This window comes from Psychrobacter cibarius, assembly GCF_016107535.1.
In the GTDB taxonomy this organism is placed as follows: Bacteria; Pseudomonadota; Gammaproteobacteria; order Pseudomonadales; family Moraxellaceae; genus Psychrobacter; species Psychrobacter cibarius.
The window spans coordinates 1-57,671 of the sequence record NZ_JABASQ010000020.1 but is presented as its reverse complement, the minus strand read 5'-3'; the positions used below and the strand labels follow the sequence as shown (position 1 = coordinate 57,671).

Here is a 57,671-nt window from a genome sequence, read left to right as displayed (position 1 = left end):
CTGTGCTGAAGAATCGGTAAAAGTAAACTTGCTAAACTAATGGATTGGATAGCAGTAAAAAAGGTTGCCAATACTATATGTAATATAGCGTTAGCAACCTTTTTTCATTTAGTGTTTTACTTAGATAATGTGCTTGATATTAGAATTTGTTATATCTAATTTTTAACATTAGAAAGAAGTACGGCGATAATTACGATATTCAGGTAACCAAAAATTCGCTTTTAATCGACGTTGTAAATTCTCCGCTGTGATAGGTAGTGCTAGCTTATCTTGAGCCGCTTGCAATGCCACTGCATACGCTATTTTTTCACTAATCTCTCTGATAACTTTAATCGGCGGTAGGATGGCGCCAGGTGCTTTTTCGTATTCCATTGAGATATCTGCAAGGGCTTGGCTTGCCGCCATGAGCATATTATCGCTGATACCCGTCGCCCGTGCTGCTAAAACACCCAGACCAATCCCGGGAAAAATATAGCTGTTATTACACTGAGAAACCTCGAAAGACTGACCTTCAAAAGTGGTATGAGGGAAAGGGCTACCTGTTGCAACAATTGCCTTACCCTTGCTCCAATTAGTCACTTCTTGCGGTGTTGCTTCCACACGAGACGTGGGGTTTGAAAGTGGTAATACAATAGGATGTTCAGTATTAACACACAAGGATTCGATCACCTCTTGGGTGAACAGACCTTTTTGTCCACTGACACCGAATAATACGGTTATTTTTGCTTGTTTAACCACTTGCGCTAAACCGAGTTTCTTACTTTTATCCCAGCTTTCAATAGCGGATTCTTTTTGTACTAACGGTTCTTGGAATTTTTGCAGTTCTGTCATGCCATCTGTTAGTAGGCCATAGCGGTCAACCATAAATACTTGACTGCGCGCCTGCGCCTCCGTTAACCCTTCACGCTGCATTTGGCGAATAATATGCTCAGCAATACCACAACCAGCAGACCCTGCGCCTAAAAATGCTATTTTTTGTTGGCTAAGCGTCTGACCTTTATTCAAGCACGCGGCAATCAAGGTACCGACTGAAACCGCAGCAGTACCCTGAATGTCATCATTGAAGCAGCATAATTGGTCACGATATTTATTTAATAATGGTGTCGCGTTCTCTTGGGCAAAATCTTCAAATTGTAATAATGCTTCTGGCCAACGACGTTTAACGGCTTGAATGAATAAGTCGACAAACTCATTATACTCATCACCAGAAATGCGTGGGTTTCTCCAACCCATGTACATAGGATCGTCAAGTAGCTGTTGATTATTGGTACCAACATCCAACAAAATTGGTAGGCAATAAGCAGGGCTAATACCACCACAAGCGGTGTACAAAGCCAATTTACCAATGGGAATACCCATACCACCAATACCTTGATCCCCTAGACCTAATATACGTTCGCCGTCAGTGACAACGATTACCTTCACGTTTTGCTTGGTGGCATTTTGCAGCATGTCATCGATTTTATGGCGCTCAGGATATGAGATAAATAAACCGCGTTTACGGCGATAAATTTGCGAGAATTTTTCACATGCTTGACCCACGGTTGGGGTATATATGAGCGGCATGACTTCCTCAATATGCTGCTCAATCAGATGGTGGAATAAGGTTTCATTGGTGTCTTGGATGTTACGCAAGTAAATATGCTTATCCATATCATTAGTGAATGAGCGCAGTTGATGATAAGCGCGTAGTGATTGCTCTTCAATTGTCTCAATATTATGAGGTAATAGCCCAGTTAAATTAAAGCTATCACGCTCTTCTGATGAAAAAGCACTGCCTTTATTTAGTAAAGGAGTCTCTAAAAGAGCGGGGCCTGCAACGGGAATATATAAAGGACGCTTGTTTGACATAATGTAATCTTCTTATTAAAGGCATATGAGTGAAAGCCATACTGAGTGAAAGCTATGCTAGTGCTGCATTATACATAGCATCTACTGGTATTTAACAATAGATAACAAAATCATTTTGAATGAACATGGCTCTAAAGGTGATGGCACGGATACATTGGCCTAGAAATATAGATATATTTAGCTTTTACCTTAAATTTTTATAAAAAAGGGTTTTTGATTATTGGGTGTTTTCTATGAGATTTCATACAATCGAAGCCGCTACCTTTATTGATGTCAGTATTGACGGCGGTATTGATAGAAATCTTTGTTAAGCAGATAAGTAATCCGCCAATATGACTTTTATTATCACTACGATATTTTTCAATTATTCAACGTATCACTATCAATACGACCATCAACCAAATTAATCGTTCGATCGCAAGATGCTGACAAGCGTGGATCATGGGTGACCAGCAATACCGCGCAATCACGTTCCTGATTGACTTTGCGGAACAACTCAAACACTTCTCCAGCCGTCACGGTATCCAGATTACCTGTAGGTTCATCAGCCAATAGCAATGCCGGTTCGGTTATCAAGGCGCGTGCAATGGCGACACGCTGTTGCTGACCACCTGATAGCTCGTTAGGTTTACTGTCAGCAAAGCGCTCTAACCCAACCGCTGCCAGTAGCTCGCGCGCTTTTTGGATAGTAAGCTTATTTGGACGACCCCTTGTCAATGTTAGCGGCATTAAGATATTGTCTAATGCGCTAAACGCTTGAATCAGATGATGGAACTGAAAGACAAAGCCAATACTACTGCCCCGTAAAGCGGTGCGACCAGCATCATTCATAGCACTGGTCGCTTGACCCAACAGATATAGCTCACCGCTGGCTGGCTGATCTAGTAACCCTAGTACATTTAGTAAAGTGCTTTTACCTGAACCAGAAGGACCAATCAGGGCAGCAAAGTCGTTATTGCTGATGGTTAAGTCAATACCGTGCAGCACCTCAATCTCATTAGGTTGACCGATGTTATAAGACTTTTTTAGTGCCTCTAAACGCAGAACTTCGTGAGATTGACTGGACATAGGAGTTGACGTCTTATTAAAAGGATTGGCAGAAACATCTTTAAAGTCACTGTTAAAGTCATTATTAAAAGTGTCGCTAGAATCATGATTAGACATAACGAATAGCCACCACTGGATCAAGTGCTGCTGCGCGCCGCGCTGGAATAGCGGCTGCTATCACACCAGTTAGCGTGGCTAACGACATAGTCACTAAGATCAGGTTTATCGATATGGGAATTGTAAATATGTCGGGCCCAAAAGTATTAAAAGACCAGACCAATACATAGCTGACACCACTACCGACAATCGAGCCTAACAAGCCAAATATAGCGCCTTGAATTAAGAATATTCGTAGGATTTGCTGACGAGTTGCACCCATGGCTCGTAAGATACCAATCTCGCGCGTACGCTGAACCACACTGACCGACAGCACACTGGCTATGCCAAAAGCCACCGAGATCGCCACAAAAACGACAATCATATTGCTAGATAAACTTTGAGCCGTGAGACCACTCAGCAGTTGGGCGTTGGTTTGAATCCAGCTTTCTGCTTGCAGTGAGGTCAAACGACCCACTTGTGCAGCGATTTCCTCCGCCTCAAAGATATCTTCAACCGTCAAATCAATGACTGTGATACCGCCCGGTAGGTTGAGTAATGACTGTGCTTGTTTTAAGTCTAGATAGACGTAGCGTGCATCAAGCTCTCGTACGCCGAGCTCAAATATACCAGCGATATTGACTACAGCGCTGTTGTTACTAAGGTTGCTACCAAGGTTGTTGCTCAGATTATTACTGGGAATACTATCGCCATCGTCTTGACCAGTATCTAAGCGCAGTTTACTACCGACCTCTACACCCAAATCTTTAGCCAGTTCACTACCAATCAATACATTATCTGCGCCCACTCGCAGCTCACCACTGATTAAGTATTCATCAAGTGGGATTATATTCTGATAGCGCGCCAAGTCAGTACCTACTAGTATCACCGACTCTAATGCCTCACCACGCCGGACAAACCCAGGCCCAGACACGTTTGGCGATACGGCAGTTAACAAGGGCAGTTGATCCAGCGTATCAGTGATTTGCTGCCAATTATTAATAGAACGCAGACGTTGTGGACGCTTGTCTTCTTGTATCAGTTGCAGCGTATCATCAGCATACGGCGCTATTAGGTTGACTTCATCTGGCGCTACTAAGCGAATATGTGCCTGACTGCCAAGGGTGCTTTCAATAAGGTTAGTCTGTAATCCTTGGATGAGTGCGGTGATAAATATAATAACGGCAACACCTATCGCTACTCCCAGAGTAATCATCAACGACTGTATGCGTCCCTCGCGTAAAAAACTGATGGCAATAGTGGCATCAATCCATAGTCTACCGAAAAAAGCCGTCAATTGACTGTCTCCGCTGCTTGGCTCTTATCACTTACCGTCGTTATCTTGTCAGCATCAGGAGCGGCAAAAGGTGCTGCTTGAAGCGCGGTTCTCACTCTTTTTCCATCAGCCAGTGAGACTGTCGCATCAACCAATATCTCATCACCTGCGCTCAGTCCTGAGAGCACCTCTGAAGCTGATAGCCCGCGCAATCCCAATCTTACTCGCTGGCGCTGTACTTGACCATCCCGCAATAATAATACTTCGGCGCTGTCTTCTTTAACATTGGCTAGTGCATCATTCGGAATGACTAAGGCTTTTGCGCGTCGATCCGTTTCGATATTTACAGATACTGTCATGTCTTGGCGCAAGAACTCAGGTACAGGATCAATGGCCAATCGCACTTCTACCGTACCGCGTTGCGGATCTATACTTGGTGCAATGAAACTAATACGTACGGGGAACGGTTTATCCGGATAGGCATCGGCAATAGCGACAGCTGGTTGCTGCAAAGCCAACCGAGATAAATTACGTTCATCAAGCGGTACTCTTATTTCAGTCTTACCATCGAGGGCAATAGTAAACAAGCTCTGACCTGGTTGCACCAAATCGCCTATTTCTACATTACGGGTCAGAATAGTACCTGATACTTTGCTACGTACTTGCGCTTTATTGAGCTGAGCCTGCAATGCGGCAATACGAGCACGTAATAAATCTTCTTCAACACCACCAGAGGAGAGTGCATTCGCTCTCAGTCGTGCATTTTCAAGGTTATTGCGTGCTTGAGCTTGGGATTGAATCGCCTGCTCCATTTCCTCATCAGAGATGGCCGAGATAGCAGCCAATTCGCGCCTACGCTCGACATTACGATCAGCTTGCGCCAACGCTACTTCGGCATTTGCCAAATCTACTGCTGCCTGTGGACGAGTGCTACTAATCAACTCCGCCAACTCGGCTTCTGCTTGCCGCACTTGGGCTGCAACGTCATCGGAGCTTAGTACCAATAATAAATCTCCTGCAGCGACTTGTTCGCCTTCTGCTACCCGTCGCTCTAATACGACACCTGATATCTCGCTACCAATGTCAGTATTCGATACGGCAACGACCCGTCCAGTCGCTATGACCGTCTGCACCAAAGGCATCGAAGATATTCTATAGCTTGGTAATAGTGGTCCTTGCCACCAGCGAAAGGCAAAAAATCCCGCAATAATGATGAGCAGTAGTGCGCTAACGATCAGTTTATAAGGAATAGCGCGCAATGAGTTTCTCCCGTTCAGAACAAGTACCTAGTAGTTTACAGTTTCTACTAAATCCGATCGTTATGCGAGTTTACTGCAAAATTTTTTAGGTTTAAAATCATTTATTAACTGAAAATCATCCTGTTGGTATGGTTATATTTTGCATGGTTATATTAAGAGTATTTGATTCACTACAATAGTTAAGATGTAAAAAACCCCTTCAGGCTATTATTTATATAGCATGAAGGGGTTTTTACTGCCGAATAAATCAGTGCGATATATACAGATTAAAAAGCCAAGTTGATCATCAAATGCCTATCGTAAAGTCAGAATAATGGCTCAAGTGCTCAGAATCATATAAACACCAAACCATCTTCAGTTTGATGCACCTTAATATCAACATCATAAACATCGCTTAATTGCGAGCGTGTCATCACTTCACTAGGCGTTCCTTGTGCAACAACTTGTCCACCGCTTAATAGCACCACTTCATCAGTATAGCGATGCGCATGGGTCAAATCATGCAACACAACCAAGATACTTTTGCGTTGCTGTCGCACCAAATTATGTAAATAATGAAGTAAAAAACGCTGATGGCGAATATCGAGATGATTGGTCGGCTCATCAAACATCATGATTTTAGTGTCTTGCATTAGCGCCCTTACGATAGCCAAGCGCTGCTTTTCACCGCCTGATAAGGTTTGCACGCGGGCACTGACCAAACTTGATAACTCAAAGTCTTGTAGTAAACGTTGCGCGCGCTCAACATGATGGCTATTTGGGCGCTGATACCATGCAAGATTTGGCGAGACTCCTAACAGCGCATAATCCAATACCGTTAACGGCAGCTCAAAACGCTCATGTTGTCCAACCCAAGCGATATGACCATCATTCATGACCTCGTTGATCGGCTGACCGTAAATCGTAATGTGACCATCCGTTTTAAGCGCGGTTCCTGTGTGTTGACCTAAAACCGTGTGCAGCAACGTACTTTTACCCGCGCCATTTGGTCCGATAAAGGCGACCAGCTTTTGGCTTGGCACGGTTAGTTTATCTATCTTTAACAATGTTTTATGGCCATGCGAGATATGAATATCTTGCATCGACAACAACTCGCCTGCATCACTACTCTTGATATTACTACTATCTATATTGCTTTCTCGATTTGCTAGCGATGTCTTTGATGTAGCCGTAAAATACGAATGAAACATAAATACTCTCTCCAATTAACGGCGGCTACTACGCACAAACAGCCAAATAAAGAATGGACCGCCAAGCAACGCTAAAACGATGCCAACGGGCACATCCACTGGATAAGCAACATGCCGCGCCGCGCCATCAATGACGAGTAATAATATCGCCCCAAGCCAACCAGACCAAATCATGAGACGCATACGTCTGCCACCAAACAGAATAGCTAATAGGTTGGGCACCATCATGCCAATAAAACCAATGACGCCTGCTAAAGACACCGCTGCCCCTGTCAGTAATGCCGAGGCAATCACGACCAAACAACGAACCACACCCACTTTGATGCCCAAGGACTTAGCGGCTGCCTCACCAAGCATCAGTCCATCCAACTGACGACCTAACGGTAATAAAATCGCTAAGCCTAAAACCATAGAAATAATTGAATATCGCAGCGGCACAAAACCCGCTTCCGCCATACTGCCTGACAGCCAATTGGTCGCGGAGCGCAGCACCATATCATCAGACATGAATAAAATCAGGCTGACCACCGCAGCACAAAAAGCACTGATGACAAATCCCAATATCAGCAAGCCCATCTGCCCACCACCCAAAAACCGATGACAAGCGAGAATAAACAAGCACACCAATACGCTTCCAGTAAACGCCGCAAGCGGTATCCCAATGCCGCCAAACCCCAATGCCAGAACCAAAACAACACCAAGCGCTGCGCCACCTGATGTACCGATTAAGCTAGGGTCCGCTAAAGGATTTTCAAATAAAGCCTGTAATGCTGCACCACTAACTGACAACGCCATACCAACCAGTAATACCGTCACCACACGCGGATAACGCAGCTGCCAAATAGTATCGTCAAGATGGCTAGGGCTTGACCATTCGCCAAAGCCAATACCAAGCGCCAACCAAATTAGTAGCACAGATATGACAGCGGCAGTAATATAGTAGAGGCTAGGTTTATGTTTTCCAGTTTGTGTAGAGATAGAAGCAGAAATCGTATTTGCCATGTGAGATGTCATTTTGTTGAATATGAGATAAAGGATTTTTGCTTAGGCTATTTTGCTACAGCGTTCAGCTTTTTTAAGACGTCAGGCGAATGCAAGCCATAACGCAGAAAGTCATCTGCTGGCCAAAAATGTACGCCGCCCTTCTTGCCTGCGGCACTTGCTGCAACCTCAGGACGTTTACTAAATTTACTGACCCCGCCAACCACTGCCTGATTATGATCGGCAATAATAATCACATCGGGCTTGGCGGCCAGCCAGCCTTCACGGGACATAGGTTTTAGCCCTGATACGTTTGCAGCGTTAATCCCACCAGCTCGGCGAATCAACTCATCCCCTACCGTGCCTTTACCTGCAACGATACGACCATCGTAACTTAATAAATAACGCTTACCCGTCTTTGCCATTGGACTCATCCCTGTATTCCAACGCTTTGCAAGCTGCGACCCTTCGGATTTTTTATCAACATAACTGCCGATAGATTTAATACTATTGGCAAAGGTGCTTACCTCTTCTTTGGGCGCGACATTAACGGCTTTAACTTTTAAGCCGTTTAAGCGCTGATAAATACTCGCAGGCTGCACCATATAACTACCAAGCACCAAGTCTGGCTTGACCGCCAACACTGACTCGGCGGTGATATTACGGTGCATACCCACGGCTGGCACGCTCTTTAACGCTGGATTATGATTGGTTGCATCTTTACCAACCAACTTATTGGTCGCTCCTAGTGCCACCACGACGTCTGCAACATCGGGGCTCATCGCGACAATACGCTCATAAGCTTGGGCAGAAAGTGAGGGCACGGCAAATGCGCCAATAATGGCAGCAGTACTGATAGCCCGACTGGTCAATTTTTTATTTATCACTGCGTGAGTGATTACTGTTTTTGATAATGCAGAAGACATAAGCATTCCTAATTTGCTAACGTAAAAAATGACACTATTAACAGAACCATTAACGTGTATTAAGCATCCCAAATAACTCACACAACAGCTATGACTTATCCGTTATGTGAGTGTCAATATCGCAAAATTTGCTGATTTTTTATGACGGGTTTACACGCTCTCTTCTTCAGCCATTGCAACTACTGCTAAGGCTTCTGCATATGGATGCGCTTCGATGACCGTCGAGACAATTTGCTGCCATGCTTCAAGCTCAGGCGTGCCTTCAATACGCTGACCGAACACACTAAAGATACTGACGCCGTGATCATCAAAACCTTCGATACAAGTCACGATACCGTCTTTGGTTGGACGCTTAACGCTCCATACTTGCGCCAATGCTTTGTCTTTTAAATGCAGCGTAAAGTCATTATGGTCTTTATCTAAAATATTGAACCAATCGCCCATGCGTTTGAGTGTCTGCACGGTGCCAGTCTGAATCTGCACCAGACCACTATTACCGACAAATATCATAATCGGACATTTGGCATCACGCGCTTGCTCGAAAACCGCTTCGACCGCGCTAATATCAAGCTGCTGCGTCATCTGCTCTGGTGCTTGACAGTAGCTACTAGCACGATCTATATCGAGGTTTTTTAATAATGAATGAAACTGATGCACGTCTGTCATTGCTTGCCAGCCTTGTTGTAACTGCGCGCGCGCATCTTCACTTAATGCCTTGTAACGCCAGTCATTTAGCGGTTCTTGTGCTTCTAACGTCAGCGTCTCATTATTCACCGTTTGCTGCTGCTCCTGAATCATCGCTTGCCAGCGCGCAATAGTCTCAGCGCTTAACTCTCGTAGATAGACTTTATCAATCGCACCGCCTTGCGCGTTATAAAACTGAATACTATAAGAGGGCTTATCGGCGCGGCTGGTATCCGTTACCGCCAGCATATGCTGCCATTGCCACATAAAGAATCGCAAATCTAGACCACCAACATTGAGTGCCAATCCCATCTTTTCGCCAAGCTTAAGATTATGATACGGCGCTGTTTTTTCATGCACGGCCAGCTCGTTTCTGACAATGCTTTCCATTTCACCAAATTTTTCAAATTGCTTTAATACAGCTTTGCACTGATCACCCATATACTGGCTATAAGGGGAGGCTAACATCAGCTCAAATTCGCTGACACCTAATGCAGCTGCTCCTTCTGTGGGAAATAGCATCGGTGTTTTTGCTTTTAATGCTTGGTACTGTTGCCACAGCTCAGTATTTTTTTTGGTTAACGATAACGGTTGACTCATGATGGTCTCCATAAAATAAATAGCAGTAAAAAAGCCAACAATCTTGGCTATATAGTATTGAGATATGAATATCTTCAGAAAATAGCAGCGACGATGATGATTGATGTTTGATAAAACCAATGCCTGCTGTACTACAGGGCTTGCAATGATGCAGCAAGGGTGTATTTATCAAACAGACTTTTAGCAATTATCACTTCTAATTCATCATTTATAATTTTGTCTCTAGGCTTCGGACGAAATCATTATGGCAACATTTTTTCACTTTGTAAATAATAATAATTATCATTTACATCTTGATAATTATTATCGTTTGAAATACTATGTCTGGGCTTTGTTACTTAATCTAGTGAATCAAGTAACCAAACCTTTAATAATTAATACTATGAAAAGGTCGCTTTAGATCGCTCTTTTTGTAGCAAAAGGTCTTTAAGCAACGCGACTTTCTTACTTTCTCTTTTTACGATGGCTGTTTTATTTATGTCAATTTTAGCGTTTGATTTATCGTTGACTCATACGGGACTAAACACCCATCCCTCACTGCTGCGTCGTAGCCCATTAGCCATAAGTGTGGCATTAGCATTGTTTGCATTTACGTCAGTTTCAGCCCAAGCAGCGCCAATTTTCGCAGAGACGAATGGTGATATGACCGACGATGCAGCCATGCCGAGCACGCGTTTAGACCCTATCGTGGTAACGGCGACTCGCTCTGAGCGCGCTTTAAGTGATGCGCCAGTTGCCCTGCAAGTACTCAGTCGCCAGCAGCTCGATGACAACCATGCTCATACTTTGAAAGAAGCGCTGGCCTTGTTGCCCAATGTCTACTTACGTGAAGTCCACGGCAAGACAGGTTACGAAGTCAGCATGCAAGGCTTCACAGGTGATCAAGTATTGGTGTTGATTGACGGTTTACCGATTACAGCAAGCACTGGCTCGACAGTAAACTTGAATCAATATATGAATATGGATATTGAGCAAATAGAAGTGGTGCAAGGAGCGGCGTCAGCGCAGTTTGGTAGCGCGGCGATGGGCGGCGTCATTAATATCATCACCAAACCTATTGGCGCGGCAACAGGACATATCACCACCGAGATTGCCAGCAATGGGCATCAGAATCCATCTGGTAAAAAGTTAGATGCCAATAAGCGCTATGTAGAAGCCAGTGTGGAAGGGGCATTGGATAAAAACCAGCGCTTTCACGCGCGTCTATCAGGCTCGTATCTGGACAATGATGGCTTAAGCTTAGACCATGAAGCATGGCCCAGATTAAAAGATGCCAGCGAGCAATCACAAGTCAGTGCCCGCCTCAGCTACCGCCCTGACGGTAACGACACATCAGGTAATAACAATGACCAAAACGATAGCCGACTGGTCAAAAATTCTCAATATTGGCTAGAAGCCAGCCACTATAAAGAAGACGATATTAGCCGTTTTAATTATTATGTCGCGCCGCGCTATTTGGCACAGCAAAGAGATGAGCATATTACTAAGCAGCGCTTTAGTATCGGGGCACGCGCTGATATCGCGCCGCATGTCGATGATCGCAGCAAGACTTATCGATTGTCCGCTCAAGCGCTGCATGAGGAATATCAAAGCGAATCCAATACTAAAACACAGCAAGCCATCACTAGTGCCCGTGATACAGAGATTAGTACGACGTTGGCACAAGCCCAGCTCGATCTACCTGAGCTATTGCTATCCGATAAGCACCTTCATCTTATCCAAGTCGGCGGTCAGGTTCAGCAAGACAAGTTAAGCCAAACGAAAAACCAAGTCAGCGAGCTCATCAGCGATGACGTCAGCCGTGATGTCGGTGAGCTATATCTACAAGATGATTGGCTGATTGGCGATAACTGGGAAGTGTTGAGCGGTATTCGCTATCAAAACGATGAGGACTTTGGTGGTCATACAGCGCCAAAAGTATCACTCAAATACAACCATTTGGATGCCAGCGGTCGTGACCATGTCTTTCGTAGCAGTATTGGTGGTGGTTATCGCGTGCCCAATCTAAAAGAACGCTACTACGTCTTTGACCATAGCAATTTGGGTTATAAAGTCATGGGCAATCCCGACTTGCAGCCTGAAACTTCAACCAGTTACCAGATCGGCTATCAAGGTCAACTGAGCGACACCATGAAGTTGACGGTTAATGGTTTTTATAACGAGATAGATGACCTGATCCAAACCGATGAAGACAACGCTACCTTCGACGGTAACATCGCCATTTATAAATATATGAACGTCGATAGCGCCAAAACCTATGGCGGCGATATTGGCATTGATTGGCAAGTGGACGAGCGCGCCAAACTACAAGCCAGCTACGCTTACCTCAAGACGCATAACAATGTGACGGATACCGAGCTGACTTATAAACCCAATCACAAAGCGATGCTGGCGCTTGATTATCAAATCAATGACAAATTACAGCTAATCCCGCGCCTCAATTATGAATCCAAACAACTGATTAGTACCAGCGAGCAGGCGTATTCACCGTCTTGGTGGACGCTAGATAGCAAGCTCAATTATGATGCCACTGCAAACTTGAGCTTGTATGCAGCGATTAATAATATCTTTGATGTGCAGCGTGATGTCACCGATACCAGTGACTACCGTCCCATTGATAATCGCGAGTGGTTACTTGGCGCCAGCTACCATTGGTAAGCCTTTGATTCACAATCATTCTAAAGCAAGTGTATTTGTACCGCTATTTTTACCCTTATTTTGTACCCTCTATCTGAAACCACAACCTTCAAGGAAGCTGATATGACCCCCATTTCCCCAGCAATTCACACCAAGCCGACCAAATTGGCATTACTGTTTAGTGGCAGTATTTTAGCACTCAGCATGACTGGCTGCGGTGGCGGCGGTGATGGCTCGAATAGTGGCAATAGCGATAATGGCAGCACTACCCCGCCTGTGAGCAGTGCCAGCTTTAGCGAAACGGCTACTTGGCAAGTCACCAATCTAGCGCCTAATACTGCGACCTGTTATGACTTTGATGACAAAGCTGAAAGCTCGTGTGCTGAGGATAAATGGGATATCAAGTTTGATAACCAAGCGCGTTCGGTCAAGCTTTGGTCAAATAGTGGTGATTCTGGCGCAGGTTTGGGCGGCGTTTTTGGTTTAATCGATTGGTCAGATCTGAGTCGTTATAGTAATGCAACTCAAGATCCTGATACCAGTCGTGATATTACCATGCACTACAATGAAGACCGTAGTGGTGGTATTTTTGATGCACAGCCTTGGTTTGAATACAATTTAAAAGACAACCATCAGCTCTACCCGAACAATCGTGTCTATCTTGTCACCACAGATAATGGCAGCGCCATGACAGACAGCAGCGTACAGCAGCCTATTTATGCCATGCAGATTACCAACTACTATAATAATGCTGGAACCTCGGGCTACCCTACTCTGCGCTGGATTGATACGGCGCTACCGAACAAGGTACAGACGCAAACCATCGATGCCTCAAACAATGATAACTGGGTCTATTTTGATCTAACCACAGGACAAAGTAGCGCCGATAAAAACAGTACTTGGCAGATTGGCTTTAAGCGTAATAGCGTCATTTTAAATGGTGGTGATTCTGCGATTGGCACTAATAAAGGCAAAGTTGGTGGCTTCTTATCAAAAACACCAATAGGGTATTATGATGACAAAGGTGAACCCATTGTCAGCAAGTTTATAACCGATGGTAGTGCGGCGACTTTAACCGACCTTACTAACACCGCTGTGTACGATAAACCGATGAATGCCAGAAGCTGGGTCATTGACAGTAAAGGCTCGGATCTCAATCCTGCTTATACGGGTAATTTCCCGAACCTAGACTTTGGCTGGTATACCTACAATGGCATGACCCATCAACTAAACGCCAAAGCAGTTGACAGCGCTCAAGGTGCGCTCATTAGATCTGCTGAAGGCAATAGCTATGCCCGAGTGCGTTTGGATAAAATCAATTACCCTGATAGCTCAGCGACGACTGCGACCTCATGGGAATTTAAAATAGACATTCAGCCTGCTCCTTAACACTCTACTGTTCGACTTTAGCTCGCCTAACCCTTTTTTGTAAGCTATCAAACCTTGCAAAAACGGGTTGGGCGATCACGTTTATACACAGTTTAAGAGTCACCACTGCCAATCATTACAAGAAAGCTATTAGTCATTCGATAACACCAGTCCTTTTATGATTGTAAATAAATTAACCTATGGTATATTATCGTAATAAAAATCTAGGTGATATTAATAATCATTAACATTTAAATGTTTTATGCTTATTAACTATTATAGTTCCATCTTGCCCTTAATCAGCAGCCAATCATTTATTCATTAAAAATTTTGCTGAATAATTATTTGAATTTTGGCTTGGACGACATTTTATGGCTCAACCACTTACTCAGTACGATTTCGATAAAACACCGCTCGACATGGCTGACAAAGCTCAGTTTATGAGTCATGTCAATGAAGAGCATCAAGATGAACTCGCGATGTTTATCAATGCCTTTACTACCACGGCAGTGAGTGAGCACGAGATCGCCTCGATAACAGAGCTGTATACTGATGGGATATTGATGGATGTCACAACCACTAATCATGACAACGATACTTTGACAAACAGCAGCAAGCTCAGCCGTCAATATTTTATCGATTTTAAAGTTCCTATTAGTGACTCTATGACGCTACAGGAGCAATATATAACGCTATTGCAAACCTCTGCCAATAAGCTTGGCAAGCGCACGATCAAGCTTCAAGAACAGCGTTTTACGGTCATTAATGGCTATTATGCCAGCCCCAATATGTATCGACTGCTAGTAACCGCACCCGATAGTACGCCACTCTCTCATCCGGGCTACGCGTATTTGTTTGAGCTAGATGCGGACGGTCTATCTGCTACAAAACATCAGCCCAAAGATAGCGACAAACCTTTGCAGCGCTACTATACCTTGCGAAAAGCATGGCGAGATTCGAGCAGCTCGTCTGTCCAAGCGTGGATAGACGTTTATACTCATGGCGACACGGCAGGAGGCAGTTGGGCACGCGCGCTTGACTGTGGCAGTCAAATCAAAACAGTACGTGAATATCCAGAGAAAATAGAACATCTCAGCACTGGTCAGTGCTTACTCATCTGTGATGAAACCTCTTTGCCTACGGTGGCCAATCTATTGGAAAACTGGCAGAATCCATTGCCGCCCCTCGTCATTGCCATCACTAATGATCCAGACGATATCCGTTACTTACACACCCTCACACTCAGTAATCAACTACGCCATAATGCGCATTTTTTGCAAGATAATGTGTGCCAGCTGGTTAATACCCCAACAACTGATATTACTGAACAAATAATGGCATTATTAAATACACAATTTGCGCGACTGCCTGTCAATATTGACAAAGTATGGGGCGCGCTGGAAGCAGCGGATATCAAATCATTGCGACAGCAACTAAAGGCAAATCTTGGATTATCACGTCAGGATATGGTCATTAAAGTCTACTGGCGTGCGCAATAATCATTATGTTTTTTGTAAATGGTATTTTCTATAAACAGCAAGCATTTAATAAATAATAGGCATTTAGCCACTTACTAACCACTTGTGCTGACTTCTAAATTGAGCTAATAACAATCGTTGCTGCTGGTGTAGCGCGACTAATCAACGTAGTGTAATTAATCAACTTTAGACGACTTACTGTTTTTCCTAACAAAAACGTACACTTAACACGATAAAAATATATTGAGATTTAATCCAGTAATATATTGTAATGAAAATGATTATCATTATAATAAGCATTTAATCTATGTGCTGGAAATATTCATGCAACTGTCTCGCTTATACTCTGCTTTATTTCGCCCTACTCTATTGAATATGTCTCGCCATCCCTTGTCATTAAAATCACTGTGCTCATCTTGTCTGTCCACATCGGTAATACTACTGGGTGCAAGCCAAATCGCGTGGGCACAAGCAGATTTAAGTGCTGACGCTCAATCCGATACCCCAAGCGTGGTACTCGATGAGATTGTCGTGACCAGTAGTGCTGATGCATCAGCCGATGGGTTGCCAGATGCCTATGAAGGTGGTCAAGTAGCGACAGGAAGCCGTGTCGGAATCTTGGGCAATCAAGACATCATGGACACGCCGTTCTCCACTACCTCATATACCAATGAGTATATCGGCAATCAACAAGCCCAAAGTGTGGGCGACCTGCTCAAAAAAGACCCGACTGTTCGTGTCGCTAGAGGCTTTGGCAACTTTCAAGAAGCGTACTTTATGCGCGGCTTTGTCACAACCTCTGATGACACCATGTATAACGGTCTATACGGCATATTGCCAAGGCAGTATATCGCAACGGAATTGTTCGAGCGTGTCGAGGTTCAGCGCGGGGCATCTGCCATGCTCAATGGCGCAGCGCCCAGTGGTGGCAATGCCGGTGGTACGATTAACCTATTACCTAAGCGCGCCAGTAATGACCCACTACGTCAACTAACGCTTGGTTATGGTCAAGGTGACCAAGGCAAAGTCGCAGTAGATGTTAGTGATCGCTTCGGTGCTGATGACGCTATTGGGGTTCGCTTTAATGCTGCTTATCAAGATGGAGACAGCGCAATAGATGATGAGTCTTCGACCTTGGGTCTGGCGGCGCTCGGTTTGGACTATAGAGGGGATCAGTATCGCCTATCAGCAGATTTAGGCTGGCAAGACAATAAGCTGTCAGAGACTCGTCCTAGTGTCAATCTTGGTGAGGTGTCTAGTGTACCAAATGCTCCAGACGGCTCAAAAAATTGGGTACAACCTTGGACGTATTCAAACGAAAAAGATGTATTCGGTACCATTAGAGGCGAATATGATTTTAATGACAGTATCACCGCTTATGGCGCTTACGGCATGCGACGTGGTGATGAAGACAATTCATTATCAGACCTTACTGTAACCAATACTAATGGTGCTGGTACTACCGCCCGTTTTGACAATATTCGTGAAGATAAAGTACAAAGTGCCGAGCTTGGTCTGCGTGGGCAATGGCAAACGGGGAAGATTGATCATGATTGGGTGATTGCAACCGATCTTTATGATCAAGAAGAAAAAGGTGCGTATGCTTTTGAGGGTGCTCGTCCCAATAATTTATATCGCCCCATTAAATATCGTGATAACAGCTGGTCAGATACTGCTGTTTTCGTCGGTAACGCGAATAACCCAACACTCACTAACGAGAAAAAATTGCAAAGCTTTGCCCTAGCAGATACTTTTTCTCTATTTAATGACAAATTAAAAACCACATTAGGCGTGCGTCATCAAAATATCAAAACAACCAGCTATGACTATAATACCCAAGCCAAAACAGCTAGCTATGATGAAAGCGCATGGACACCAAGCGTCGGTATCATTTATCAGCCAACGATGGACTGGTCTGTATATGGTAATTATATCGAAAGCCTAGCGCCAGGTGCAAGGGCACCTCTGACTAATAATGGTGAGGCTGTCACTAATGGTGGTCAAAATCTAGATCCGTACGTGAGTGAGCAAACTGAGGTTGGCGTTAAGTATGACAATGGTCTGATTGGCAGTAGTTTGGCGGTATTCCGCACCGATGAGCCGCGCGCTTATATCAATGACGCCAACACCTTTGTGGCTGCAGGCGAAAATCGCCATCAAGGAGTGGAATTGACTGTATTTGGTAGCCCAAGCGAAAACATGCGCTTCAATGCTGGTGTTACTTACTTAAAGGCTGAGCAAAAAGACACGGGCGATGTGACGTTCGACGGCAACCGAGTCATCGGACTGCCCACGCTACAAAGCAACGTCAACCTAGAATATGATATTGCGGCAGTTGAAGGAATGACGGTGACCGGCGATATCATTCACACAGGCGCACGTTATGCCGATGCTGCCAACAGCTTAAAAGTTGACGGTTATACCACATTAGATCTAGGTGCTCGCTATAAAACCATGTTCGCTGGACAAGACGTGACGCTAAAAGGCGTGGTTACTAACGTGACAGGAGAGGACTATTGGCAATCAGTGGGTGGTTATGCGGGTGCTGGGTATTTAAATGCTGGTGAGCCTACTGCCCTAAAAGTATCAGCGACTTTCGACTTTTAAGACATGCAGATTAAACCACGTTTATAAGACTTAGATAAAAGGGATTAGGCACCACCTACTCCCTTTTATGCCATCAAAAATACGCAAAAAACCATTCTATTATTGAGCCATTATGTCCTCTCGCGCCACCGTTTCTTTATACCATATGATTTGGGCACACTATCGCCTGCCCTTTCTTAAAGTTATTTTTCTTAATTTGGTGAATGCGGCGGTCAGTGTGGGCATCATTGCCTATATCAATCACACCTTTATCAGTCAGCCTGTTTTTAATACCTTATCGTGGGCGAGCTTGGGTCAATTTTCAGCCTTGGTTGTCCTGCTATTGGTCACTACTTTTTTATCACAATATGCACTGACTCGTTTGGGGCATCAGTTCGTCTACGAGCTTAGAACCAAGCTGGTCAAACAAATCATCGACACCAACGTCCCGCAAATAGATCATTTGGGTAGCGCACGGTTACTCGCCAGCTTATCCTCAGATATTCAATCGATTACCGTCGCCTTTGTGCGTATGCCAGAGCTGGTGCAAGGCGTTATTTTATCGGTTGGTGTCGCCCTTTATTTAGGCTGGTTGTCGCTGCCATTATTATTGATTGTCATGTTTTGGATTGCGATGACGATTTGGATAAGCACCATTTTAGTGAAGCATGTCTATACTCATTTAAGAGAGCTCAGAGAGATCAATGATCTTTTATATGAGGACTATCAATCCATTATAGATGGTCGCAAAGAGCTGGCGCTTAACCAACACCGCGCTGAAAAACTCTATAAAGATGATTTCTTAAATCATGCCAAGTCTTATCAACATCGAGTGATTAAATCGGATACGTATCATTTATCCGCCGTAAACTGGTCGAACATTATGATGTTCGCAGCCATTGGTGTGGTGTTTGCCGTGTCAAATTATCTTGCTATACCGATGGGTATTGCCACCACTTTCTCTTTAACCATTCTATTCATGCAATCACCCATCCTTCATGCCGTTGGTGCGTATCCGACCTTACAAACGGCACAAGTGGCGCTGGATAAAATACAATCGTTGGAATTGGCGGAGTACCAACCAACCTTTACGACGGATATTGGGGTAAACAACTGGCAGTCCATATCATTCAATGATATTGACTATCGCTATGCAAGCATTGATATTGATACCGATGCAAACGAGGTAGTGGTCAAAGAAAATGAGCATTCTAGCGATATCCTAAAATCGGTTAATCTCACCTTAAAACGTGGCGATGTGGTGTTTTTAATCGGGGCGAATGGTAGCGGTAAATCTACGCTTGCAAAGATTATCACGGGGATTTTCACCCCTAGCATCGGTGCTGTAAAAATAAACAGCCAGCTCGTTGACTCAGAAAACAACGCCGATTATCGACAGCTTTTTTCTGCCATTTTTAGCGATCAGCATCTTTTTAAACAACTGATTGGTAGAGAGGGACAGCAACCCGATGAAGCGCTCGTGAATACATGGCTGCATAAATTGAATTTACAAGATAAAGTCAGCGTGACTGAAAACCAATTATCGACCGACAAGCTATCACAAGGACAACGCAAGCGCTTGGCCATGCTCATTGCCGTGGCTGAACAAAAAGACATACTGCTACTCGATGAATGGGCGGCTGACCAAGATCCTGCCTTTCGCCGAGTGTTTTATCAAACACTGATACCTGAACTCAAAGCCTTGGGTAAAACGCTGTTTATCATCAGTCATGATGATGGTTACTTTGAGCATGCAGATCGATTATTACTGATGAAAGAAGGCAGACTCATTGAGTTAAATGCTGAAGAGCGGCAACGTGCCAGTGCCGATGCCATTGCTATGTTGGCGTAAATACTGGCTTAATAAAAAGTTAATGGCGAACAATAAAAAAGCGGGGCATCTTTTAGAAAGCTGCCCCGATTTTATTTAGATAAAAATGACTTTTTGAATGGCTCTCTTATTTTATTTAATTTTAAAATAATAGTTTCTGTAAAAACCCAACCCGTGAAATGACTAAGAAATCTAGTAATCCGATAGCAATAATCGCGATGATGGCGGTCGGGAATATGATTGCCACTGCTAACAAAGGAATGGCAAAAGGCCACCATATAGAAAAACTGAGACCACGCGCTGGTGGATTCAGTCCAACCTTTTCACTGGCATGACGTGGACGGCGTTGCCACCACATCATGTAACCGCTCACACAAATAGCAATAACCGATAAGCAAAATAGAGCATTGACCAATACGCTCCACCATCCAAGCGTCCCCATATGAATAGCAATGCCTGCCGCCATAAATTTGCCAAAAGCATTATAATCATCAAAGTGGATATCTGCCAAAATATTGCCCGAATAACGATCGATATGTACCGTACGATCAGCCATTGGATTTTTCATATCATAGCTCATTGAGTCTTGGCTAATCGTCCAGACGCCCGTACTACCCTGTGGCAGATTTAATTGGTAACGTCCGACAACACCAATCTCACGGGCAAATCGATCTACAGTATCGATCATAATCGGTATATTGGACTCGATACCATTCTTGCCAGCGACAGTGCCAGATGCTGGCATTGGTGTCAATTCAAGCACCCAAGGCACATCTTTGGTACTACCCGTATTTAGTGCATCACCATGCGTGGGTGCTGTGGCTGTTGTTGCTCCATGAACGTGCGGCGTGACTTCAGCGTTATTCATATCCATACCAACATGATGTTGACTATGGTCAATAGAAAGCGGCATTGGCGCAACGCCCCATTTGCCCGCAGGAAATTGACTCCATGCCTGCACGACTCGCTCTCCCCAAATACCGGCCCACGCCATGCCTGAAATGCAGAAAAACAGTAGCAACACAGATATCCAACTGCCCAATGTCGCATGAATGGTACGTATGAATGAGCGTTTTTTCTTATTATTTACAGCATGATTGGGTATAAGCATGGCTTTGAGTGATTTGCGTTTTTGCCACCATAGATACCAACCCGTTAAAATCATTAAGATGGTTAATGAGGCAGTGGTTTCTTGGATATAGTCACCGACTTTACCCAATAGTAAATCAGCATGAATATCATTAAAGGTATAGTACAGACCACTATTAGTCGGCGTGCTTTTGACGATATCAGCCGTATAAGGATTCACCGCCACCATATTCTCATGACTGGCTGACTTAACTTGAAACAAGGCAACGGTGTCCGTATCACGAGGCGCGATATATTTCACCAGTGTACTGTTAGGTAAAGCGTTTAACGCGTTTTTAGCTTGCGTAGAAATAGGTGCTGTCACCGCTGAATCTGGGGTGGTAATGGTGAGGCTATCGTCATCACGACCTGCAATGTTAGACATCAACAGCATGCCAAGTGCGCTGCAAGCTAGGATAATTAAGAAAGGTGCTATAAACATTCCCGCATAAAAATGCCAACGCCATACCGTAAAATAGCGTTGAGTATTGGTTGATTGACTTGTATGTCTGTTCATAAATATGACCTTTAACAATCTTTGGTTGCTCAATGAACGACCTAGACCTATTAATAGTAGTAATAAATCCTGTCTGCCTGTTGATCTAAAAGTTGATTCCAAATAGACGGCTGCATCATACGAGAAAAGCCTTGTAAACACCATTGCTTATAGTCAAAAATTATCGTCATATTGGGGCGTTTCTTCAATTTTCATGTTTGCATCATAGTCATCTTAATGGCTAAAAATGGGGTTACTTCACTCGACATCTTACTAAGAACGCTTTGTTTGTAAATTTTTAATGATAATGATAATCATTAATGTTATTATTCCTTTTCTTTCGCTTTCGGCATTTGATAACTTACAAGGAAATATGATGCGTTTTGTCTCAACGTCTACATCCATTCGTCAAAAACGTTTAACTCTCGCGGTGCAACTGGGATTGGCAATGGGTTTGAGCCATGCAGCTTATGCTGAGACGATACCGAATAACATCGAAAACAGTGTTGAGAACGACGTCGATAATGATGTTAATAATAATGAGACCGTGACACCATCGACCACCCTGGATACCATTACTGTCTATGCCGACAACTACCGTAGTACGGGCACCAAAACAGCGTTAGATCCTAATGATGCGCCCATGAGCTATACGAGAATCGATCAAGCACTATTGCAAAAACGTCAAGCAGATAGTGTCAATGCAGCGTTACGTTATGAGCCAGGGGTAAGTACTGAGAGTCGCGGTACCGTGTCCATCTTTGATGAATACAATATTCGCGGTTTTAAAACTTACTCCAATTTTTACGATGGATTAAGACTGCCCTACGATGGGGCTTGGAATCTGATGCCGCAAGTCGATATCTACGCAACAGAAGCAGTCGAAGTGGTCAAAGGGCCAGCATCCTCACTCTATGGCTATGCATCTCCAGGTGGCATGGTCAATCAAGTCGCCAAAACCCCAAAAAGCACTCAAGCGTCTGAGGTGCAGTTGCGAGTGGGTAATCAAAACCTAAAAGAAGTGGCGGTCGATACGACAGGACCTATCTCAGACACGCTCAATTATCGACTGGTGGCGTTAAAACGACAAAAAGACGGGCAGATGCAAACCACAGAAGAAGATCGCACACTGATCAATCCGTCACTGCAATGGCAACCGACAAAAGATGTGTCCGTTCTTGCCAATCTGTTTTATCAAGATGATCCAGAAATGGTGCCCTCCACCCCACTGCCTGCCGTTGGCACTGTCTACCATGCCAGCTATAGCAAACTGGGCAGTGATGCCTATGCCGGCGATGAGTGGAATCACTTCAGCAAAGAAGTACTCATGCCGAGTGTCACGGTGAACTGGGACATCAATGATACGCTCACCTTTAAACACATTCTGCGCTATACCGACGCCGACGCGCAGCAGCGTAATATGTACAACAGCGGGTTTGTAAGCGGTAGTGATAAGATACTAAATCGCGTGGCCTACACCACCGATGAGAGCATGAGCAACTGGACCACAGACAATCAGCTAGCTTATAAATTCGATACTGCTAATACTTCACATAACCTACTGTTTGGCGTTGAGTATCAAGAGACAGACAGTAGCGCCACTTATTATGATGCTGGCGCAGATGGCACGCCAAATCTTGACTTATCCAATCCAGATTACTCACAAATCAATGCTGATACGTTGCCTTTAGAGGCTTATCGTCAAGACGAAGACATCGAACAAAGCCAACTTGGGTTCTATGTACAAGATGAGATGAAATGGCAAGATTTGACAGTAGTAGCAGGCTTACGTCACGATAATTTTGACAGTAGTACTGAGCAAACCGAAGCCACTAAAGGCGTCATTTATAATAAAAAAACAATTAACAATGATGCGTCAGAAACCAGTGGTCGTCTCGCAGCCATTTATGACTTTGATAATGGTCTATCTCCTTATGCAAGCTACTCGCAGTCGTTTCAGCCAGTGGTCGGTAGTAACTTTATTACCAATGCGCCATTTAAGCCAACGACTGCCGATCAGCTAGAGGCTGGTGTCAAATATCTCTCTGCCAATCGCGCCACACAAGGCACGCTTGCGGTATTTGATATCACTCAAAAAAATGTCATAGTGACGAACCCATCTAATTATCAACAAAAAGTTCAAACTGGTGAAATTGAATCAAAAGGCTTTGAGATATCAGGCAGCCACATGCTCAACGACTGGGTAGATGTCGCGGCAAGCTACAGCTATACCGATGCTGAAATTACAGAAGATGAATTCAACCCTGATGTGGTTGGCAATACCCCTGCGCAAACGGCTAAGCACAAGGCAACATTGTGGACAGATTATTACGCTACTGACAAGCTCAGTCTCAATGCTGGCGTGCGCTATGAAGGCGGTATGCAACTTGATAAGCAAAACTCAGACGAATTACCAAGCGTGGCATTGGTAGATATCGGTGGCAATTATCAAATCAATCCGATGCTCACTGTCGGCGCGAGTATCAACAATCTCTTTGATAAGACCTATGTCGGCGCTTGTTATGATATTAACAATTGCTGGATGGGACCTGAGCGCCAAATGTCCGTCAGCCTAAAAGCCAATTTTTAGGCAATGTAGAACTTACCATTACTAGAGAATGTCCTCAATCTCAACCAAATCTAATAAATGGGCTAAAAATATGAAACAGTTAAATAAAGGAAAGTATTAATATGGCAAAACCTACCCCAAGAATGCTAGATGTGATTGGCAGTAAATACCTCACGCCACATATGTGCCGTGTCACGCTTGGCGGTGCTGGACTGACTGATTTTCCGGCAGATCAAGAAAGCGCATACATTAAGCTGATATTCCCTCAAGGCGATGAGGCTCGACCATTGATGCGCACCTATACCGTCAGCGTTCAACGTGATGACGAAATAGATGTCGATTTTGCGTTGCATGAGACAGAAGGCCCTGCTTCAACATGGGCACGTAACGCCCAAGTGGGCGAGCAAATATTAGTAGGCGGCCCTGGACCAAAGAAGCTGATTAACAATGAGGCTGATTGGTTTTTATTGATCGGTGATATGACAGCGCTGCCGGCAATTACCGTCAATCTTGCCCAGCTACCTGCTGACGCACACGGCTATGCAGTCCTTGAGATTACCACTGAAGCAGATAAGCAACTAATCGAAAAGCCAGACAACGTTGACATTCATTGGGTGATAAATGCACATCCAAATGCAGAAACTAGCCCATTACTTAATCGCGTTAAAACGCTTACTTGGCTTGAGGAACAGCCTGCGGTTTGGGCGGCTTGTGAGTTTCATAGTATGCGAGCATTACGTCAGTACTTCAAAGTTGAGCGCGCAGTACCAAAGACGCATTTATATGTGTCTAGCTACTGGAAAGTCGATAGTACAGAAGACCAGCATAAAATTGTCAAACGAGAGGATGCCCAAAGTATATAATGATAAGCAATGACGGGTTGTATTTTTGAACCGTTTTAAAAGCGGTTTGAGTAATGATTGATAAATTTTGCGTTATTAATCATTACTCCAATGCTTATCTACCTTTATTGGCTAAATAACAGCATAGTGAAATTTTAAAATCTGAGCAGCTGACTGCTTATAATCAGTTATTGCTAAGTTCCTTACAACCCTATCACTTGCATTAAATGCCCTGTCTTGAGATACACTGTAGCTCCCTCATATCCTACCTGTATTTGCGCATGCTCACCTGCTGGCAGACGTATCCAGCCGCTGCGCTGATAAACTTGACCCTCATCTATCAACTCGCCTGCTAACACCAGTATTTCTGCACCATCACAGACTACCTCATTAAACAGTAACTCGCCTGCCTTGATACGCTGCAAACTCACTTGCTCATTATCACCTGAGAATAGAGGACAAACATCACGGCTGCCCTGCTGTTGCCAATGGGCCTTATCTTTAGTATCGATAGCTACATAATGAGGTTCATCAACTGGCATTTGACGTAGCTTGACGAAAATCACTGCGCCTTCATCACTATAGGGCTTGTGTCCTGAAGTCGGTGGATTGCGCAAATACCAACCTGCTGGGTAATGTTTGTCATCTGCAGAAAAAGTACCTGACAATACTAAAATCTCTTCACCACCCGGATGTAGATGATGCGGAAAATAAGAATTGGGCGCATAGCGTACAAGGCTAGTGGCACGTGCTTTTTCTGCACCCACACGGTCAAGCATCACGCGCTCTACCCCATTTTGTGGTGACTTAATCCACTGGTGTTGCTCAGGTATAAGGGCAGCGCGGCGAGTAAAGTCTGCATTAATAAGCATAAACCATGTCCAAAAATAGTATGATGAGATGATCCTTTAGCAAACGTCAGATATGCTCACTGAACGTTATCGACAGCTAAAGGCGCAATGATTGCACCTCGCTATTATAAACCTTACCGAGTTTTCAACGTACTAAAATCACAGGAGATAGCGTGCTGGCGATAATTTCTGTCGTGGTACTACCAAGAAATAATTGTTGCAATTTCGAATGCCCGTAAGCACCCACCACCATCATATCAATGTGGTTTTCTACCTGAAACCTTAACAAGCCGTCGACGGCATCGGAGGCAGATAAATGATGTGCCGCGACGCTAAAACCTGCGTCCTCCAATTGTGCCGCTGCGGCGCTTAAACTTTGTTTTGACGCGTCGTTATGATTGCCTATCATGACGATATGACCTTGTAATCCTTTTAGCACAGGACTCCTCGCAACCATCCATGCTGCTTTAATAGCGGTTTTGCTACCATCAAAAGCTATCATGTATGAGCTGGGTTCTTTGAACGTCTCTGAGCAAATCAATATAGGAACGTCAGATGCGCGGGCAACGGTTTCGATTTGGCTACCGATATTAATACGGCTGCTTTTGTGATCTTCACCTCGGCGTCCCATGACGATGGCACGATTTTCTGCTTTAAAATGCTCAATGGCAGGTAACAGCTTGCCGCGACGTTGATAGATACGAATATCGACCTGAGTAAAGTTACCTTGGATATGGCTTTTTGCGTCTTGTACCAAAGCATTGCTATAACTGTTCACCACCTTCGCTCTTTGCTCGTCTAACTGTGTCAATTCATCCAATAAAAACTGGCGGCTATTGACTCCTATTGCGCCTGACAAATCGCGTCTGGTCGAGGCTGGAACCTCACTCACATGCAACAACGCTACGGGTAAATTTAACTTACTGGCATACCATGCTGCATAGTCACAAACCGATTCAGTCACTGCCGAGCCGTCTATACAGGCTAAAATGTGCTGTGATGTTGTCATATTCCGTCCTTAAATTTAACGATTTAATCCTATACAGCTTTCTATGCCCACTATAAATATGGTCACCGAAAAACATAGTTACCAAAAAACATGGTTACCAAAAAATATAACGGCAAAAAAAGCGTATCCACTGCCTTGATAATAACCAATTTAAATGGCTTCAGCCAGCGATGTGTGTCCACTTCTACCATAATTAAAAAAAGTCTTGTCATCGTCTAACAACATGCCGTAGCGAATTTTGCTACAATGGTTTTTTAGCATTTATGATTTAAGTATCCTTATCTAGGTGATGGAATTATGGCAAAAAATGCCCTACAGGCTCAGTTATTAAAAGCGGGATTGGTGGATAGCAAAAAAGCCAAGAAAATCAGCAAGCAGACTCAGCATGCCAAGCGTACTGGTGACTCAGAAAGCATGGAAGCGAAAAAAGCGTTGGCAGAAGCCCAAGCGAAAAAACTAGAGAAAGATCAAAAGCTCAATCAAGAAAAGCAACGTATTTTAGAAGAGAAGATGCTCAAGGCCAATATCGTTCAAATGATTAAGCAGCATCAGATTGCCGATACCAATGGCGATGTCAATTATCAATTTGTCGATAATGCTAAGGTTAAAAAAATCTTTGTCACTCAAAAACTATATGAGCAAATCGTCGCCGGTCATGTGGTGATTGCACGCTTAGAAGAAGGCTATGCACTCCTTCCTCGTCCGTTGGCAGATCGCATCGATGCAAAAATGGAGGGCTTCATGGTTGTGTCTAACGATACGTCAGAAGAAGTACTGGCAGAAGATGATCCTTATGCCGCCTATGTGATTCCAGACGACTTGATGTGGTAACCGCTTAATTTCATCATACTTATGATGTCAGCGAAAAGCCTTTCATGGACTATATCAGTCTATGAAGGGCTTTTTATTGTACGAAAAGCGACCACCTTTAACCTAGCATTGCTGCTTTGGTTGAAAAACGTAACGATGCTCTGGAACAGTAGCATGCTTGAGGCTACGAACTTGAACAACCATTCAATAACAACTACAATGCGGTTTATTGACTTACTGAGCGTTAGTATTTTGTCTAATTTTGAGTAATCACTCAAAATAAACACTTTATTCATGCTTACTGCCTGACAATAGTAGTCATTGCCAGATATTTCATTGATTAGACTTGCCAAGCTCTTTTGCACTCACTTTTAACGCTTATTAAGAAGAAATAACTTATGCCAAAACATCTCCCTCTTTCACTGTTATTGCTTCGACTGGGTATTTTCATTGTTTTTTTAGTCTGGACTTTAGATAAGCTTATTAATCCTGATCATGCCGCAGGCGTCTTTTCTAGTTTTTATGGTTTTGAAAGTATAGGCGACAGCGTCTTCTATGTCATTGGCGCGGCTCAATTCATCCTCATTCTGTTGTTTGTCACAGGATTATTCAAAACTTGGACTTACGGCATTATCTTACTACTTCATGCGATTTCGACGTTCTCAACCTTCGGCTTATACCTCAAGCCTTTTGATAACTTGTTGTTCTTTGCAGCATGGCCGATGTTGGCTGCGTGTTTGGCGCTTTTCTTAATGAGAGATTGGGATACCTTAACCTTGGGCAAAAAAGTTTCTTTAGCCTAAACATCAGTCATGTTTATCGTTAGATTGGGCTGGGTTGAACATGCAAAAATATAAATACTAGCCTCCGAAACTCAAGCCCTATACTATGAAGACTACTAAGTTAGCTGTTTTATTGTATATAAATGCACAAACCATGCAAAAAACTTAACGCAATTATCGTTACCACTAACTTGTCATTACCACTAACATGGTCAAGGTTCTTAATCATAAAAGAATGACGATGACTTTAGCCTTCGCTCTACTACTTAGCCGGATATTTTATGATTAAAAGAATATTGTTAATACTGTTAATATTAATATTAGCAGCAAGCTTTTTCTACTTTGACCTCAATCAATTATTGACGCTTGACGGCTTAAAAGGGTCGATGGCGCAATTTAACGACTATAAAATGCAATCACCATTATTGATTATCGGTGGATTCTTTTTGCTATATGTCGTCGTCACCGCATTATCCTTACCGGGTGCCGCTATCCTAACCTTGGCAGCTGGCGCATTATTTGGTTTATGGCAAGGGTTATTGGTCGCCTCATTTGCCTCCAGTATTGGTGCGACACTCGCCTTTTTAACCTCACGTTATTTACTGCGTGATACGATTAAACAGCGCTTTCCTGAGCGCTTAGCAGCCATTGATGCTGGCGTTGAAAAAGAAGGCGGATTTTACTTATTTACCCTACGCTTAGTGCCGATATTTCCTTTCTTTTTAATTAACCTATTGATGGGTGTCACCGCGATTAAAGCGAGGACATTCTATTGGGTAAGCCAAATCGGTATGCTCGCGGGCACTTTTGTATTCGTTAATGCCGGTACACAACTGGCGCAAATTGACAGTTTGTCGGGGATTTTATCGTTTAATTTAATCGTCTCATTTGCGTTGTTAGGTTTTTTCCCATTAATAGCAAAAGGGATATTAAATATGCTAAAAAAACGCCGCGTCTATAAAAACTATAGCAAACCTAAAAAATTCGACCGGAACATGATCGTGATTGGCGCAGGTGCTGGCGGGCTAGTCACTAGCTATATCGCGGCGACCGTCCGAGCAAAAGTAACCTTAATCGAAGCGGGCGAGATGGGCGGTGACTGCTTAAACTATGGCTGTGTACCCAGTAAAGCCCTCATTAAAAGCGCAAAAGTGGCAGAACAAATGCGCCATGCTGAGCGTTACGGCTTGGAGAATACACCACCAGAATTTTCATTTAAGAACGTCATGACCCGCATCCATAAAGTCATCGCTGACATCGCCCCAAATGACAGCGTCGAGCGTTATACGGACTTGGGTGTCGAAGTATTAAAAGGCTATGCCAAATTCATCGACCCGTGGACAGTAGAGATTGCGCTAAACGATGGCGGCACGCAAACACTCACCGCACGTTCCATTGTTATCGCTACTGGTGCGCGGCCATTTATCCCAGATTTGCCGGGTTTGGAAGAAACGGGTTATGTGACCAGCGACACCATATGGAATAAATTTGCCGAATTAGAAGCAGCACCGAAAAAGCTGGTGGTCCTTGGCGGCGGGCCAATCGGCTCTGAGCTGGCACAAGCCTTTGCCCGCTTAGGCTCCGATGTGACCCAGATCGAAAGAGGCGCGCGTCTGATGAAAAAAGAAGACGTTGAAGTCTCAGAATTTGCGCAGAAAGTGCTCGTGGAGAGTGGTGTGAATATCTTAACCTCGCATCAAGCGATGCGCTGTGAAACTCACAATGGTAAAAAGTTCATTGTCGTTGAAGCGCAAGGCGACAGTACCGTTAAGCAAGACCATCAAAACAAGCAAGAAATCGCGATTGAATATGACGAATTGCTTTGTGCCGTTGGACGTAGTGCTCGCTTAGAAGGTTATGGTCTTGAAGATTTGGGCATCGAAACGGAACGTACCATCGAGACGGATGACTATTTAGAAACTCTCTACCCCAATATATACGCCGCAGGTGATGTCGTCGGCCCTTATCAATTTACTCATGTGGCTTCCCATCAGGCATGGTACGCTGCCGTAAACGGTTTATTTGGACATCTAAAGAAGTTTAAAGTAGATTATCGCGTGATTCCTTGGACAACCTTTATCGATCCAGAAGTCGCACGCGTGGGCTTAAATGAGCAAGAGGCTATTGAAAAAGGCATCGACTTTGAGATTACCCGCTACGACTTTAAAGATTTAGATCGCGCGGTGACGGAAAGTGCCAATCATGGTTTTATCAAAGTCATTACTCCTAAAGTCAAAGATAAAATACTTGGCGTGACCATCGTCGCTGAGCATGCTGGGGACTTAATGCCAGAATTCATACTGGCGATGAAGCACGGTTTAGGGCTGAATAAAATACTCGGCACTATCCATATGTATCCAACGTGGGCAGAGGCTAATAAGTACGCTGCTGGTGAATGGAAACGTAATCATGCGCCCGAAACGGTATTAAACTGGCTTGAGAAATACCATACATGGCGTCGAGGTTAGTTGGATTTTTATTCACTGCGCTAAAAACATATCATCATAACGGAAACTTAAATGTACGTTATTAAATCTCTACCAGCTTTGACCACGTTAAAAAATCTAAGCCGCTATAGCGCCTACGCTATGGCGCTTAGCATTTGTGTTGGTATATCAGCAAGCACTGCCTCACCCACTACTGGTAACCTTAATCAAAATTTATCATCTTGGCAGCAAATAGAGGCGCAAGGGGAAAACCAAGACGTCTACTTTTATGCATGGGGCGGTGACCCGCAGATCAATGCCTATCTACAGTGGGCCGCCAAGCAAGTCGATGATAAATATAATATTAACTTGGTTCATGTCAAACTGAGCGACACCAGTGAAGCTGTCAGTCGTGTACTTGCAGAAAAGTCCGCCAATAACAATGATAAAGGCAGCGTTGATCTCATCTGGATAAATGGTGCCAACTTTGCCACCATGAGTGAGAATTCATTACTACTGAAACAATGGGCGAACAAGCTGCCTAACTTTGCATTGACCGATCCAGAGAATAATCCTGCCGTTAGCTTTGATTTTGGTGTACCGACCAATGGTATGGAAGCGCCATGGGGACAAGCCTCGCTGACCTTTTATTACGATAGTTTATCAACGAATAAGCCACCAGCCACTTTAAATCAGCTGATTAATTGGACAGCGCAAAATCCTGGACGCTTTAGCTATCCAAAGCCGCCTGACTTTTTAGGCATGAGCTTTTTAAAATATGCCTTAGTCATGCTACACGAGCAACATGATGCTAAGACAGGCGAAAATACCAAGGCACAGCTCAACCTGCCAGCCACTGAGAAAAATACAGATATTATACTAGCCCCTTTATGGACGTTTCTAGATGATTTACATCCAACTCTATGGCGTAAGGGTGAGCAATTTGTGCAAACGGGCGCGCACATGCGGCGTTTGGTCGATGATACCGAGCTTAGCTTGGCCTTTACTTTTTCTGCACCTGAAGTACCCGCAGCCGTGCAGCGTTATGATTTACCCCAGAGCATTCGTAGCTACGCAATGAGTGATGGCAGCTTAAGCAACACCCATTTTGTGGCGATTCCTTATAATGCCAGCCATCCACAAGCCGCGCAGCTAGTGGCAAACTTTTTGCTGAGCCCAGAAGCACAAGCAAAAAAGCAAACGCCTGCTGTATGGGGTGATAAAACTGTACTCGTCCCCTCTACGCTCAATCCTGAACAACAAGCGCTATTTAAAGACAATAAACCACACCCTAGCGCCCTGCCCTTTGATAGCATCAAACGCACCGTGAGTGAACCACATCCAAGCTGGGTTGATGCGATTATGCAAGGCTGGCAAACACGCTATGGGGTCAGCCCATGAGTGAAGATTCTAATAATAAAACGGCTAAGAAAAACGTCGATTTTGCAACAAAAACTGGCATGAAAACGCCTTATCAAACAGACCTATTTACACGCATCGTCTCCTTAAGTCCGAGACTCTTACTGCTACTGCTAATATTACCAGTACTCGGTGGTTTACTCAGCGTGCTGTTACCTGCCTTTAGCTGGGTGCCCGCACTTGAGAAAACGATCATTAGTCTACAAGGCTTTAACGATCTTTGGCAGACGTCTGGTCTTACCCAAATGGTAGCGTTAAGCATCGCTACTGGATTAATCAGCACGCTATTCGCTTTTGTCATGACCTTAATGATTTTGGCGGCGTTTTTTAATAGCGTTTGGCTGACCCGTATTGAGCATTTATTGAGCCCAATCTTGGTCATTCCTCATGCAGCGGCAGCCATCGCGGTTGGATTTTTAATTGCGCCTTCTGGTATGTTTTCACGCCTTATTTCACCGTGGCTAAGCGGTTGGGAGTTGGCGCCAGGCGGGATGTTTCCGCATGACCCCTACGGCATCAGTATTATCTTGGGTTTAACCTTAAAAGAGCTGCCGTTTTTATTATTAATGGCGCTAGGTGCTTTGGCACAACCAGAGCTTGGTAAAAAGCTACGTCAGCAGTATAAAGTTGCGCTAAATCTCGGCTATTACCCCATTACTGCCTTTTTTAAAGCGGTACTGCCTGTCTTCTATCCTTTTTTACGTTTGCCTATCTTAGCCGTGCTCGCCTATGCCAGTGCCAGCATAGAGATGCCATTGATATTGGGTCCGAACACGCCGCCAACACTGGCGGTCACTATCATGCAATGGTTTAACGATGTTGATTTAAACTTACGTATAAAAGCCTCGGCAGGCGCGTTGTTACAGCTGGCGTTGACGGGTGGTTTAATCGCCTTATGGCTAGGCGCTGAGAGAATCCTTAAAACTTGTTTTAATGGTACGTTGGTCAATGGCAAGCGCAACTATGCCGATGCACTATGGCAAAAAACCACCGCAGCGTTGACCGCTGTGGTGATTGGCTTTATCTTGCTAGCGCTCATTGGGCTGGTAATGTGGTCAGTGGCTGGTTTTTGGCGCTTTCCCGCCGTATTGCCAGAGCAGTTGGTGTTATTACATTTTCAAAGCGCCTTTACGCAAATGTGTACGCCGTTATTTAATACCGTTGCTATCGGTATCGTGAGTACCGTATTTGCCATTGTGCTGACTTTATTGTGTTTAGAAGCGGAGCAATTAAGTAAAAAGCCACTTTCAAAATTTACCAGTTTAATTATCTATTTGCCGCTGTTAGTGCCCAGCATTGCCTTTTTATTTGGCTTAGTATGGCTACAGCAACTGGTTAATAACCAAACGGCGTTTTTTAATGTGGCATTTACCCATCTGCTCTTTGTGCTGCCCTATGTATTTTTATCGCTTGCTAGCAGTTATCGACGTCTAGACCCTCGTTTTGCTCATGTAGCGGCAAGCCTTGGTGCGACGCCAGCCAAAGTATTTTTGCAGGTGAAATTACCACAACTGTTTGCGCCACTGTTAATTGCTATCGCTCTTGGTTTGGCGATTAGCTTCGGTCAATATTTGCCGACATTATTAGCAGGCGGCGGACGTATCGCCACCATCACCACAGAAGCCGTAACCCTCGCTAATGGTGCCAGTAGACGCACTAGTGCAGTGTATGCCATCATCCAAATGGCGCTACCCTTAGTTGGGTTTATATTGGCGTGGGTATTGCCAAAGTACTTCTTTAAAAGTGGTAAAAATAGCAGCCGTTAAAACGTTTTTTGAAATACATTCGTTTTGAAGAGCACTGATTCTAAATAGCACTGATTTTGAAAAACAACTCACCATAAAAACGCAGATAAAGGGCTCTTGATGCAATCCTCTTTACAGATAAAAAACTTGCAGTTATATCGACAAGGCGAGCTATTACTGAGCTTAGATGAGCAGATTGCTGGTGGTGAAATACTAACCATCATGGGTCCATCTGGTAGTGGTAAATCAAGCTTGTTGAACTGGCTCACAGGTATATTGCCAAATGGTTTCACCGCTACTGGTGAGGTTTGGTTAAATGATAAAAATGTAAGCCATCTGCCGACGCACCTGCGTCATATTGGGGTACTGTATCAAGATGCTCTGCTGTTTTCGCATTTATCGGTCGCAGGTAATATTGCTTTTGCGATGCCTCAAGACAATAAGAATAGCGCTGAGAAGCTCAATAAAAAACAGCGCCGTGAAAAAATAGAGCAGGCACTTGAACAAGTTGGTCTAGCAGGTATGGGAAATCGCCATCCCGATAATTTATCAGGCGGACAACAAGCACGCGTGGCGCTACTGCGCACTTTGCTCAGCGCACCAAAAGCGATACTACTCGATGAGCCTTTTAGCAAGCTTGATACCCAACTTCGAGTAGATACGCGGCAACTGGTATTTGAGCAAATCCGCACTCATAAACTTCCCGCCATCATGGTCACCCACGATTATAGCGATGCCGAGGCCGCAAACGGTAAAGTCATTCATTTAGAACTGTAGTTTTAGAGTTATCGTTTTATACATAAAGTCTTAAACGTCAAAGCGAAATACAAAAGGCAAGCGCATGCTAGATAAATTTATTACGCCCATGATTAAGCCGATACTAAGCCCTGTCGTCGTTGTGTTACATAAATGCGGTATTACGGCTGATCAACTCACGGTGGCAGGCTTTTTAATCGGTATGTTAGCCTTGCCGTTACTCGCATTTGAGCTTTGGTATGGCGCACTGGCAGCCATTGCATTAAATCGTATTTTTGATGGTCTTGATGGCGCTTTAGCCCGTTATGCAAAGCAAAGCTCAAGCGCAGGCGGCTACTTAGATATTACGCTCGACTTTTTATTTTATGCCGTCATCCCGCTGGGTTTTATCTTGGCAAATCCTGAACAGAATGCCATTGCTGGCGCTTTATTACTCGCGACCTTTATTGGCACAGGCTCTAGCTTTTTAGCGTTTGCCATTGCTGCGGAAAAGTTTACACTGGATAAACCACAGTTTAAATATAAAAGCTTTTATTATTTAAACGGTTTGACTGAGGGCACCGAAACCATCGCACTGTTTGTCGCTTTTTGCCTGTGGCCACAGCACTTTGTATTACTCGCCAGCATTTTTGCCACTGCCTGCGCGATTACGATTTTTACCCGTATCCATGGCGGCTACCATACCCTTAAGCAGCTAGAAATAGATAAAAACAGTATATAAATAGAATAAGTTAAGAGGCAGCTAATGACTAACGAAGTATGGTGGCGGCTTGGGTTCTTTTTAAGCATTTTGGTGATTATGATGCTGATAGAATGGCGCATGCCTGCACGTCAAGCACCGATCAAAAGCAGCAAACGCTGGTTCGCTAACTTTGGCTTGGTTTTTATCTCGTCAGTTATTGCTCGTCTAGCGGTGCCTGTCGGTCTAACGGCTGTAGCGCTTTATAATCAGCAGCATGGGATTGGTCTATTTAATATCATCAATTTGCCAAGCATCGTCGTCGTCATACTAAGCTTGATATTGCTCGACATCATCATTTACTGGCAGCATCGATTATTTCACCGCGTACCTATTCTATGGCGTTTACATAAAGTCCATCACGCTGATGCGCATGTTGATGCCAGCACAGGGCTTAGATTTCATCCCATTGAAATCGTTTTAAGCATTCTAGTAAAGCTCGCTGCCGTTAGCTTATTGGGTGTTCCTGCCATCGCTGTATTGATATTTGAGATTGCTTTAAATGGCTTAGCGATATTTAACCATGCCAATATTCGCCTGCCACCTGCGCTTGAAAAACCGCTGCGATTAATATTAATGACCCAGATTTTGCACCGTATTCACCATAGCCAACGCGTTAGTGAGACCAACTCAAATTATGGCTTTAGTGTCATTTGGTGGGATTGGATTTTTGGTAGTTATAAGGGTAAAGCAAAGCAGTCTGATAATGAGCTAGATATTGGACTAAAAGAGTACCCAGCAGCCAAACAAAATGCCTCGCTATGGGGATTGTTAACCATGCCCTTTAGCAATGACTTGGTTAAGAAAAACAAATAACTGTCGTGATGCCGCCTAGCTTTGAATGTAAGTCGAAGTTACAAACAACTTGAGCATTCACTCAAATATAATTTGAACGATTACTCAAAATCGATTATAGTAGCTGCAGTTGTTGAGCGACTCACAAAAATCTCACTTATTAAATTGAGCAATCACTCAACTATATAATAGGTTCTCAAATCGCTTCTACACACTTACTTTTACAACAATTCACTAATAATTATCCGAAGGACTTTCACATGACTGAATTTACTCTACACGACAAAGACACAGCCCCAGCAGAAAGTAAAGATTTGCTTGATGTATCTATCAAAGCATTTGGCAGAGTCCCAGGTCTACATGCCGTCATGTCTGAAGCACCTGGGCTATTAGAAGGCTATCAACGCCTGCATCAGTTGTTTTTAGACAGCAGTTTCGATGATGAGGAAGTCACGGTCGTATGGCAAACCATCAACGTAGAACATGAGTGCCATTACTGTGTACCCGCTCATACTGGTATAGCAAAAAGCATGAAAGTGGATGACGCAATCACTGATGCATTACGTAATGAGACACCACTACCAACTGCAAAACTAGAAGCATTACGCAACTTTACGCTATCAGTCGTTCGTGATCGTGGTAATGTGAATGATGACGCAGTGCAAGCGTTCTTATATGCAGGCTTTACTAAACGTCAGATTTTGGAAGTGGTTCTTGCAGCGGCTCAAAAATTGATGAGCAACTACACCAACCATTTGGCCAACACGCCAATCGACAAGCCTTTCCAAAAGTTTGAATGGCATAAAGCTGTCTAATTATATAAGAACCACATAAGGAGCCACTATGAGTAATTTAAAAAAGCCATTACGAATAGATATCGTGTCAGACGTGGTCTGCCCTTGGTGCGCTATCGGCTATAGTCAACTAGCCGAGGCATTAAAACAAACCAACACTCCACACGAGATTCACTGGCATCCATTTGAGTTAAATCCTAATACACCGCACGAAGGACGAAACTATCGTGAGCATATCATGGAGAAGTACGGTACGACTGCTGAGGACATTCAAGAGAACCGAGCTAGAATGACAGAAGTAGGTGCTGAAGCTAGATTTAATTTTCAGTTTACCGATGACTTTCGTACTTACAATACTTTTAATGCGCATCAGTTGCTGCATTGGGCCGATCAACAAGGGCGTATGCACGAGCTAAAACAAGCATTGTTCGTCGCACACTTCGTCGATAATCAAAATATATCAGATTATAGTGTGCTTGCCGATGTTGCGGCCGATGTTGGACTGGATCGTAGCGAAGCACTAGCGGTCTTAAAAGATCAGCGATTTGCTGCAGCGGTAGAAAAAGAAAAGCAGCATTGGCAGCAACAAGGCATTCAAAGTGTGCCATCTATGGTTTTCAATGAGCGTCATTTAATTAGCGGCGCACAAGGTATTGAAAATTATAAAAGCATTTTGCAGCAGTTAGCTGACATGCCAGACTAAACCATGAAGTCATGGTTTAGTCTTCAAAGCTAAGGGTTTTAGAGTTACTGTATAGCCCGAGACTATACAGTAACTCTAAAACCCTTTTTTTCATACCAAAAATATCTTAGCAATCAGCCTTACTTAATCGGCAATACCCCTTTAGCAGTGCTTATTTGCAAATAGTCCACATGCACACTACACTTCAACAGGTTTATCAATACGCAGCGCTTCTATAGAGAGCGCCATATCTTCAGCCAACGCTTGCACCGCTGCACTCTCGACATCACGCTGCGCAAAAGCACGCAATCCCATCACTTCAGCCTGCAAGCGACGACCTAACCTAGTCGGATCCAACTTACTATCAAGCTCACCCAGCCGCTGTGCTTCGGTAAAGTAATTTATAAAACGCAGCTCCATACCTGCCAGCAGCATTTCAACTTTTTGTAGCGCTGTCTGCTCACGAGCACCAAGCTCCAGTAAGCTTTTGACCAGCATGCAAGCCTGACTCGGCAGCCCTTTATCACGAATACCGCCCAGCTGACGCACGAAAGCGGCTAACCCCAACAGTGGCGATTGATAAGCGCCCATTACCCGCTCAAGCTCACTCAAACCTAGGCGAGCATAGTAGTCTAATGCCTCTTGAAATAATCCATCTTTACTGCCAAACGCAGCATAAATGCTTCCTGGACGCATATCGAGCGCCTCTTCTATGTCTTTTAACGAAGTAGCATGAAAGCCTTTTTGCCAAAAAAGCTGTAACGCGCGTTCTAAGGCATCCTGACGGTTATAAAGTGCGGTACGTGACATAGTTTCTCCATCTCAAAAGCTGTAATCTCATATAAAAACAAGCACAGCGATAAAATTTGAATGATTGCTCAATTTTATATCGAATGGTATTCTTAGTCCAGTAAAGTTAATTTACAAAGCAAATATCTTATTTAGCCATTGGTAGCAATATTAATGGCTAAATAAGATATGAAAGCGCCCAACGTTTAATGACTCAATAGCACATGCTTGCTTTTTTGATACGCAGACAAGCCATCTACACCCAGCTCACGACCGATACCGCTTTGCTTAAACCCGCCCCACCCTGACTCTGGCAGTACAATTTGCTGTTCATTGATCCAGATATGACCCGCTTGAATCTGTAGCGCCATCTCTACGGCCGCCGTTTCATCAGCGCTGACAATGCTCGCGGCCAAAGCAAACTGGCTATCATTGGCTAAAGCAATCGCCTCTGCATGGTCGGTAAACGTTTGACTCACTAAGACCGGCCCAAAAACCTCTTCTGTCCATAACTGACTGGTCACTGGAACATTGGTATAAATCGTCGGCATCGCAAAATACCCTTGTCGATTTAAGATCTCACCACCTGTGAGACAAGTCAGGTTTTCGGCAGCAGCGATGTCGAAATATTTTTTAACTTGATTCAGCTGCTGCTCACTAACCATTGGGCCCATTTGCGTGTCAGTGTCAAAGCCATCACCCATTTGCAAACTTTCTGTCTTAACTTTTAATGTGTCGAACAACGACTGAGCAATGCTTTCATGAACGAGCAGTCTTGAGGTGGCTGAACAGATCTGACCAGCATTGGTAAATATGCCACCGATGATTAAATCACAAGCATGGTCGATATCAGCATCTGCACATACGACGATGGCTGACTTACCGCCCAGCTCTAGACTGATATCTTTGATACCTTTTGCCGCTTGGCTCATTACCTTTTCACCAACGGCGTTGCTACCAGTAAAAGAAATTTTGTCGATTAATGGATGGCAGGTCATGGCAGCGCCCACTTCAGCTGCACCCGGTAAAATATTAACGACTCCTTTCGGTAGTTTAATAGCAGACAATATATTGCCCAGCATCAACTCTGGCAATAATGTCACCTCAGAGGGCTTTAATAGCACCGTACAGCCTGCAGCCAATGCAGGGGCTAACTTCCAAGCAGTGGTCACCATTGGAAAATTCCACGGGACAATAAGAGCGCAAATACCAACAGGCGCATACGTTTTTAGCAAACGTATGCCTGACTCGCTGGTGGATACCTCCGACCAAGTCGCTTGTTCTGTGATGAGATTGGCATAATAACGATAGCAGGCAATGGCATCGCTCACGTCTATTTTTGCCTCTTCAATGGGCTTACCGTTATTTAAAACAGACAATCCCACCAATTTGTCAAACTGCTGCTCCATCTTCTCGGCAATGGCATTGAGATACGATGCACGCGTGCTTACGGTGGTTTGCGACCAAGATGGATACTCCGCAGAAGCCGCATTGACTGCCATTTCTACCTGTGTCTTGGTACACAATCGAGTGGTAGCGATGATTGTTCCCGAATTTGAATCATATAAGTCATAACTTGAATCATGATTCGAGTCATAGCTATCAGCATCAGCATCAGCAGTATCGGTAGCAGGCACTTCAATAGTCATCCATTCGCCATTTATATAGGCTGCATTTAACATCACTTCATCTTGAACCGTTTGGATGGCGCTTTCTCTCGTTAAACTGTTAGCATTCGTCATTTCCATGATGGTCAATCACCTTATATGGTTTGATATAATTTTTTTATACCTATTGTCTTTGATTGTATTTATAAGTGTCTCTGTCAATCATTCGCTAAGTAATCAGTTTATTCTTTAGTTAGATAAACCGATTATTTAGCACATTATCTCGTTATGCTAGAGGCTGGGTTGATATTGGCTACATGGCTAATAAAGTAGATGCGCCACTGAGGTAATCACCACCAAACTGATCAGAGTACGAAGAATAAAAATCATAAACAGCTCTAACACATTAAGCTTGATGTTTGATTTCAAAATCAGCGCGCCCACTTCAGACATATAAATAATCTGAGTAATAGAACATGCACCAACGATGAATCTTGTCATCTCACTCTCAATACTTTTGCCGACCAAGGCTGGCAAATACATATCCGCAAAGCCCATAATCATCGCTGGAGCCGCCTCTGCTGCCTCTGGAATCTGTAACAAATCCAGCAATGGCACTAACGGTGCAGACAACCATTTAAACACAGGCGTGTACTCGGCTAAGCCCAGACCAATCGTACCAATTGCGAAAATCACGGGGATTAGCCCAAAATAGATATCGAATAAATTCTTTACACTACGTTTGAACACTTGACCCAGACTTGGCATTGAGTGCGCGCGCGTCACAGCACGATTGACCGCCCATTGATAGGTCGTGTACTGAGCAGGAATCCCTTCATCAAGCATGCTTTTGCCAGAATGATAAGTGTCAGGCTTTAAGGAGAGTGGCGGTATACGCGGCATAATAATCGCAGCGACAAAGCCCGTCAAAGCAATGGTCAGATAAAAATAAACAAAGTTATCGTCCACGCCGATGGTTTTGGCGACGACATAAGTAAAAGCGATCGAAGTCACCGAAAAAGTCGTCGCGATAATCGCCGCTTCACGCTGGCTATAGTAGCTTTTATCATACTCCTGCATAGTGACCAGTAGACCGATAGAAGCTGCGCCAAACCAAGAGGACATGGCATCTACCGCTGAGCGTCCTGGCAACTTAAACAGCTTGACAAATATTTTGCTCGCCAGTGTGCCCAAAAACTCCATCAAACCAAAATCCGTCAAAAACGGTAACGATAAAATGGCGAAGAAAAACAAAGGAATCAAAATTGGTATCAAATCTTCGAAAATGACGCCGCCGGTATTACGATTAATAATAAACTCAGGGCCGACTTGCAGATAAATCATCCAGACAAACACCATCCCTAACAATCGGGCAGTGAGCCAAAACCAATCAACATCGAAGAGTTTTTTGACCATAGAGTCTTCATGCAGGTTGGGCTTTAACACCTTCACAGCCAACGCCCCAAGAAAGGAAGTCGTCACGATTGCCATTGCCACATAAACGACAGAACCGCCCAACAAAGCTTGCAAAGCGTCCGTCAACACACCCAATAAAATCGTAACCTTTCCGTCCCATTGAAACGGAATAATAAATAGTGCAATACCCAATGCTGAAAACAATAAAAACTTCCACATTGACGCACGCCACTGCTCTCCTTGCGGCGTTTCTGAATCGACAACATCGTTTCCTAATATCGGTTTCTGCGACTTATCGAGATAATTCGTCATTTAATTCCTCCTTGATGGGCGACGATCGCCAATTTTTCCATTTTGCTGTCTGACCAATGCCTGGATTTAGCGAATTGGTCGGATCTAGTTTTTTATAAAAAGTATGTAGTGCAGGTTTTGCGGTATAGACATGACCCACGTTGTGTTCAGCAGGGTACTCTATACGACGTCGATCATAAAACGCCAATAGCTCATTCTTGAATTTTTTTGCATCCACCTCGGGGTGTAGCAGATAATCTTGATGCATGACATGGCAAAAAAAATGTCCCAAATAAAAGGTTTTACTGACCTGCTTTTGTAAATTAATAGGTAGCACTTCATCCCAATCTACGGCATTCCTTGGTAAGGCAATGTCGGTAGATAATAGCTCGCCAAACCTTGTGTAGTTAAGATTGTGATAACGAAACATGGCAGCGGTTGCCGCACTACGAAACACCAATAATGCTTGGGATTCTGCTGCTGTACAGAGATGTACGACGCCTTGATGCTGCTGCATATGAGACTGTAGAAATACTTGAGCGGCGGCAATATGACCATGACTGCCGCTATTATTGCCATCGCTATTATCATCGTACGTATTATTGCCATCCGCGACTTTAATGATTAAATGATAACGATAGGAACACGCCTGCTTCGCCAAAGAATTGGGTAATGACGGCGGCATGAAAATACCAGTCATTTGTAGCAGCCGATCTGGTAAAGTCTGAGGCAGTCGCCATTTATCCAAATAATAGCCAATCTTGGCTTGTAACCGATACAATGCTCCTATCTTACTGGCTGGCAGTTTTCGCATACTCAAACAAGTATCGCGGCCATAGCGCATGGTAATATCGTTGTAATCTTGATGCATATATTCTGCCAAAATAGGCAGGTTTAGCTCGCTTTTTAGCCACTGTTGCCTGAGTGTGGTCAAAGTATTGGCGTCATTGGTCGAGATATAAAACGTTTGCTCTTGCGTCGGTTTGGCAAATGTCGCGACTCGAACCGCAAAGACGATGACTTTGCCTGCTGAACCAGAGGCTTCATATAATCCGTTAGGGTCATTATTAAATCTGGCAGGTGTGTCTGCCTCGCAATCACGCACCTTGTGTTGATAATGGTGATTTGTACAGGACTTACTGTTAGCACTCTCTGGATTTTTATTGAACGTGCCAGTTTGTAAGTTTTCAAGCATCTCTTCTGGATCTACACCTAAATCAATGCCTAAGTGATTGATTAATTCAAACTCACCCATGGAATTACGTTTGGCAAATAGCGACATCTCGGTATACGCCGGACCACGCTGCACCAACATACCGCCAGAGCTGTTGCAAATACCGCCAATCACTGAAGCACCAACACAACTTGAGCCCAGCACTGAATGCGGCTCACGCCCTAACGGCGCAAGCTTGTATTCTAATTGCTGAAGGGTGGCCGCTGGCAAGGCAACCAGCTCTGCTGCACCATTGAGCAGATGAACACCGCCCAATAGTTGCATAGAAATCACGACGACTGCTCGATCGTACTCTCCATACGGTGTCGAGCCTCCGGTCAACCCTGTGTTAGCAGCCTGAGCAATAATAATCACATCAGCCGCCGCACAGAGATTAATGACGCGCCATAGTGCCACAAGAGAGTCTGGTATCACAACTGCCGCGACAGCATCGGTGATAGAAGCAATCGCCCCTTGTGTATACGACTGCTGCTGGCTGGGTTTGGTCAATACGTTGGTCGCGCCAACAATCGCGGATAAATCCATTAACAAGCTTGCCAGCGAGGTACTTAAGCGACTAGACGAGCGGTTAGCATGTGGCATCATAGACGTTCTTCCTTGAGCGACCAGCCTTTATTATGCTTAGTGTTGGTATAGTTGGTTCAATATAATTTAGATACAAGGAAGGCGAGTGAAAGTACTACAAATAGTAGACTAAGCAAGCCTGACACCGTATCTGATTTATATAGGATTAACTATATTGTTAGCTAAAGCAGGTGAACGTCTTACCCATTTCAATCAAAAAGTCATCGGCTTCATCAACTTCATAGATGATGGGTTGCTTGCCCTTGATGTCTTCTTTTAAAGCGTCGAGCAATTGCTGTTTGGCTGTGATTCTGCGATAACCTGCACCAAACCCTGCTGCCAGCGGCTCAAAGTTTGGCGTCTTAATATTAACCCCGATTAGTGGCAATCCACCCTCTTCCATATAACGACGAATTTCGCCATAGCCTTGGTTGTTCCACAGCAGCACAATCAATGGCAGCTCAAGCTCGGCGGCACAGATGAGTTCTGCGATGGTAAACTGAATACCGCCGTCGCCAATCAAGCTGACCACTGCACTGTTGGAACCAATCATGGCACCAATGGCAGCAGGCAAACCATAACCTAACGTGCCAAACCCTGTTGACGAGTTAAACCATCGACGCGTCGCCAATGCCTCAAAACCAAGATTGCCGCTATAGACAGGCTGCGTTGAATCACCAACGAAGATGACGTCTTTCACTTCATCTCGAATCAATTGAAGTAGCGCATTTTGCCCAGCAAAGTCTGGTGTCATTCCTGCTAATAGTGCTTGTTTTGCCTCATTTACTCGTGATACCGCTTGATGATTTAACACCTGACCCTTTAAACGACTACATAGACCACTTACCGCCATTTGCGCATCGGACAATACTGCGATATCGGCTCTAAAAGGACGCTGTAATTGCTGGGCATCGCAGTCGATACGAATCAGCGTGCCATTGATTTTAAACTCGCCATTAAAGAACACATCATAATCAGTCTCACTCAGCTCAGTACCAATCGCCAATACCCAATCAGCCTCAGAAATAACGGCGCGACCTGCCTCTAATGACTGATTGCTACCCAAACTTAATGGGTGGCTAGGTGGCAGCAAACCTTTGGCATTGATGGTTAAAAACGTCGGTGCATCGATAAGCTCTGCCAGTTTTTGCGCGTCATGATCGACATCGACGCAGCCACCACCATAAAGTATCACTGGATTTTTTGCCGCTTTTAGAGATTCAACGATCAAATCTAATTGCGCAGGATTGGGCAGCGGTCTCATTACTTGAGGTAACGTTAAACCATGTGCATCAGTTGAATTTTTTACAAATTTATTTAAATAATTAGAGGGCTTTGCGACATGGCTGGCATCTGCGGTAATCACATCAATGGGCAACTGGATATGCACTGGCCCTGGACGTGCGCCATTAAATAATGCAAACGCTTCAGCGATGACCTTGGGTAGCGATTCAGGCTGCCAAATAGTTTTGCTCATGAGTGTAACCTTACTGACCATGCCTTGCTGATCGTGCAATTCATGCAAGTGCCCTTCACCGCTGCCCGTATCTGCCACTTTATTAACACTAGAAATCACTAGCATCGGTATAGAGTCTGCCAACGCCTGCGCCATGGCTGTCATGATATTGGTCATACCGGGGCCTGTGATAATAAAGCATACCCCGACTTTGCCAGACGCTCGGTAATAGCCATCAGCCATAAACCCCGCGCCTTGTTCATGACGCGGCGTCACGTGGCGGATGTTGGTGTTTGGTAGACCACGATATAGCTCGACCGTATGCACACCCGGAATACCAAATACGGTCTCTACCCCATAATACTCTAGCCACTGTACAAGCAACTCACCACATGTCAGAGACGGCTTGGCGGGCGCTGAAGAAGATGTTTGAAGCGTTTGCGTCATGAGTTAATCATCCTAAAAAGTTCAATCGCGTTTAAATAAGTTGTTCAGTGTTAAACCCAAACTGCCCTTTAATCCCTTATAAAAAGCAGCTTAATAAAAGCAGTTTGCGATTATAAATCATTCTTAATACACCGCCTTTACCTTATCGTCATAGCGCACACCCGGTAAGATACATAACATCTCAAACAACAAGTTTGCCGCCAGTACTGAGGTGTTACCAAATGGATCATACGGCGGTGACACTTCGACTAAATCGCCACCCACCACATCAAGTCCGCGCATACCGCGAATGATTTCTATCGCTTGCGTTGAGGTCAAGCCACCGATTTCAGCAGTGCCCGTACCCGGTGCAAACGCAGGATCAATACCATCGATATCGAAACTTAAATAGACGGGGCCATCACCGAGCTTTTCGCGTACTTCTGCCATCAATGGTGTCAGCGACTTGTACCAGCATTCCTCAGCAGGGACTACACGAAATCCTTGCTGGGTTGACCAATCAAACTCTTCGGCGCTATAACCTGTACCACGTAAGCCAATCTGTACCACGCGGTTGCCATCGATTAAGTTCTCTTCGACAGCACGACGGAACGGTGTACCATGAGCAATTTTTTCGCCAAACATCTCATCGTTGATATCTGCATGCGCATCGATATGCACCATGCCGACAGGGCCGTGTTTTTTGGCAAGCGCACGCAAGATAGGCAAGGCAATGGTATGATCGCCGCCCAAAGTCAATGGAATAGCACCATGATTCACGATTTTATCGGTATAGAACTTTTCGATGATATCAATGCTTTTTAGCAAATTGAAAGTATTGATAGGCACGTCGCCGATATCAGCAACTTGTAAAGACTCAAAAGGCGCTGCACGAGTGGCGACATTATAAGGACGAATCATACGTGATTCATCACGAATTTGTCGTGGGCCCAATCTCGCACCGCTACGGTTTGACGCACCGATATCTAGAGGCACACCCACAAACGCCACATCTAATCCTTCTGCATCAGCTTGAGTCGGCAAGCGCATCATAGAAGCAAAGCCGCCAAATCTTGGCATATCGTTGCCGCTTAATGGTTGATTGAATTTCATACATCACATCCTTGTTTCAGTTTGTTTAAAATAGGCAATTTTTTATATGCTTTGACAATACCTAAATATTTGAAGTCAGACCATGGTAAAATTTAGAAGTAAACTTCTGGTTTTTCGTAGTAATTTAGATTTAACCGTTATTATCAGAAGTTTGGTATAAATTTGATGTTAGAAAAGTGATAAATAGAAGATGCATTTTGATGGACATCACAGCTACTGAGGAATAATGACCGATGCTAGATGAATTGATAAAAATAGACATCAAAACCTTGCGTAGCTTTATGGCGATTGTAGAGTGTCAGGGCGTGACAGCCGCACAGTCTCGCTTAAATGTGACGACCTCTGTCATTAGTGGTCATTTGACCCATTTAGAAGATCGCTTAGGTATGACGCTTTGTCATCGCGGACGCGCGGGTTTTAAGCTGACAGAAGATGGCGCAGCGGTTTATGAAGCCTGTTTGAGCTTTACTGAAGCGGTTGCCAGTTTTCAGCATCAACTGCACTATATTCGCCAATTGGATTCGGTGCGTGGCGGTCATATCCGACTGTGTCTCATTGACCAGATGCCGACGTTTTTTTATGATGCTTTGCGCCAATGCTTGGCTGCTAGCTATCGTGACAATCCCCTTATCCACTTTTCTATCGATGTGCAAAGCCCTGAAAGCATGCTAGAGAAGCTGCTAAGCAACGAGAGTGATATTGGTGTGGGATATTTTGGCAGTTTTCCACCACTACTCACTTTTCAGCCAGCATTTATTGAAAAGCAGGTGGTCTGCTGTGGACGCGAGCATCGATTGTTTTATGAGTCAGACGGGTTAACTTTTGAGGATTTGGAACAAAACTATCCATGGATAAAACGAGGCTATATTACCGATTTGAGTATCAATCATGTCCGCCCAAAAACCTTGAGTGCCACCACTTATCATATGGAGGCAACTGCGCAGCTCATTCTGGCGGGTCATCATGTTGGTTACTTGCCTAATGATTTAGCCAAGCGTTATGAAGAAATGGGGCTGATGAAAATACTATTGCCCAATGAGGCCAGTTACGAGGTCAAGCATCATTGGGCTTATCGAGAAAACTTACACAAACAAGTCGCCGAGTTCTTAAGTCAAATGACGCGTCTTTTGTGAATAATAACGGCAAATAGCTACCCTGCTGTTAATCACTCTAGATGCTTTAAACCAATCGTTCTAAGCTTTCCTTTATCATCCACTTCTTTTATGACCAACGACCATTCGTCATTGATATCGACCGTATCACCCGATACTGGCTTTATCTCTAAGCTATCATTGATATATTCAGCGACCGTTTGATCCCACATACTTTTGGCGCTGTCCTCAGACTTGGATTTGAGTTTATCGACAAGCGACTCAGACGCCATAATACCGGTAAAAAACGGTAAATCTCCAAGCTTCACACTTGGGGATAGCAGCCAATCGCCATAAAAATCATCCATGGCTTTATGGTCAAGGGTCGTATCATTGAAAATCTTAGCAATTTGGGTGGCGTGGTTCCCTGTCATCGCATACCACACCCTATCACCGCATTTGAGCTTGGTGTTTTCATCAACAATGATAATATGCTGCCTGCGTACCAAGGCAAAGACACTGATTTCATCAGGGCTTATGCGCTTAGAGATGGCCATTGGATGACGATCAATCGCAAATGCCCCTGACTTTACTTCAAACTCATATAAAGTAATGCTTGCTTTGTCAGATACCCAGACCTCATGCTCTTCTTCTGGGTCTTTATTACTAGGAATACGCACTTTAAATAAATTTGCCATAAAAGGAATGGTCGTGCCTTGTAAAATCAAAGACAAAACCACCACGCCAAAAGCAATATCAAACAACATAAAAGCGCCATCTATTCCCGCCATCACCGGTAATATGGCAAGCGTAATAGGAACCGCGCCGCGCAGACCTACCCAAGAAATAAAGCCGATTTCTCTGTCTTTAAATTTAAAGGGTTTCACACTGGTATAGACCGCAATAGGACGAGCAATAAAGATCATAAAAGCTGCAATCGCGACGGAGTAATACCAAACATCGATCACATGCGATGGCGTCACCAATAACCCTAGTACCACAAACAATACCGCTTGTGACAACCACGCAAAGCTATCCATCACCCGCATCACATGCTCAGTTGAGCGCACTTTATGGTTGCCAATTAGCACACCAGTGAGATAAATTGCCAGAAATCCACTGCCGCCAATCAGATTAGTCGCGGCAAAGACTGCCAAGCCAGCAGACATGATCAAAATGGCATACATACCTTCTGCCAAGTGTATTTTTGGTAATAGCCTTGCCAATAAATAACCAAACAGTAAGCCCATGCCCAAACCAAAGCCAAGCTGCTGTAATAACAACCCTAAAAAGCCCAGTATTGTCTGTCCAGCGGGATCAACATTTAAAGCGATTAATCCTGTCACTAGCAAAATAGCCAAAGGATCGTTCGCGCCCGATTCTAGCTCCAGTGTGGCTTGCACACGATCGTTAAGTTTGACGCCGCCATTACGCAATAGCGAAAACACCGCTGCTGCATCGGTTGAACCGACAATGGCCGCCATCAATAAACCAAGTCGCCAATCAACATCCAGTAGCCAGGTGACGAATATACCCAGTATCATTACCGTCGCAAGTACGCCCCAAGTGGCTAAGGTAATAGCAGGCTTGAGACCCACTCGAAATGACTTAAAAGACGTGCGCAGCCCACCATCTAACAAGATACAAGCAAGAGCCGCCTGCCCGACAAAGTTAGCAATACCATATTGGGCGAACTCGATACCTAAAATACCATCTTCGCCTGCCAACATCCCTACGATCAAAAACAACAGCAATAGCGGAACGCCTAAGCGCGCCGATAACGTACTTGCCATAATACTGGCGAAAATTAACAATGCCCCTACGAGATAGATGATATTTAAGGTATCCATCTTTTTTTAAGCCCTATTTTTATAAATTGTAATGAATGGAGTTATCGCGATCATTCTAATTTTAGTTTGCTACAGGTCGCACCATAAAATCGCTCTTAAGAATAACATCTACGACCGAATCTATAAAAATTATCTGTAGAAATATGTACCGAATTTTATATATACCTTTGATATATTGCCCTTTGACAGAGTTTACGTTTTTTTCTAACCACAACTAAGCCTGAATGTACTGCCATGTAAGGACCAAAATCGCTGCGGCTATTGTCCAAGCGACAACGCCGAACAGTAATGCCTTATATAAGCTGACGTAACCGATGCTAAAAAACACCACAAAGGTATAAATAAGGTGCGGTATGACACCGAGCATACTAAATATTAATGCGACTTTTAAATCAGCGGGGCTACGCTCAGTACCCACAACAAAGTGACTGATTAACGTAAATGTGGGGAACAGTGGCGCGAGTGCCGCCAAATAAAAAAATCTAGTTTGCGCGAATAATTGAATCGCCAATACCATTAGAGCACCAATAAGCATTTTTAACCAAATCACGACGGGGTCATCTCCTATGGAATGATAAGGGCTGGAAATAGCCCAATCCACCATGATACTAAAGTCTGCAAACCGACATAAGAGTAATAGCTGATTAATTAATCTATATGATAAAAAAGTGCAAAAAGCCCCATCTAGCAATGGTGCTAAATGGGGCTATTCATTTTTATGAAGCGAGTTTTTTATTACTCACTCAATCGTTTTTTGGCTTCAGTGCGGCACTGATATCGGCGAGTAGTGGCGGGATATCATGCTTATCTGCAATGACCTCCAACATAACCAACTTGTCTTTTACAGCTGCCGCTTGCGTAAGAGCCGCTTTTAACTCGCCTGCTGTTTCTGCTTTTAGCAGCAGACTATTATCATCGGTAGCACCAAAAGCTTTTGGCATCATCTGCCAGTTACACTTAGGAATATCATTATAGCGCTGGTTTTCACCATGAATCGCCCGCTCCACGGTATAGCCATCATTATTAATCAGTACAATCACTGGATTGATATGCTCTTGAATCATCACCGCGATTTCTTGAATGGTCAACAAAGCTGAGCCATCACCAATCAATAAGACACTGCGCTTGTTTGGCGATGCAATAGCCGCACCCAAACTTGCCGGCAACGTATAGCCAATCGAGCCCCACATTGGTTGTCCATAACAAGTCACGCCTTCTGGTAAACGCACATCACTGATGCCAAAATACGCCGTTCCCTGTTCTGCAAACACCAAATTATTATGGTCTAGATGATCGGCAATGATATGCCATAGATCCTCTTGAAGAATAGCCTCATCGTCTTTACCCTGCTGCTCATGCGGCTTGACTTCTTTACAGAACTGCTTTGGCACAATATTAATATCTGAGGTCAAGACTTCATGTAGCGTTTTTAGGGCGTCTTTTAGGGCAATGGGCGCAAAATTTTTGCCAGCAATGCTCGCGCGCTCATAATGCAAATCAACCACCGCATTTTCATCAATATCTTGGCTAAAACCTGCCGTCGTGGTATCGGTATATTGCACACCTATTTTTATTAAGCACTCACAGTTTTCGACTGCATCCTTGACCACGGGACGTGATGCCACGCCAGCATAAGTCCCTGCCCAGCGCTCACTATTTTCGTCAAGCAAAGTTTTGCCCCATGACAACGTTGTATAAGGAATATCCGTATCGGCAATCAATGCCTTAAGCTGATTTTGCAGCCCTAAACGATGCACCATCAAATCTGCCATCAGCGTCGTGGTTTTGTTTGGCAAAAACTCTATGAGCGCTTGTTTGAAATCTGCCAATGCTGCTTGACTGGTGATGTCTTCTTGGCTATCCACAAGCTTTGTAGTCGGTGGATAAATAGGTTGACGAGCAACGTCAGGCGATAGTAACAGATAGCCCGGGCGATGTTTTTTAAGAATTAAGCGAATCACACGATCGATTTCTGAGGCAGCATTTTCAGGGGTAAGCTGCGCTCGTGCTACCGTGACCGGCTCTACCATTTTAATAAAATGATTGAACACGCCGTCACCAAGTGAGTGATGGATGCGGCGCTTTGAATCTTGTAGAGCCGTACTTGGCGCGCCCACGATATGAAGCACTGGTGCATACTCAGCAAAAGAGCCTGCGGTCGCGTTAATCGCTGACAATTCTCCCACCCCAAAGGTCGTCACCATCGCCGCAAAGCCGCGCTCACGTGCATAGCCGTCCGCTGCGTAACCTGCATTTAACTCATTGGTGTTACCCACCCAGCGCAGCTTATCAGAGGCGATAATATTGTCTAAAAAAGTTAAGTTGAAATCACCAGGTACGCCAAATATCTCTGATGCGCCTGCTTCTGCGACACGATCAAACAAATAATCAGCGATGGTATATTGTTGACTCATAGTACTTATCCTTAAGTGTTATCTTTATAAATCATGAAAATGATTAATATGGTTAAAGTCATTATAAAACTGTATTCCAGCCTATTTATAGAAAGCAAAGCTTTTGGAATATAGATTACAACAATCTGTTATATCACAGATGAAGGCTAGGATAATATGCCAATTTACTATCTTTTACTTTTTTTCATACTAACTGTTGACACGTTCAAAAAACTGCGTATAATACGCCTTCATCAACTGACGATAGTTAATTGATAATTAGCGGGAATAGCTCAGTGGTAGAGCATAACCTTGCCAAGGTTGGGGTCGAGAGTTCGAATCTCTTTTCCCGCTCCAAATACTTAAAAAGCCTCACTTAACAGTGAGGCTTTTTTTTATCCAATTTTCGGGGGTTGTAGTGTTTTTCAGTATGAGTGACTCAGTCTAATTGCTAAGTTTAACTAACATATTAAAAGCTCAAAAATCAGCACCGTGACCAAAACGTGACCATTTCGTGTCCACGCTATAAACACTGATTTTGTAATCGACCCCAACTTATTATTCTTACCTTTATAAAAAACGATGCTAAGAAATATTTTATTAGCATCGTTTTTGCTTTTCCACTGCTTTTATAAATTGAGCTCATAGCGTGACCAAAACGTGACCAAATCATGGAAAAGCAAATATAAAAAATAACCCCAACCTTAATTCTATGCTTTGAAGTGCCTTGTATATATGGCTTTGCCACTTATTTCTCTGCATATATATTTTCTGTTTGATAGTTTTCAAGATTCTTCATCATCATCTTTAACATTTGGCTTGTAAATAAATAAGTCACCCACCTGCACATCTAAAAACTCACATAACTGGTCAATAGTATTGAAATCAATTCTTGAGGACTCTTCATTATATAGTTTATGAAGCGTTGATTTGCTCATGCCTGTTGCTCTTACAACATCTGCTACGCGCAGTTTTTTCTCTGCCAGAATCACAGGAAGTTTAGACACAATCATAATTAATACCTCTTTTCGGGTAAAAATGCTTTACATTGAGGTAAAAAGATAATATAGTACACAAATCGGTTATTAATTACCTCTAAGCGGGTAAATATTAACTGATTCCTTCAAGATGCATTTTTACAGGTTGATAAAATAATTTTTATTCTATCACTTAATGCGATGACTTAATAACTGAAAAGAGGTAAATATCATGAGCAATACTTATTTAACAACTGATGAGCTAGCCGAACGTATCAAGTACGACCCACGTACTATCCGCAATCAAATGAAAGACACTGTTTTGATTGAGAACATTCATTACATCCGCCCTTTCGGCGGTCGCAAGATTTTATATGTCTGGGAGCGTATTGAAGAAGATATGTGTAAGCCGGTTATGAGCGCCATCAACGGTATGGCACTTCAGTAATAAAAGGAGAATTACTATGGCTACTATACAAGGACGGTTTGGCAAACTAATCGCCGACTTCTACTATCTAGGTATACGTTGTCGAGAAAAGACTAGTTTGGAAGATAACCCAGCTAACAGAAAAAAATTAGCGACTGTTTTGAAAAAAATGGAAGCAGAAATAACCCTAGGCATTTTTGACTATGGCGCTTACTTTCCAAAGAGTACACGTTTAAAAGAGATGACCGCACTGGCTGATAGAGCGGAAGCTTGTATCAGTCGCAACCCTACCTTTAGGCAGTTTTCAGAGATTTGGTATGAGGAGAAGAAGATTGAATGGCGGCCGAGTTATCGGCAAAAGACGCAGATTATTTTGAACAAGTACTTGCTACCTGAGTTTGGTGGCAAAGCGGTACATGCCATAAAAAAACCAGACTTGCTGACCTTCCGTAGCTCTCTCGCCAAAGTTCGTTACGGTAAAGAGGGTCAGTCAAGTCTGTCAGTAGCACGAATCAATCAGATCATGATACTTCTTCGTATGATACTAGAAGAAGCGTCAGATCGCCATGAGTTTGAGATGCCTTATAAAAATATTAAGAATCTCAAGCAAGCTCGTCCAGATGTAAACCCGTTCACACTGAGTGAAGTATGGCTGATTTTAAAGCATGTCCGAGCTGATTATAGGCCCTACTACACCATTCGCTTTTTTACAGGAATGCGTACCAGTGAGATTGAGCTATGCTGAAGAAACCGTAGAGGTAAACTTGGTAACCTAAGCGTATTAATCGGAGTTTATCATGACCAAGAAAGTAAGGACCTACAGTGACGAATTTAAAGCCGAAGCCGTCAAGAAGATAGCAGACAATAATGGCAATATCTCAGCGACCGCAAAGCAGCTTGGCATCGCCATGCAGACCTTATCTAATTGGCACAATAAAGCCAATCAAGGCAAGCTTATCGGTACAGAACAATATGATCCTGATCTTATGACAGCTCTTCAGGAAATAAAGCAGCTCAAACTACAGCTTAAAGTGGCTGAAGAGGAACGAGAGATCCTAAAAAAGGCCGCCGCGTACTTTGCCAAGCACAGCTCGTGAAGTACGCTTTTATAAAAAACAATAAACCGTTCTTTACTATCGCAAGCATGTGTAAGGTCTTAGCTATTAAGCCATCAAGTTATTACGATTGGCTCAGTCGTGACATCAGCGACCAACAAATACATCGTAACCACTGCGAGCTATTAATTAGAGCTGCTCACAGTGAAACCCGTGAGCGCTACGGTGTTGAGCGTTTGCATGCAAAGCTAATAGAGCAAGGCCATGACATTAGCTTGTACATGGTCAGACGAATCAAAGAAGAATACAGCATTAAATGTCGTCGCCATAAGCGCTTTAAAGTCACCACCAACTCCAATCATAACAAGCTTGTCTATCACAACGTGCTTGACCAGCATTTTGACGCTAAGCGTCCTAATGAGTCTTGGGTCAGTGACATCACCTATATTTGGACCAATGAGGGCTGGCTGTATTTAGCAGGTGTTAAAGATCTCTACACCAAAGAGCTTGTCGGCTACGCTATCAACAAGCGCATGACCGCAGATTTAGTGTGCCATGCGCTTAATATGGCCATTAAGAACAAACGTCCAAGCCAAGGGCTGATTGTGCATTCTGATAGAGGCAGTCAGTACTGTAGCCATGCGTATCACAAGATCATCGAGCAGCATCATTTTAAAGGCTCAATGAGTGGTAAAGGTAATTGCTTTGACAATGCTCCGATAGAAAGCTTCTGGGGTACATTAAAGAATGAGCTTGTATACCATCAAGAGTATAAAACAAGGTTTACAGCGACCAACGAGATCACACAGTATATCGAGCTGTATTACAACCAGACTAGGATTCAAAAAGGTTTAGGCTATAGATCGCCAAGACAGGTGTGGTTTGATTATTATCGTCAAGCTGCGTAATTAAAATCTCCCAAGTTTGGCTCTACGGATTTGACGGCAGGGGTCATCTTCACACGTTTGTGAAAACTAGCATTATCCATCACGATCACGCATTTGGTCTTAATATTTGGAATAAGCGTGTATTTGTACCAGTCATAGAATACATCTCCATTGATGTTTATCTCAAAGTAATCAAGTGCAAATAGCATTTTTTCATACAGAGCACCGATGACATTGGTACGTTTTTTAGCTTGCCAATTGTAGCTATCGATACAGGGTTTACCTATCGGTGCATAGCCATAAGGACGAATAGTTTCAGCTTCAAAGCCACTCTCATCCATATAAACAATGGGATAGCCTTGCTGCTTAAAATCATCAAGCTTATTCTGATATATCGCTCTTTTTATTGGACACGCTTTTGGATGCTCTAAGGTCTTTTTTTTGGCTGATATTTAATCTTTTTAAGGCATAGCCAATACCTGATTTACTACAGTTTAAACGCTGTGCTCGCTCATACAAATAGTCATCTGGGTATTGATTAACGTCTTTTAGAAGGGCTTCATTAGGTATACTGGTTGGCGTTTTGACTCTAGTCGTTTGGATGCTTGGGTCTATAAGCCAGCGCTGTAGTGTACTCTTGCTGATATTGTAAAAAGTACAGGCCTGACGGATGCTCATGTCTTTTTGATCAATGTTTTTGATAACTTGTGCTCGAAAATCTGCTGAGTAGGTCATCTTTTATATTTCACTTTGCTTGGTTTAAAAGTATTGTACCTTTTCTATTTTGGATTGACTATATTGTCAGCTATCTGAAGAAAATATTACAAAAAATTCAGCCTAAAGAATCTCGCTATCCTAAGTTTTTTCAGTCATCAACTCCACAGTCTTTGACACTGCATTATATAAAACCATCCCAATTACTGGTGGACTGGTTTACTCATGGAGTAGACAAAGAAATAAGTATCCTGCTGACTGAGCAACGATCATTATATGAAAAAATTATCGTTCAATGGGTGATTTTATTATTAAAATCACCTAAAAAACCTGAGCGCACAACCATTGATGGTTACCTTGGCGTTATCGGCTATGAATGGTGCTACTTTTACAAAGAACAAGATATAGATGGCTGGGATGAAGAAGATTTTGCAGACCTTTACGAGGATATTCTAGAATATAAAGCTGTGGAACGAGGCAATACTGATATTCAATACCCAGCAAAACTCTTACAGCGGCTGCACAAAGTAGCAGAAAAATATTTTGATTTTCCATCTGTCACAATTAAACAAGCCAAAACGCAAATTAAAGTACGCTCAGAGTGGGTATCACCACAAGCCTACTATGCAACTCTCAATCAAATAAAGATTTCAATAGACAGCATTGAGCGCGACATGCTGATGTCGCTATTTATCTTAGCCTACAGAACAGGTATGCGAAAAAAAGAGCTCTTAGGTCTTAAGATTAATGATATTGAAGGACTAAATTTAGGCGAGCCTTCTGCTGTACTAAGACCGAATAGCTATCGTAAGCTTAAAACAGAGATTAGCAAACGACGGGTGCCTATATTTGCACTGTTGACTCCTACTGAACTGCGTTTTTTTAACCGCTATGTTCGATCTCGAAGAGGACAAGGCGAACAAACCTATATTTTTAGCTTGTCGACAGACTCTCAGCCGCTCCCTTCACATGTCCCTTTACAGTTATTTAAAAAAATTATGGAAGATGTTACTAACAAGGAAGTTGGCTTTGCTTTCCATGGTTTTCGTCACACTGCAATCACTAACTTAGCCTTGGTATTAAATGCTAGATCCCAGTTAGCAACGGCCCTTACTGGCTATAGTGAAAACCATATCGGCACTCTTAAAAGAGGAGTCCTTGGTGTAGATGCAGAGGGACCTGATAAATGGTACGCCTTGTCAGGTATTATGGGTCACCTATCTATCAAACGCAGCTTTGAGTACTATCATCATGCTGCAACTTTGATGGGAACCTTTGAGCTTGCAGACGCAGACATCCGTTTGCCAGCATCAATATTTACAAACATCACAGGCATTGAGAATAAACGCATAAAAGAGAATAATATTATTGCTCAGGGTGATTCGATCGCTTTAAGGGATGTTGCAAAGCTACTATTTAAAGACTCTACGCAAAGATACTATAAAAATTCAATAAAGCATCCTATTTTTACAGCTAATATTTTTGAGTCTGCTGAAGTGAAACTATTCGACTCTTTTTCATCAGACGAGTTGTTGACTCGTTATGGTATCAAGCAAATAACCACTTTGTTGAAAGCGGTTCAAAATGATTACACTATTAAAGAGGCTGCAAGCAAAGCAACTATAATGTTGGCAGATGCTGAAGTGCTAGGGCGTGTCCCTAATCTGTAAAATTAAGTATAAAGGCTTTAAAATAAAGAGACTATTTCAAACAGGGCTCTCTAAATTA

The 57,671-nt window shown here is 43.7% G+C and carries 45 protein-coding genes and 1 tRNA gene; 23 read left to right on the top strand and 23 right to left on the bottom strand.

Annotated features, from left to right (window positions below; all coding sequences use genetic code 11):
* Positions 1-168 precede the first annotated feature (168 nt).
* The 8 genes from JFC08_RS10905 to JFC08_RS10870 all read right to left on the bottom strand — a co-directional run bounded on the left by JFC08_RS10905 (position 169) and on the right by JFC08_RS10870 (position 9,910).
* On the bottom strand, positions 169-1,851 hold the full coding sequence (locus JFC08_RS10905) for an NAD-dependent malic enzyme (RefSeq protein ID WP_198330709.1): 1,683 nt from the start codon (positions 1,849-1,851) through the stop codon (positions 169-171).
* A 360-nt stretch (positions 1,852-2,211) separates the two neighbouring features.
* Positions 2,212-2,919 carry an ABC transporter ATP-binding protein gene (locus JFC08_RS10900; protein ID WP_198330713.1) on the bottom strand — a complete coding sequence of 236 codons (708 nt, stop codon included), beginning with the start codon at positions 2,917-2,919 and terminating at the stop codon, positions 2,212-2,214.
* Between the two features lie 88 nt (positions 2,920-3,007).
* Complete coding sequence (locus JFC08_RS10895; RefSeq protein WP_227697740.1) at positions 3,008-4,291, bottom strand: ABC transporter permease; 1,284 nt, start codon at positions 4,289-4,291, stop codon at positions 3,008-3,010.
* Positions 4,288-5,529 (bottom strand): efflux RND transporter periplasmic adaptor subunit, encoded by a 1,242-nt coding sequence (locus tag JFC08_RS10890; RefSeq protein WP_198330708.1) that lies wholly within the window; start codon positions 5,527-5,529, stop codon positions 4,288-4,290. The genes JFC08_RS10895 and JFC08_RS10890 overlap by 4 nt, the downstream gene beginning before the upstream one ends.
* Positions 5,530-5,861: 332 nt before the next feature.
* Positions 5,862-6,719, bottom strand: a complete 858-nt coding sequence (locus JFC08_RS10885; RefSeq protein ID WP_198330707.1) for an ABC transporter ATP-binding protein — start codon at positions 6,717-6,719, stop codon at positions 5,862-5,864.
* 15 nt (positions 6,720-6,734) lie between these two features.
* Positions 6,735-7,721: a FecCD family ABC transporter permease gene (locus JFC08_RS10880; RefSeq protein WP_198330706.1), complete on the bottom strand. Its 987-nt coding sequence runs from the start codon at positions 7,719-7,721 to the stop codon at positions 6,735-6,737.
* Between the two features lie 47 nt (positions 7,722-7,768).
* Positions 7,769-8,626: a heme/hemin ABC transporter substrate-binding protein gene (locus tag JFC08_RS10875; protein ID WP_227697739.1), complete on the bottom strand. Its 858-nt coding sequence runs from the start codon at positions 8,624-8,626 to the stop codon at positions 7,769-7,771.
* Between the two features lie 150 nt (positions 8,627-8,776).
* Complete coding sequence (locus tag JFC08_RS10870) at positions 8,777-9,910, bottom strand: ChuX/HutX family heme-like substrate-binding protein (protein WP_198330705.1); 1,134 nt, start codon at positions 9,908-9,910, stop codon at positions 8,777-8,779.
* A 477-nt stretch (positions 9,911-10,387) separates the two neighbouring features.
* Here JFC08_RS10870 and JFC08_RS10865 point away from each other — a divergent pair, with 477 nt between their 5' ends.
* The 5 genes from JFC08_RS10865 (at position 10,388) to JFC08_RS10845 (ending at position 19,831) form a co-directional block, all read left to right on the top strand.
* Positions 10,388-12,568: a TonB-dependent receptor plug domain-containing protein gene (locus JFC08_RS10865; protein WP_198330704.1), complete on the top strand. Its 2,181-nt coding sequence runs from the start codon at positions 10,388-10,390 to the stop codon at positions 12,566-12,568.
* A 102-nt stretch (positions 12,569-12,670) separates the two neighbouring features.
* Positions 12,671-13,936 (top strand): HmuY family protein, encoded by a 1,266-nt coding sequence (locus tag JFC08_RS10860; RefSeq protein WP_198330703.1) that lies wholly within the window; start codon positions 12,671-12,673, stop codon positions 13,934-13,936.
* A 350-nt stretch (positions 13,937-14,286) separates the two neighbouring features.
* The gene (locus tag JFC08_RS10855; protein ID WP_198330702.1) at positions 14,287-15,414 is read left to right on the top strand and encodes a siderophore-interacting protein; all 1,128 of its coding nucleotides are present in this window, start codon (positions 14,287-14,289) and stop codon (positions 15,412-15,414) included.
* 303 nt (positions 15,415-15,717) lie between these two features.
* Positions 15,718-18,000, top strand: a complete 2,283-nt coding sequence (locus JFC08_RS10850; protein WP_198330701.1) for a TonB-dependent receptor — start codon at positions 15,718-15,720, stop codon at positions 17,998-18,000.
* Positions 18,001-18,112: 112 nt separating this feature from the next.
* Positions 18,113-19,831: a multidrug ABC transporter permease/ATP-binding protein gene (locus JFC08_RS10845; RefSeq protein ID WP_198330700.1), complete on the top strand. Its 1,719-nt coding sequence runs from the start codon at positions 18,113-18,115 to the stop codon at positions 19,829-19,831.
* 121 nt (positions 19,832-19,952) lie between these two features.
* On the opposite strand, the gene JFC08_RS10840 is transcribed toward JFC08_RS10845, so the two are convergent.
* Positions 19,953-21,455 carry a PepSY-associated TM helix domain-containing protein gene (locus JFC08_RS10840; protein WP_198330699.1) on the bottom strand — a complete coding sequence of 501 codons (1,503 nt, stop codon included), beginning with the start codon at positions 21,453-21,455 and terminating at the stop codon, positions 19,953-19,955.
* Positions 21,456-21,810: 355 nt separating this feature from the next.
* On the opposite strand from JFC08_RS10840, the gene JFC08_RS10835 reads away from it, so the two are divergent.
* Positions 21,811-24,024, top strand: a complete 2,214-nt coding sequence (locus tag JFC08_RS10835; RefSeq protein ID WP_198330698.1) for a TonB-dependent siderophore receptor — start codon at positions 21,811-21,813, stop codon at positions 24,022-24,024.
* A gap of 101 nt (positions 24,025-24,125) precedes the next feature.
* Positions 24,126-24,866, top strand: coding sequence for a siderophore-interacting protein (locus JFC08_RS10830; protein WP_198330697.1), 741 nt, complete (start codon positions 24,126-24,128; stop codon positions 24,864-24,866).
* Between the two features lie 182 nt (positions 24,867-25,048).
* Here the strand turns inward: JFC08_RS10830 and JFC08_RS10825 are convergent, their stop codons facing one another.
* Both JFC08_RS10825 and JFC08_RS10820 read right to left on the bottom strand, forming a co-directional pair.
* Positions 25,049-25,717, bottom strand: coding sequence for a cupin domain-containing protein (locus tag JFC08_RS10825; RefSeq protein WP_198330696.1), 669 nt, complete (start codon positions 25,715-25,717; stop codon positions 25,049-25,051).
* Between the two features lie 124 nt (positions 25,718-25,841).
* Positions 25,842-26,705 carry a universal stress protein gene (locus tag JFC08_RS10820; RefSeq protein WP_198330695.1) on the bottom strand — a complete coding sequence of 288 codons (864 nt, stop codon included), beginning with the start codon at positions 26,703-26,705 and terminating at the stop codon, positions 25,842-25,844.
* Between the two features lie 297 nt (positions 26,706-27,002).
* Here JFC08_RS10820 and JFC08_RS10815 point away from each other — a divergent pair, with 297 nt between their 5' ends.
* From JFC08_RS10815 to JFC08_RS10770, 10 genes are all read left to right on the top strand, one after another.
* A complete protein-coding gene (locus JFC08_RS10815) occupies positions 27,003-27,536 on the top strand; it encodes a DUF2058 domain-containing protein (RefSeq protein WP_198330694.1) in 534 nt (177 codons plus the stop codon).
* Between the two features lie 377 nt (positions 27,537-27,913).
* Positions 27,914-28,318, top strand: a complete 405-nt coding sequence (locus JFC08_RS10810) for a hypothetical protein (RefSeq protein ID WP_198330693.1) — start codon at positions 27,914-27,916, stop codon at positions 28,316-28,318.
* 260 nt (positions 28,319-28,578) lie between these two features.
* On the top strand, positions 28,579-30,765 hold the full coding sequence (locus JFC08_RS10805; RefSeq protein ID WP_198330692.1) for an FAD-dependent oxidoreductase: 2,187 nt from the start codon (positions 28,579-28,581) through the stop codon (positions 30,763-30,765).
* A 51-nt stretch (positions 30,766-30,816) separates the two neighbouring features.
* The gene (locus JFC08_RS10800) at positions 30,817-32,124 is read left to right on the top strand and encodes an ABC transporter substrate-binding protein (RefSeq protein WP_198330691.1); all 1,308 of its coding nucleotides are present in this window, start codon (positions 30,817-30,819) and stop codon (positions 32,122-32,124) included.
* A complete protein-coding gene (locus JFC08_RS10795; RefSeq protein WP_244656506.1) occupies positions 32,121-33,908 on the top strand; it encodes an ABC transporter permease in 1,788 nt (595 codons plus the stop codon). The genes JFC08_RS10800 and JFC08_RS10795 overlap by 4 nt, the downstream gene beginning before the upstream one ends.
* A 99-nt stretch (positions 33,909-34,007) precedes the next feature.
* A complete protein-coding gene (locus JFC08_RS10790; RefSeq protein ID WP_198330690.1) occupies positions 34,008-34,664 on the top strand; it encodes an ATP-binding cassette domain-containing protein in 657 nt (218 codons plus the stop codon).
* 64 nt (positions 34,665-34,728) lie between these two features.
* Positions 34,729-35,364, top strand: coding sequence for a CDP-alcohol phosphatidyltransferase family protein (locus JFC08_RS10785; protein ID WP_198330689.1), 636 nt, complete (start codon positions 34,729-34,731; stop codon positions 35,362-35,364).
* A gap of 24 nt (positions 35,365-35,388) precedes the next feature.
* Complete coding sequence (locus tag JFC08_RS10780) at positions 35,389-36,198, top strand: sterol desaturase family protein (RefSeq protein ID WP_198330688.1); 810 nt, start codon at positions 35,389-35,391, stop codon at positions 36,196-36,198.
* Positions 36,199-36,437: 239 nt separating this feature from the next.
* Positions 36,438-36,992: a carboxymuconolactone decarboxylase family protein gene (locus tag JFC08_RS10775; RefSeq protein WP_198330687.1), complete on the top strand. Its 555-nt coding sequence runs from the start codon at positions 36,438-36,440 to the stop codon at positions 36,990-36,992.
* 28 nt (positions 36,993-37,020) lie between these two features.
* Positions 37,021-37,674 carry a DsbA family oxidoreductase gene (locus tag JFC08_RS10770; RefSeq protein ID WP_198330686.1) on the top strand — a complete coding sequence of 218 codons (654 nt, stop codon included), beginning with the start codon at positions 37,021-37,023 and terminating at the stop codon, positions 37,672-37,674.
* Between the two features lie 177 nt (positions 37,675-37,851).
* Here the strand turns inward: JFC08_RS10770 and JFC08_RS10765 are convergent, their stop codons facing one another.
* The 6 genes from JFC08_RS10765 to speB all read right to left on the bottom strand — a co-directional run bounded on the left by JFC08_RS10765 (position 37,852) and on the right by speB (position 46,549).
* Entirely contained in the window at positions 37,852-38,463 is a 612-nt protein-coding gene (locus JFC08_RS10765; protein ID WP_198330685.1) for a TetR/AcrR family transcriptional regulator, read from the bottom strand.
* 185 nt (positions 38,464-38,648) lie between these two features.
* Positions 38,649-40,190, bottom strand: a complete 1,542-nt coding sequence (locus JFC08_RS10760; protein WP_198330684.1) for an aldehyde dehydrogenase family protein — start codon at positions 40,188-40,190, stop codon at positions 38,649-38,651.
* A gap of 180 nt (positions 40,191-40,370) precedes the next feature.
* Complete coding sequence (locus tag JFC08_RS10755) at positions 40,371-41,777, bottom strand: YjiH family protein (protein ID WP_198330683.1); 1,407 nt, start codon at positions 41,775-41,777, stop codon at positions 40,371-40,373.
* Positions 41,758-43,575 (bottom strand): D-lactate dehydrogenase, encoded by a 1,818-nt coding sequence (gene dld / locus JFC08_RS10750; RefSeq protein ID WP_198330682.1) that lies wholly within the window; start codon positions 43,573-43,575, stop codon positions 41,758-41,760. The genes JFC08_RS10755 and dld overlap by 20 nt, the downstream gene beginning before the upstream one ends.
* A gap of 157 nt (positions 43,576-43,732) precedes the next feature.
* Positions 43,733-45,457 carry a 5-guanidino-2-oxopentanoate decarboxylase gene (locus tag JFC08_RS10745; protein ID WP_198330681.1) on the bottom strand — a complete coding sequence of 575 codons (1,725 nt, stop codon included), beginning with the start codon at positions 45,455-45,457 and terminating at the stop codon, positions 43,733-43,735.
* A gap of 123 nt (positions 45,458-45,580) precedes the next feature.
* Entirely contained in the window at positions 45,581-46,549 is a 969-nt protein-coding gene (speB, locus tag JFC08_RS10740) for an agmatinase (protein WP_055125012.1), read from the bottom strand.
* 233 nt (positions 46,550-46,782) lie between these two features.
* Between speB and JFC08_RS10735 the strand changes: the two genes are divergently transcribed.
* Positions 46,783-47,682 (top strand): LysR family transcriptional regulator, encoded by a 900-nt coding sequence (locus JFC08_RS10735; protein WP_198330680.1) that lies wholly within the window; start codon positions 46,783-46,785, stop codon positions 47,680-47,682.
* A gap of 32 nt (positions 47,683-47,714) precedes the next feature.
* Here the strand turns inward: JFC08_RS10735 and JFC08_RS10730 are convergent, their stop codons facing one another.
* The 3 genes from JFC08_RS10730 to JFC08_RS10720 all read right to left on the bottom strand — a co-directional run bounded on the left by JFC08_RS10730 (position 47,715) and on the right by JFC08_RS10720 (position 51,904).
* Positions 47,715-49,490, bottom strand: a complete 1,776-nt coding sequence (locus JFC08_RS10730) for a potassium/proton antiporter (protein WP_198330679.1) — start codon at positions 49,488-49,490, stop codon at positions 47,715-47,717.
* A gap of 214 nt (positions 49,491-49,704) precedes the next feature.
* Complete coding sequence (locus JFC08_RS10725) at positions 49,705-50,040, bottom strand: GlpM family protein (RefSeq protein ID WP_228138995.1); 336 nt, start codon at positions 50,038-50,040, stop codon at positions 49,705-49,707.
* Positions 50,041-50,233: 193 nt separating this feature from the next.
* Positions 50,234-51,904 (bottom strand): alpha-keto acid decarboxylase family protein, encoded by a 1,671-nt coding sequence (locus JFC08_RS10720; RefSeq protein ID WP_198330678.1) that lies wholly within the window; start codon positions 51,902-51,904, stop codon positions 50,234-50,236.
* A gap of 261 nt (positions 51,905-52,165) precedes the next feature.
* On the opposite strand from JFC08_RS10720, the gene JFC08_RS10715 reads away from it, so the two are divergent.
* A tRNA-Gly gene (locus JFC08_RS10715) sits at positions 52,166-52,240 on the top strand.
* A gap of 428 nt (positions 52,241-52,668) precedes the next feature.
* On the opposite strand, the gene JFC08_RS10710 is transcribed toward JFC08_RS10715, so the two are convergent.
* The gene (locus JFC08_RS10710) at positions 52,669-52,896 is read right to left on the bottom strand and encodes a helix-turn-helix domain-containing protein (protein WP_045454365.1); all 228 of its coding nucleotides are present in this window, start codon (positions 52,894-52,896) and stop codon (positions 52,669-52,671) included.
* Positions 52,897-53,092: 196 nt separating this feature from the next.
* Between JFC08_RS10710 and JFC08_RS10705 the strand changes: the two genes are divergently transcribed.
* From JFC08_RS10705 to JFC08_RS10695, 3 genes are all read left to right on the top strand, one after another.
* Positions 53,093-53,308: a hypothetical protein gene (locus JFC08_RS10705; RefSeq protein ID WP_045454368.1), complete on the top strand. Its 216-nt coding sequence runs from the start codon at positions 53,093-53,095 to the stop codon at positions 53,306-53,308.
* A 16-nt stretch (positions 53,309-53,324) separates the two neighbouring features.
* Positions 53,325-54,032: an Arm DNA-binding domain-containing protein gene (locus tag JFC08_RS10700; protein WP_227697738.1), complete on the top strand. Its 708-nt coding sequence runs from the start codon at positions 53,325-53,327 to the stop codon at positions 54,030-54,032.
* 52 nt (positions 54,033-54,084) lie between these two features.
* Positions 54,085-55,250, top strand: a protein-coding gene (locus tag JFC08_RS10695) for an IS3 family transposase (RefSeq protein WP_198330677.1) whose coding sequence is annotated in 2 segments (ribosomal slippage) — positions 54,085-54,343 and positions 54,343-55,250 — 1,167 coding nt in all. Because the reading frame shifts where the segments join, the coding sequence is not laid out codon by codon here.
* Here JFC08_RS10695 and JFC08_RS10690 read toward each other — a convergent pair.
* Both JFC08_RS10690 and JFC08_RS10685 read right to left on the bottom strand, forming a co-directional pair.
* A complete protein-coding gene (locus tag JFC08_RS10690) occupies positions 55,238-55,570 on the bottom strand; it encodes a transposase (RefSeq protein ID WP_198330676.1) in 333 nt (110 codons plus the stop codon). The two genes, JFC08_RS10695 and JFC08_RS10690, sit on opposite strands and share 13 nt — an antisense overlap.
* A 40-nt stretch (positions 55,571-55,610) precedes the next feature.
* The gene (locus JFC08_RS10685; protein ID WP_198330675.1) at positions 55,611-55,964 is read right to left on the bottom strand and encodes an IS630 transposase-related protein; all 354 of its coding nucleotides are present in this window, start codon (positions 55,962-55,964) and stop codon (positions 55,611-55,613) included.
* On the opposite strand from JFC08_RS10685, the gene JFC08_RS13995 reads away from it, so the two are divergent.
* On the top strand, positions 55,937-57,613 hold the full coding sequence (locus JFC08_RS13995; protein WP_198330674.1) for a site-specific integrase: 1,677 nt from the start codon (positions 55,937-55,939) through the stop codon (positions 57,611-57,613). The two genes, JFC08_RS10685 and JFC08_RS13995, sit on opposite strands and share 28 nt — an antisense overlap.
* Positions 57,614-57,671 lie beyond the last annotated feature (58 nt).

Coding starts and splice junctions, on each gene's coding strand:
- JFC08_RS10815 (WP_198330694.1), top strand. CDS start 27,003: ATGGCAAAAAATGCCCTACAGGCTCAGTTATTAAAAGCGGGATTGGTG.
- JFC08_RS10685 (WP_198330675.1), bottom strand. CDS start 55,964: ATGACCTACTCAGCAGATTTTCGAGCACAAGTTATCAAAAACATTGAT.
- JFC08_RS10805 (WP_198330692.1), top strand. CDS start 28,579: ATGATTAAAAGAATATTGTTAATACTGTTAATATTAATATTAGCAGCA.
- JFC08_RS10870 (WP_198330705.1), bottom strand. CDS start 9,910: ATGAGTCAACCGTTATCGTTAACCAAAAAAAATACTGAGCTGTGGCAA.
- JFC08_RS10830 (WP_198330697.1), top strand. CDS start 24,126: ATGGCAAAACCTACCCCAAGAATGCTAGATGTGATTGGCAGTAAATAC.
- JFC08_RS10705 (WP_045454368.1), top strand. CDS start 53,093: ATGAGCAATACTTATTTAACAACTGATGAGCTAGCCGAACGTATCAAG.
- JFC08_RS10885 (WP_198330707.1), bottom strand. CDS start 6,719: ATGTTTCATTCGTATTTTACGGCTACATCAAAGACATCGCTAGCAAAT.
- JFC08_RS10770 (WP_198330686.1), top strand. CDS start 37,021: ATGAGTAATTTAAAAAAGCCATTACGAATAGATATCGTGTCAGACGTG.
- JFC08_RS10690 (WP_198330676.1), bottom strand. CDS start 55,570: ATGGATGAGAGTGGCTTTGAAGCTGAAACTATTCGTCCTTATGGCTAT.
- JFC08_RS10720 (WP_198330678.1), bottom strand. CDS start 51,904: ATGAGTCAACAATATACCATCGCTGATTATTTGTTTGATCGTGTCGCA.
- JFC08_RS10745 (WP_198330681.1), bottom strand. CDS start 45,457: ATGACGCAAACGCTTCAAACATCTTCTTCAGCGCCCGCCAAGCCGTCT.
- JFC08_RS10855 (WP_198330702.1), top strand. CDS start 14,287: ATGGCTCAACCACTTACTCAGTACGATTTCGATAAAACACCGCTCGAC.
- JFC08_RS10820 (WP_198330695.1), bottom strand. CDS start 26,705: ATGACAACATCACAGCACATTTTAGCCTGTATAGACGGCTCGGCAGTG.
- JFC08_RS10860 (WP_198330703.1), top strand. CDS start 12,671: ATGACCCCCATTTCCCCAGCAATTCACACCAAGCCGACCAAATTGGCA.
- dld (WP_198330682.1), bottom strand. CDS start 43,575: ATGATGCCACATGCTAACCGCTCGTCTAGTCGCTTAAGTACCTCGCTG.
- JFC08_RS10780 (WP_198330688.1), top strand. CDS start 35,389: ATGACTAACGAAGTATGGTGGCGGCTTGGGTTCTTTTTAAGCATTTTG.
- JFC08_RS10810 (WP_198330693.1), top strand. CDS start 27,914: ATGCCAAAACATCTCCCTCTTTCACTGTTATTGCTTCGACTGGGTATT.
- JFC08_RS10875 (WP_227697739.1), bottom strand. CDS start 8,626: ATGTCTTCTGCATTATCAAAAACAGTAATCACTCACGCAGTGATAAAT.
- JFC08_RS10825 (WP_198330696.1), bottom strand. CDS start 25,717: ATGCTTATTAATGCAGACTTTACTCGCCGCGCTGCCCTTATACCTGAG.
- JFC08_RS10900 (WP_198330713.1), bottom strand. CDS start 2,919: ATGTCCAGTCAATCTCACGAAGTTCTGCGTTTAGAGGCACTAAAAAAG.
- JFC08_RS10850 (WP_198330701.1), top strand. CDS start 15,718: ATGCAACTGTCTCGCTTATACTCTGCTTTATTTCGCCCTACTCTATTG.
- JFC08_RS10775 (WP_198330687.1), top strand. CDS start 36,438: ATGACTGAATTTACTCTACACGACAAAGACACAGCCCCAGCAGAAAGT.
- JFC08_RS10845 (WP_198330700.1), top strand. CDS start 18,113: ATGTCCTCTCGCGCCACCGTTTCTTTATACCATATGATTTGGGCACAC.
- JFC08_RS10755 (WP_198330683.1), bottom strand. CDS start 41,777: ATGACGAATTATCTCGATAAGTCGCAGAAACCGATATTAGGAAACGAT.
- JFC08_RS10760 (WP_198330684.1), bottom strand. CDS start 40,190: ATGGAAATGACGAATGCTAACAGTTTAACGAGAGAAAGCGCCATCCAA.
- JFC08_RS10840 (WP_198330699.1), bottom strand. CDS start 21,455: ATGAACAGACATACAAGTCAATCAACCAATACTCAACGCTATTTTACG.
- JFC08_RS10835 (WP_198330698.1), top strand. CDS start 21,811: ATGCGTTTTGTCTCAACGTCTACATCCATTCGTCAAAAACGTTTAACT.
- JFC08_RS10800 (WP_198330691.1), top strand. CDS start 30,817: ATGTACGTTATTAAATCTCTACCAGCTTTGACCACGTTAAAAAATCTA.
- JFC08_RS10700 (WP_227697738.1), top strand. CDS start 53,325: ATGGCTACTATACAAGGACGGTTTGGCAAACTAATCGCCGACTTCTAC.
- JFC08_RS10865 (WP_198330704.1), top strand. CDS start 10,388: ATGTCAATTTTAGCGTTTGATTTATCGTTGACTCATACGGGACTAAAC.
- JFC08_RS10730 (WP_198330679.1), bottom strand. CDS start 49,490: ATGGATACCTTAAATATCATCTATCTCGTAGGGGCATTGTTAATTTTC.
- JFC08_RS10790 (WP_198330690.1), top strand. CDS start 34,008: ATGCAATCCTCTTTACAGATAAAAAACTTGCAGTTATATCGACAAGGC.
- JFC08_RS10735 (WP_198330680.1), top strand. CDS start 46,783: ATGCTAGATGAATTGATAAAAATAGACATCAAAACCTTGCGTAGCTTT.
- JFC08_RS10795 (WP_244656506.1), top strand. CDS start 32,121: ATGAGTGAAGATTCTAATAATAAAACGGCTAAGAAAAACGTCGATTTT.
- JFC08_RS10785 (WP_198330689.1), top strand. CDS start 34,729: ATGCTAGATAAATTTATTACGCCCATGATTAAGCCGATACTAAGCCCT.
- JFC08_RS10905 (WP_198330709.1), bottom strand. CDS start 1,851: ATGTCAAACAAGCGTCCTTTATATATTCCCGTTGCAGGCCCCGCTCTT.
- JFC08_RS10765 (WP_198330685.1), bottom strand. CDS start 38,463: ATGTCACGTACCGCACTTTATAACCGTCAGGATGCCTTAGAACGCGCG.
- JFC08_RS10710 (WP_045454365.1), bottom strand. CDS start 52,896: ATGATTGTGTCTAAACTTCCTGTGATTCTGGCAGAGAAAAAACTGCGC.
- JFC08_RS10880 (WP_198330706.1), bottom strand. CDS start 7,721: ATGGCAAATACGATTTCTGCTTCTATCTCTACACAAACTGGAAAACAT.
- speB (WP_055125012.1), bottom strand. CDS start 46,549: ATGAAATTCAATCAACCATTAAGCGGCAACGATATGCCAAGATTTGGC.